53 protein-coding genes (1 of these 53 running past the window's edge) are annotated in these 57,671 nt (G+C 28.8%); 35 read left to right on the forward strand and 18 right to left on the reverse strand.

The features are described 5' to 3' along the window. Positions 1–26 precede the first annotated feature (26 nt). From CQA76_RS00005 to CQA76_RS00015, 3 genes are all read left to right on the forward strand, one after another. The gene (locus tag CQA76_RS00005; RefSeq protein WP_137621406.1) at positions 27–830 is read left to right on the forward strand and encodes a glycosyltransferase family 2 protein; all 804 of its coding nucleotides are present in this window, start codon (positions 27–29) and stop codon (positions 828–830) included. 68 nt (positions 831–898) lie between these two features. Then, positions 899–1,864 carry a glycosyltransferase family 2 protein gene (locus CQA76_RS00010; protein WP_137621407.1) on the forward strand — a complete coding sequence of 322 codons (966 nt, stop codon included), beginning with the start codon at positions 899–901 and terminating at the stop codon, positions 1,862–1,864. Beyond that, positions 1,845–3,074, forward strand: coding sequence for a glycosyltransferase family 8 protein (locus CQA76_RS00015; protein WP_137621408.1), 1,230 nt, complete (start codon positions 1,845–1,847; stop codon positions 3,072–3,074). The genes CQA76_RS00010 and CQA76_RS00015 overlap by 20 nt, the downstream gene beginning before the upstream one ends. Here CQA76_RS00015 and CQA76_RS00020 read toward each other — a convergent pair. From CQA76_RS00020 to waaC, 4 genes are read right to left on the reverse strand one after another with little or no spacing between them, the layout of a single operon-like run. Next, the gene (locus CQA76_RS00020; protein WP_137621409.1) at positions 3,063–4,115 is read right to left on the reverse strand and encodes a glycosyltransferase family 4 protein; all 1,053 of its coding nucleotides are present in this window, start codon (positions 4,113–4,115) and stop codon (positions 3,063–3,065) included. The two genes, CQA76_RS00015 and CQA76_RS00020, sit on opposite strands and share 12 nt — an antisense overlap. Continuing rightward, positions 4,116–5,666 (reverse strand): glycosyltransferase family 2 protein, encoded by a 1,551-nt coding sequence (locus CQA76_RS00025; protein ID WP_137621410.1) that lies wholly within the window; start codon positions 5,664–5,666, stop codon positions 4,116–4,118. Continuing rightward, a complete protein-coding gene (locus tag CQA76_RS00030) occupies positions 5,666–6,553 on the reverse strand; it encodes a lipid A biosynthesis lauroyl acyltransferase (protein ID WP_137621411.1) in 888 nt (295 codons plus the stop codon). Before CQA76_RS00030 ends, CQA76_RS00025 begins: the two co-directional genes overlap by 1 nt. Continuing rightward, positions 6,543–7,571 (reverse strand): lipopolysaccharide heptosyltransferase I, encoded by a 1,029-nt coding sequence (waaC, locus tag CQA76_RS00035; RefSeq protein WP_137621412.1) that lies wholly within the window; start codon positions 7,569–7,571, stop codon positions 6,543–6,545. The genes CQA76_RS00030 and waaC overlap by 11 nt, the downstream gene beginning before the upstream one ends. A gap of 66 nt (positions 7,572–7,637) precedes the next feature. Between waaC and CQA76_RS00040 the strand changes: the two genes are divergently transcribed. The 17 genes from CQA76_RS00040 to pssA all read left to right on the forward strand — a co-directional run bounded on the left by CQA76_RS00040 (position 7,638) and on the right by pssA (position 27,180). Then, entirely contained in the window at positions 7,638–8,429 is a 792-nt protein-coding gene (locus tag CQA76_RS00040; protein ID WP_137621413.1) for a 3'-5' exonuclease, read from the forward strand. A gap of 59 nt (positions 8,430–8,488) precedes the next feature. Beyond that, entirely contained in the window at positions 8,489–9,475 is a 987-nt protein-coding gene (gene galE, locus CQA76_RS00045; RefSeq protein ID WP_137621414.1) for a UDP-glucose 4-epimerase GalE, read from the forward strand. Further along, a complete protein-coding gene (pglK, locus tag CQA76_RS00050) occupies positions 9,469–11,163 on the forward strand; it encodes a BC-type lipopolysaccharide transporter PglK (protein WP_137621415.1) in 1,695 nt (564 codons plus the stop codon). Before galE ends, pglK begins: the two co-directional genes overlap by 7 nt. After that, positions 11,164–12,240 carry a GalNAc-alpha-(1->4)-GalNAc-alpha-(1->3)-diNAcBac-PP-undecaprenol alpha-1,4-N-acetyl-D-galactosaminyltransferase gene (gene pglH / locus CQA76_RS00055; protein ID WP_137621416.1) on the forward strand — a complete coding sequence of 359 codons (1,077 nt, stop codon included), beginning with the start codon at positions 11,164–11,166 and terminating at the stop codon, positions 12,238–12,240. It abuts the gene before it with no gap. Continuing rightward, positions 12,233–13,162, forward strand: coding sequence for a GalNAc(5)-diNAcBac-PP-undecaprenol beta-1,3-glucosyltransferase (gene pglI, locus CQA76_RS00060; protein WP_137621417.1), 930 nt, complete (start codon positions 12,233–12,235; stop codon positions 13,160–13,162). Before pglH ends, pglI begins: the two co-directional genes overlap by 8 nt. Continuing rightward, on the forward strand, positions 13,150–14,247 hold the full coding sequence (gene pglJ, locus CQA76_RS00065; RefSeq protein WP_137621418.1) for an N-acetylgalactosamine-N,N'-diacetylbacillosaminyl-diphospho-undecaprenol 4-alpha-N-acetylgalactosaminyltransferase: 1,098 nt from the start codon (positions 13,150–13,152) through the stop codon (positions 14,245–14,247). Before pglI ends, pglJ begins: the two co-directional genes overlap by 13 nt. A 3-nt stretch (positions 14,248–14,250) precedes the next feature. Continuing rightward, positions 14,251–16,395 carry an undecaprenyl-diphosphooligosaccharide--protein glycotransferase gene (gene pglB / locus CQA76_RS00070; RefSeq protein WP_137621419.1) on the forward strand — a complete coding sequence of 715 codons (2,145 nt, stop codon included), beginning with the start codon at positions 14,251–14,253 and terminating at the stop codon, positions 16,393–16,395. Between the two features lie 14 nt (positions 16,396–16,409). Then, the gene (locus CQA76_RS00075) at positions 16,410–17,540 is read left to right on the forward strand and encodes a glycosyltransferase family 4 protein (RefSeq protein ID WP_137621420.1); all 1,131 of its coding nucleotides are present in this window, start codon (positions 16,410–16,412) and stop codon (positions 17,538–17,540) included. Continuing rightward, positions 17,533–18,135 carry an undecaprenyl phosphate N,N'-diacetylbacillosamine 1-phosphate transferase gene (gene pglC / locus CQA76_RS00080; RefSeq protein ID WP_137621421.1) on the forward strand — a complete coding sequence of 201 codons (603 nt, stop codon included), beginning with the start codon at positions 17,533–17,535 and terminating at the stop codon, positions 18,133–18,135. The genes CQA76_RS00075 and pglC overlap by 8 nt, the downstream gene beginning before the upstream one ends. Continuing rightward, entirely contained in the window at positions 18,122–18,709 is a 588-nt protein-coding gene (locus tag CQA76_RS00085) for an acetyltransferase (RefSeq protein ID WP_137621422.1), read from the forward strand. The genes pglC and CQA76_RS00085 overlap by 14 nt, the downstream gene beginning before the upstream one ends. A gap of 654 nt (positions 18,710–19,363) precedes the next feature. After that, on the forward strand, positions 19,364–20,524 hold the full coding sequence (gene pglE, locus CQA76_RS00090) for a UDP-N-acetylbacillosamine transaminase (protein WP_137621423.1): 1,161 nt from the start codon (positions 19,364–19,366) through the stop codon (positions 20,522–20,524). 1 nt (position 20,525) lies between these two features. After that, entirely contained in the window at positions 20,526–22,295 is a 1,770-nt protein-coding gene (gene pglF / locus CQA76_RS00095; RefSeq protein ID WP_137621424.1) for a UDP-N-acetylglucosamine 4,6-dehydratase (configuration-retaining), read from the forward strand. 346 nt (positions 22,296–22,641) lie between these two features. Beyond that, positions 22,642–23,040 carry a chemotaxis response regulator CheY gene (locus tag CQA76_RS00100; protein ID WP_137621425.1) on the forward strand — a complete coding sequence of 133 codons (399 nt, stop codon included), beginning with the start codon at positions 22,642–22,644 and terminating at the stop codon, positions 23,038–23,040. Between the two features lie 24 nt (positions 23,041–23,064). Continuing rightward, the gene (locus CQA76_RS00105) at positions 23,065–23,919 is read left to right on the forward strand and encodes a 50S ribosomal protein L11 methyltransferase (RefSeq protein WP_137621426.1); all 855 of its coding nucleotides are present in this window, start codon (positions 23,065–23,067) and stop codon (positions 23,917–23,919) included. Next, complete coding sequence (gene ftsH / locus CQA76_RS00110; RefSeq protein WP_137621567.1) at positions 23,909–25,840, forward strand: ATP-dependent zinc metalloprotease FtsH; 1,932 nt, start codon at positions 23,909–23,911, stop codon at positions 25,838–25,840. The genes CQA76_RS00105 and ftsH overlap by 11 nt, the downstream gene beginning before the upstream one ends. Continuing rightward, positions 25,837–26,448 carry a phosphatidylserine decarboxylase gene (locus CQA76_RS00115; protein WP_137621427.1) on the forward strand — a complete coding sequence of 204 codons (612 nt, stop codon included), beginning with the start codon at positions 25,837–25,839 and terminating at the stop codon, positions 26,446–26,448. Before ftsH ends, CQA76_RS00115 begins: the two co-directional genes overlap by 4 nt. 9 nt (positions 26,449–26,457) lie before the next feature. Then, positions 26,458–27,180, forward strand: coding sequence for a CDP-diacylglycerol--serine O-phosphatidyltransferase (pssA, locus tag CQA76_RS00120; RefSeq protein WP_137621428.1), 723 nt, complete (start codon positions 26,458–26,460; stop codon positions 27,178–27,180). Here pssA and CQA76_RS00125 read toward each other — a convergent pair. Then, positions 27,177–27,974, reverse strand: a complete 798-nt coding sequence (locus CQA76_RS00125) for a ferritin-like domain-containing protein (RefSeq protein ID WP_137621429.1) — start codon at positions 27,972–27,974, stop codon at positions 27,177–27,179. The two genes, pssA and CQA76_RS00125, sit on opposite strands and share 4 nt — an antisense overlap. An 84-nt stretch (positions 27,975–28,058) precedes the next feature. On the opposite strand from CQA76_RS00125, the gene CQA76_RS00130 reads away from it, so the two are divergent. The 3 genes from CQA76_RS00130 (at position 28,059) to cetZ (ending at position 30,409) form a co-directional block, all read left to right on the forward strand. After that, positions 28,059–28,412, forward strand: coding sequence for a methionine-R-sulfoxide reductase (locus CQA76_RS00130; RefSeq protein ID WP_137621430.1), 354 nt, complete (start codon positions 28,059–28,061; stop codon positions 28,410–28,412). A 1-nt stretch (position 28,413) separates the two neighbouring features. Then, positions 28,414–29,049, forward strand: a complete 636-nt coding sequence (locus CQA76_RS00135; RefSeq protein WP_137621431.1) for a MarC family protein — start codon at positions 28,414–28,416, stop codon at positions 29,047–29,049. A gap of 73 nt (positions 29,050–29,122) precedes the next feature. Continuing rightward, positions 29,123–30,409 (forward strand): energy taxis response protein CetZ, encoded by a 1,287-nt coding sequence (gene cetZ, locus CQA76_RS00140; protein WP_137621432.1) that lies wholly within the window; start codon positions 29,123–29,125, stop codon positions 30,407–30,409. Between the two features lie 14 nt (positions 30,410–30,423). Here cetZ and aat read toward each other — a convergent pair whose 3' ends face one another. The 12 genes from aat to CQA76_RS00200 are packed head-to-tail and all read right to left on the reverse strand — an operon-like array spanning position 30,424 to position 41,400. Further along, on the reverse strand, positions 30,424–31,077 hold the full coding sequence (gene aat / locus CQA76_RS00145; protein WP_137621433.1) for a leucyl/phenylalanyl-tRNA--protein transferase: 654 nt from the start codon (positions 31,075–31,077) through the stop codon (positions 30,424–30,426). Further along, positions 31,052–33,175 carry an AAA family ATPase gene (locus CQA76_RS00150; protein ID WP_137621434.1) on the reverse strand — a complete coding sequence of 708 codons (2,124 nt, stop codon included), beginning with the start codon at positions 33,173–33,175 and terminating at the stop codon, positions 31,052–31,054. The genes aat and CQA76_RS00150 overlap by 26 nt, the downstream gene beginning before the upstream one ends. Beyond that, the gene (locus CQA76_RS00155; RefSeq protein WP_137621435.1) at positions 33,172–33,462 is read right to left on the reverse strand and encodes an ATP-dependent Clp protease adaptor ClpS; all 291 of its coding nucleotides are present in this window, start codon (positions 33,460–33,462) and stop codon (positions 33,172–33,174) included. The genes CQA76_RS00150 and CQA76_RS00155 overlap by 4 nt, the downstream gene beginning before the upstream one ends. Next, positions 33,462–34,064: a TlpA disulfide reductase family protein gene (locus tag CQA76_RS00160; protein WP_137621436.1), complete on the reverse strand. Its 603-nt coding sequence runs from the start codon at positions 34,062–34,064 to the stop codon at positions 33,462–33,464. The genes CQA76_RS00155 and CQA76_RS00160 overlap by 1 nt, the downstream gene beginning before the upstream one ends. Continuing rightward, the gene (smpB, locus tag CQA76_RS00165) at positions 34,064–34,525 is read right to left on the reverse strand and encodes an SsrA-binding protein SmpB (RefSeq protein WP_137621437.1); all 462 of its coding nucleotides are present in this window, start codon (positions 34,523–34,525) and stop codon (positions 34,064–34,066) included. The genes CQA76_RS00160 and smpB overlap by 1 nt, the downstream gene beginning before the upstream one ends. Then, positions 34,522–35,286 carry a 4-(cytidine 5'-diphospho)-2-C-methyl-D-erythritol kinase gene (locus tag CQA76_RS00170; RefSeq protein WP_137621438.1) on the reverse strand — a complete coding sequence of 255 codons (765 nt, stop codon included), beginning with the start codon at positions 35,284–35,286 and terminating at the stop codon, positions 34,522–34,524. Before CQA76_RS00170 ends, smpB begins: the two co-directional genes overlap by 4 nt. Beyond that, positions 35,283–35,510: a carbon storage regulator CsrA gene (csrA, locus tag CQA76_RS00175; protein ID WP_137621439.1), complete on the reverse strand. Its 228-nt coding sequence runs from the start codon at positions 35,508–35,510 to the stop codon at positions 35,283–35,285. The genes CQA76_RS00170 and csrA overlap by 4 nt, the downstream gene beginning before the upstream one ends. Continuing rightward, a complete protein-coding gene (truB, locus tag CQA76_RS00180; RefSeq protein ID WP_137621440.1) occupies positions 35,504–36,322 on the reverse strand; it encodes a tRNA pseudouridine(55) synthase TruB in 819 nt (272 codons plus the stop codon). Before truB ends, csrA begins: the two co-directional genes overlap by 7 nt. Further along, positions 36,319–38,358, reverse strand: coding sequence for an ATP-dependent helicase (locus tag CQA76_RS00185; RefSeq protein ID WP_137621441.1), 2,040 nt, complete (start codon positions 38,356–38,358; stop codon positions 36,319–36,321). Before CQA76_RS00185 ends, truB begins: the two co-directional genes overlap by 4 nt. After that, a complete protein-coding gene (locus CQA76_RS00190) occupies positions 38,355–38,792 on the reverse strand; it encodes a hypothetical protein (protein WP_137621442.1) in 438 nt (145 codons plus the stop codon). The genes CQA76_RS00185 and CQA76_RS00190 overlap by 4 nt, the downstream gene beginning before the upstream one ends. 4 nt (positions 38,793–38,796) lie before the next feature. After that, a complete protein-coding gene (locus CQA76_RS00195; protein WP_137621443.1) occupies positions 38,797–40,509 on the reverse strand; it encodes a M3 family oligoendopeptidase in 1,713 nt (570 codons plus the stop codon). Between the two features lie 9 nt (positions 40,510–40,518). Further along, positions 40,519–41,400: an aspartate carbamoyltransferase catalytic subunit gene (locus CQA76_RS00200; RefSeq protein ID WP_137621444.1), complete on the reverse strand. Its 882-nt coding sequence runs from the start codon at positions 41,398–41,400 to the stop codon at positions 40,519–40,521. Between the two features lie 185 nt (positions 41,401–41,585). Between CQA76_RS00200 and metK the strand changes: the two genes are divergently transcribed. Then, on the forward strand, positions 41,586–42,785 hold the full coding sequence (gene metK / locus CQA76_RS00205; protein WP_137621445.1) for a methionine adenosyltransferase: 1,200 nt from the start codon (positions 41,586–41,588) through the stop codon (positions 42,783–42,785). Between the two features lie 780 nt (positions 42,786–43,565). Here the strand turns inward: metK and CQA76_RS00210 are convergent. Continuing rightward, complete coding sequence (locus tag CQA76_RS00210; protein WP_137621446.1) at positions 43,566–44,885, reverse strand: apolipoprotein N-acyltransferase; 1,320 nt, start codon at positions 44,883–44,885, stop codon at positions 43,566–43,568. On the opposite strand from CQA76_RS00210, the gene yajC reads away from it, so the two are divergent. The 11 genes in view from yajC to CQA76_RS00265 are tightly spaced (at most 11 nt apart) and all read left to right on the forward strand, a layout consistent with a single transcriptional unit that may run on beyond the window. Next, entirely contained in the window at positions 44,858–45,130 is a 273-nt protein-coding gene (yajC, locus tag CQA76_RS00215) for a preprotein translocase subunit YajC (RefSeq protein WP_137621447.1), read from the forward strand. The genes CQA76_RS00210 and yajC overlap by 28 nt on opposite strands. Next, positions 45,123–46,703 carry a protein translocase subunit SecD gene (gene secD / locus CQA76_RS00220; protein ID WP_137621448.1) on the forward strand — a complete coding sequence of 527 codons (1,581 nt, stop codon included), beginning with the start codon at positions 45,123–45,125 and terminating at the stop codon, positions 46,701–46,703. Before yajC ends, secD begins: the two co-directional genes overlap by 8 nt. Continuing rightward, positions 46,703–47,674, forward strand: coding sequence for a protein translocase subunit SecF (gene secF, locus CQA76_RS00225; RefSeq protein WP_137621449.1), 972 nt, complete (start codon positions 46,703–46,705; stop codon positions 47,672–47,674). Before secD ends, secF begins: the two co-directional genes overlap by 1 nt. An 11-nt stretch (positions 47,675–47,685) precedes the next feature. Next, positions 47,686–50,115 (forward strand): leucine--tRNA ligase, encoded by a 2,430-nt coding sequence (gene leuS, locus CQA76_RS00230; protein WP_137621450.1) that lies wholly within the window; start codon positions 47,686–47,688, stop codon positions 50,113–50,115. Further along, positions 50,112–50,624, forward strand: a complete 513-nt coding sequence (gene lptE / locus CQA76_RS00235) for an LPS assembly lipoprotein LptE (protein WP_137621451.1) — start codon at positions 50,112–50,114, stop codon at positions 50,622–50,624. The genes leuS and lptE overlap by 4 nt, the downstream gene beginning before the upstream one ends. Beyond that, positions 50,608–52,026 carry a hypothetical protein gene (locus CQA76_RS00240; RefSeq protein WP_137621452.1) on the forward strand — a complete coding sequence of 473 codons (1,419 nt, stop codon included), beginning with the start codon at positions 50,608–50,610 and terminating at the stop codon, positions 52,024–52,026. Before lptE ends, CQA76_RS00240 begins: the two co-directional genes overlap by 17 nt. Then, positions 52,007–53,176, forward strand: a complete 1,170-nt coding sequence (locus tag CQA76_RS00245; protein ID WP_137621453.1) for a Mur ligase family protein — start codon at positions 52,007–52,009, stop codon at positions 53,174–53,176. The genes CQA76_RS00240 and CQA76_RS00245 overlap by 20 nt, the downstream gene beginning before the upstream one ends. After that, the gene (gene pgp4 / locus CQA76_RS00250; protein ID WP_137621454.1) at positions 53,163–54,065 is read left to right on the forward strand and encodes a peptidoglycan metallopeptidase Pgp4; all 903 of its coding nucleotides are present in this window, start codon (positions 53,163–53,165) and stop codon (positions 54,063–54,065) included. The genes CQA76_RS00245 and pgp4 overlap by 14 nt, the downstream gene beginning before the upstream one ends. Beyond that, positions 54,002–54,400 carry a bactofilin family protein gene (locus CQA76_RS00255; protein WP_137621455.1) on the forward strand — a complete coding sequence of 133 codons (399 nt, stop codon included), beginning with the start codon at positions 54,002–54,004 and terminating at the stop codon, positions 54,398–54,400. Before pgp4 ends, CQA76_RS00255 begins: the two co-directional genes overlap by 64 nt. Further along, positions 54,400–57,366 carry a DEAD/DEAH box helicase gene (locus CQA76_RS00260; RefSeq protein ID WP_137621456.1) on the forward strand — a complete coding sequence of 989 codons (2,967 nt, stop codon included), beginning with the start codon at positions 54,400–54,402 and terminating at the stop codon, positions 57,364–57,366. Before CQA76_RS00255 ends, CQA76_RS00260 begins: the two co-directional genes overlap by 1 nt. Continuing rightward, a protein-coding gene (locus CQA76_RS00265; protein WP_137621457.1) for a 3-methyladenine DNA glycosylase crosses the window boundary here: on the forward strand, positions 57,363–57,671 show its 5' end (the start). Its footprint extends 375 nt past the window's final position; 309 of the gene's 684 nt are visible here — the first part of the coding sequence; its start codon is at positions 57,363–57,365; its stop codon lies beyond the right edge, outside the window. The genes CQA76_RS00260 and CQA76_RS00265 overlap by 4 nt, the downstream gene beginning before the upstream one ends.

A 57,671-nucleotide genomic window follows, 5' to 3' on the forward strand; every position in this document is an offset into this window, starting at 1 on the left:
TCCAAAAAACCTCTTAAAGGATTTTAATGCCTCAAATCTCAATTATCCTACCAACTTATAATGTAGAATTATACATAGCAAGAGCTTTGCAAAGTTGTATCAATCAAACGTTTAAAGATATAGAAATCATAGTAGTGGATGATTGTGGCAATGATAAAAGCATAGAAATCGCTAAAGAATATGCTAAAAAAGATGAGAGAATAAAAATAATCCACAATGAAAAAAATCTAGGCACTTTTGCAAGCAGAAATCAAGGAGTTTTAAATTCAAACTCTCCCTATATCATGTTTTTAGATCCGGATGATTATTTGGAATTAAATGCTTGTGAAATAGTCGTTAAAAATATAAAATCTGAATTCGATTTGCTTTGTTTTGATGCCTTTGTTCATAGAGTAAAAACTAAGCAATTTTATCGTTTTAAAAAAGATGAAATTTTTACTCAAGAACAATTTCTAGAGTTTTTAACCAATCAAAAGCATTATTGTTGGTCGGTTTGGGCGAAAGTTTTTAAAAAAGATCTGATCCTTAAAAGTTTTGAAAAAATTGATATTTTTGAAAGAATTTGTTATGGAGAGGATGTACTTTTTTGCTATTTTTATTTTATGTTGTGTGAAAAAATAGCTGTTTTTAAAGAATGTCTTTATCATTATGAATTTAATGAAAAAGGTAGGTATGAAAATAAAAATAAAGAAATTTTATGGCAAAATTGTCAAGATAAAAAAAGAAGCTTAGAGATCTTAAAAACAATCAAAAATGATTTTTGGGAATTTAATGAAAAGTTTTTTTTAAATTTGGAAAAAGAAATTGAAGGTTTAAAAGGAAGATTGTAGATGAATCAAAAAATGGGCAGTTTGGAGGATTTTAATATAATTTCCAAAAAACCTCTTAAAGGATTTTAATGCCTCAAATCTCAATTATCCTACCAACTTATAATGTAGAATTATACATAGCAAGAGCTTTGCAAAGTTGTATCAATCAAACGTTTAAAGATATAGAAATCATTATAGTGGATGATTGTGGCAATGATAAAAGCATAGAAATCGCTAAAGAATATGCTAAAAAAGATGAGAGAATAAAAATAATCCACAATGAAAAAAATCTAGGCACTTTTGCAAGCAGAAATCAAGGAGTTTTAAATTCAAACTCTCCCTATATCATGTTTTTAGATCCGGATGATTATTTGGAATTAAATGCTTGTGAAGTTGGTATTTTTTCTTTCAATCAACAAATGAGTGATTTGGTAATTTTTAATTTTAAAATGGAGCAAGAAGATAAAAGCACTACTAACACTTGTTTTAGTATGCAAAATATTAATTTAAATATAAATCAATTTTTATTTTTATGTATTTCTGAACATTTAAGTTCTGGATTTTTTAATTCTATGGTCAATAAAATTTACAAAAAAAAACTTTATATTGATTCATTGGAGTCATTTTTTAAACATCATAAAAAAATCTCCATAGCAGAAGATGTACTAACTAATTTTTTATATTTTAAAAATTCAAAAAGTATTTATTTAATCAATCAGGCTTTATATTGTTATTGTTTTAATCCTTATTCTATCACAAGAGAAAAAAGAAATATAGAAAGGATACAAAATAGCGTAAAAGATCTGATATATGTAGCCAATGAGATTAATTTAGCTTCTAAGCAAGTTCTTAAAGAATACTTTTTGTTTTCTCAAATTATTATTTGTAATTTAAATATCCATAAATTAGATTTAACCTATAAGTACTTGACAAAGAATTTCTTAAAAAAGCTTGCGTTAAAACTCAAAAGAAAAGTAGTTAAAATAAAAAGAAAAAAATATATTAAATTAGCCAAAGATATTTTAAAGGAAGCAAATGTATCATCTAGTTTTTAGTGCAGATGAAAATTATATAAAATATACATCAGTTTTGATAACAAGCATTATTTCAAATACAGACAAAAGTAAAAAATTTAAAGGTTTTGATGAAAATTCAAATATAAAAGATGAAAAGTATTTTTTTCATATATTGAGTAATTTTGTAAGCGATAAGACTAGAGAAAAACTTTTAAATTTGCAAAATACCTTAAATGAAATTTTTCCATGTGAAATTATCATACATATAAAAAATGATGAAGATTTTGAAAATTTTCCTACAAGTGGTGCAGCACATAGTTTAAAATTGCCTTATTATCGCTTAAGATTGAGTTCTATTTTTGATGAAAGTATAAAAAAATGCCTTTATCTAGATTCCGACATGCTTTGCATGTGCGACATAAGGGAGCTTTTTTCTATAAATTTAAAAGATAAAATAGTAGGGGTTGTGGGGGACCCTGGCTCTAAAAAATCAAAAATAAAATTTAAAGAAAACGATAAAAAGAAAATTTTTTATTTTGATGAAAATTATTTTAATTCAGGATTATTGTTGATCAATTTAGAAGAATACAAAAAGCATAGTATCGAGCAAAAATGTGAAGAGCTGGCAAGCAAGTGCTATTATATAAAAGCGGCAGATCAAGACTTATTAAACGCTACAATAGAAACAAGATTAAGGCATAAACTTGATTTTGCTTATAATTTTAATATTATCACTCTTTTTTATACCATTTGCAAAGATGAGAAAAAAAATCGTCTCAACTATACAAGGACAGAATTCAACGAGGCGCTTAAAAATCCAAAAATTCTTCATTATGGCGAAAAGCCTTGGAAATTCTTAAAATCTTATTTTGATTATAAGGGTAAAAATATCAATGATTATTGGTGGGATATGGCAAATAAAACACCTATTTTTAATGAAGAATTGCTTAAAGAAAAGCAAGATATTAAGGCTTATTTATTATATGCTAGCTTAGGATATGAGCTTTTAAAGAGTGTAAAAAGGGCTAATTTTTTTAAAATTCATCAACTTATAAAAAGCACAGAAAGAGATCAATTTTATATCGAGCAAACATCTAAGATAAATGACGATATTTTTGGGCTTTGTTGTATGCTTGGTGAAAGTATTTTACACGCTAGAAAACATAAGAAAGATTTTTTTGGGGTCTATTTAAAAGCCTTAAAGATGATTTATAATTTTAAAAAATATCATTTTAGATCAAGAATTTAAAATTTCATTCCATTGTTCTATTACTTTTTCTTTGCTGAAATTTTCTTCAACTTTAGCTTTGGCATTTTCCCCCAATTCTTTTCTTAAATTTTCATCATCCATTAAAAGACAAAGTTTGTTAGCAAATTCATCTAAATTTCCATCTTTAATCAAAAATCCACTTTTTTCATTATCTATGATATAGCTTGGACCTGCATTGACATCAAAAGCTATGCTGGGAATTTGATAACTTGCACTTTCTATTAAAACCATACCAAAACTTTCCCAATGACTCGCCATCACATAAATACTTGCTTTTAGATATTCTTTTTCAATTTCTTTAGTAAAAGGTTTTAAGATAATAGAATTTTCAAGATTTTTTTCTTTGATTAAAGTTTTAATGTTTTCTTTTAACTCTCCATCGCCCACTAGAGTTAAAGTCCAATCTTTATAAGTGTCATTTTTTTGAACAATCTCCCAAATTTCTACAAGCCTTAAAAATCCTTTTTCATCGTTTGAAGTAAATCTTCCAACGCTAAGAACATTTTTTTGAGAGAGATCACTTATTTTTTGCGGGATAAATGGTAAGAAGTTAGGAATGATATAAACATTTTTATGGTGTTGTTTCCAAAGATGGATTTGTTTATTTGAAAGCACAATTAAGGTATCAAAATAGTTATTTTTATTTTTGTATTTTTTAAAATGCGAATGTATAAAATGAATATATTTTGTGTTTTTATTTTTAAAAAGAGGAAATTGCGGACAATTATTGTAAATCATAATATCAATATCTTTATACTTTCTCTTTAAAAGATAGCTTTCATAATATTTATAAAATGCTTTATAAAAAAAGATTTTTTTCATTTGTTTTTGTGATTTTAAATTCAAAAAATCAACTTTTATATTTTTGTCTATTTCATAAGCTATATTTTCATTTCCTTTGTAGAAACTAAGTATTTTTACTTTGTGATCATATTTTAAAAAAGCATTAGCAAGATTAACCACAACGCGTTCAGCACCTCCACCTATGGTGATATCTCCAATGAGTAATAAAATATTCATTTAGTTTCTCCAAGTGGTTTTTTGATTTTTTATAGTATCAAGATAAATTTCATGATTGCTTTGGAGCATATTTTTATCATTTTCTTGATGATAGATATGATAGGCTAGGGCGCTAAATTTGATTCTTCTAAAAATTCCATTATTAAATAAAAATCTCGCAACAAATTCACTATCTTCTCTACCCCATCCAATAAAATTTTCATTAAAGCCTTCTATAACTTCAAAATCTTGTTTATAAAAACTCATATTGCATGTTTTACTACCCTTAACTAGCGTTGTTTTTTTAAAGATTTTTTTATCAATTTTTGAAAATTTATAAATTACTTTAGCTAAGAAATTATTTTTTTGATTTTTAAATCCTTTTTTATTAAAAGCTAGTTTAAAATTTTGATTTTCTAAAATTTTACCGCTTTCATTTTCATTTAAAATGGTTCTAGAACCTTGTAAAATCAAACCTTTTTGAGAAAATTTGAAATGATCCTTTATGAAATCTTTTTCTAAGATCATATCCCCATCAATTAAAATGATATATTCACAATGAGACGCTTTTACGGCATTGTTGCGACTTTTTGCCACGCGAAATCCCAAATCTTCTTGCCAAACATGTTTTAATTCACAAGGAAAGTTTTCTTGATATTTTTTGATTAAATCTGCTGTATCATTTTTGCTCCCATCATCAGCTATAATAACTTCATCAGGCATTAAGCTAAGGTGTTTGATGCTATCTAAAACTAGAGCTAGTCTTTCTTTTTGATTGTAAGTGGTGATGATTAGTGCACAATTTTTTGGTTTTTTATTTTGTAGTTCATATAGCTTCATATATTTAAAAAAAGCTCCTAAGGCATTGCAAATGCTAATTATAAAGCCTTTATAACCATAAACAAAGCCTTTTTTGAAAAAATAATTTCTTATAAAAGTCCAAATCGCCCTTAGATTGGCTTTGCAAATACTACTTTTTTTGTGTAAGTTTTGTTTAGCCCATAAGGTGGAGTAATATTGCATTTTTTCAATTAAATGAGCTATATTGTTAAAAGCATAATGTTTAAGTCCATGCTTGAGATAAATTTTTTCTGTATTTTCAAAGATTTCTAGACTTTCATGGACTAAATTTTTATTAAAATGAGTATGCGTTTTGTTAAAAACTCTCCAAACAAAGTCAGGCCACCACCCACAAGCTTTAACCCACTCTCCTTGATAAAGGTTTTTTCTTGGTAATGCAAGGATATTATTTGGTTTTAAATCAAGCTTTTTTAATTCTTCTATACATTCTTTTTCTAAAATTTCATCTGCATCTATACTTAAAACCCAATCATTTTTAGTATAACTTAAGGCAAGATTTTTTAAAGGCCCAAAACCTATAAATTCGCTTTTGTAAATTTTTAAATTATTGTATTTTAGCTGAAAATCTTGGGCTATTTTTATAGTATCATCAGTACTTTCATTGTCAAGTAAGATAATTTCATCAAATTCTTTTAAGGAGTTAAGGCATTTAAGTAGTGTATTTTGTGCGTTTTTAACGATGATAAAAACACTGATTTGTTTTAAATTCATTAAATATCCTTATAAATTGTTTCATCATAGCTTGAAAAACGACGATGAAAGAAAAAGTACTCATCAGGCTTAAATCTAATCATTTCTTCACAACAATTTGCTTGATAAAGCGTGAGTTCTTCGATGCTTTTTTCTAAAGGATCTATAGTTTTAAAAAGTCGGATATGAAATTTTTTATCCTCGCCTTGATACACAAAAGCGGGTAAAATTAAAGCCTTTGTTCTTTGGGCTAAAACACTAGCTCCCATTTGATAATTGACTTTTTTACCAAAAAAATCAAGCCCAATGCTTTCATTATCGGTGCAGTCTTGATCAGTGAGTATGCCTAATACTCGTTTATTTTTAATTGCATTTAGCATTTTTCTTAAACCGCCTTGTTTATCGATAAGGTCTATATCAAATTGAGTCCGATTTTTGGCCAAAATAGAATCCATTTTTTGACTTTCTAGCTTTCTTCCTACTATGGAAATAGCTCCAAACTTAGCAGCATAAGCAAGGCTTAAAAGTTCCCAATTTCCATAATGTGCAGTTGTAAATATAATACCTCTTTGGCTTTTTAAGGCTTCATTTATGATTTCTTCATTGTCGATCACAACTTTATTTAAAATTTTTTCTTTGCTTGTGTTTTGATTTTTAATACAATCTAATCCAAAATTAGCAAAATTGCGATAAATTTGAAAAGAGAGCTCATCTCTTTGGAGTTGATTTTTTTCAGGAAAGCAAATTTGAAGATTGATATCTATAATTTTTCGATGTTTATGATTGATCTTAAAAACGATTTTTGCAACGATAAAAGCTAAAAAATCAAGAATAAAATCAGGCATAATCATCACTAAAAATTTAAGCGTATAATAAGCAAAAAGATAAAGCCAATCTTTACTTTTCATCAAAAATTTCCTTGATCAGTTTTAAAATATCCTCTTCTTCTATACGCATAATGCAAAAATCACTTTTATCGATATGTTTAGAATTTGTAATTTTTTTGCCTGCGTCTATGATTTTATTGATGTTTGTTTTATAGGCATTTCTATAACTTGGAGTGGCTCCAAATATGGTAATAGAAGGCCTATTTAAAGCAAAAGCAAGATGAGTAGGACCGCTGTCATTACCAATAACTAAATCCATCATTTTTGTAAATGCCATAAGTTCTTCTAGGTTGAATTTTGGGGCAAGTTCTATATTTTTTTCATCAATGGCACTTAAATTGATCACATCCTTAGCAAATTCAAATTCTTTAACATTTCCCCAAGATAAGAAAATTTTGGCTTCAGGGAATTCTTGAATGATGAGTTTGCAAAGAAGGGTAACTTTTGTTTTAGGATAAATTTTATTTTCCACACTTGATCCAACATGTATGAGTATATTTTTTGTATTTTGATCAAGTTTTAATTTTTTATGCAAAAGCTGTTTTAAATTTTCATCTACACAAAAAACATCTTTTTTAAAGGCTAAATCTTTTGGATTAAAATCTTCATTAAGAGTAAAAGAACTAAGGCTTAGATACCGAACAAAAACATTTTCATTATAATCTATATTTAATTTTTGATTATAAAAATTGTGTGCAAAACTTTCTTTTAAGCTGTTTTGATCAAAGCCAAAATTATTGCGACTCAAAATTCGACTCACTAGGGCTGATTTTATAAGTCCTTGTAGATCAATAACCGCATTATAATTGTTTTTTCTAGCCTTAAGCAAAATTTTCAAGCTTTTAAAAAAATGCTTATCTTTTAAGGGTAGGGCATAGAGTTTGTCAATGAGTGGATGATTTTTGAGTATGCCTTTAAATTTTTCATCTACAAACCAATGAATTTCTATATCTTTTTTGAAATTTTTTATAAATTGCAGCACTACAGCACTTTGTATAATATCGCCTAAAGCGGATAAACGAACGATTGCTATTTTCATTCAAACCTATATTGTAATTTTTTTGCTATGATTTTAACAAATAATTTTACAAAAGAAGGTTAAACTATGATTAAAAATGAGGGCTATATTTGTATTTTTGATTGTGAAAGCATACCTGATGTCGATTTGATCCGCAAAACTTTAGCTTTTAAGGGAAATGATTTGGAGGTGAGCTTAAAAGCCTTAGAATGGCAAAAAGAGCAAAGTGGAAATGAGTTTTTGCCTTTACCTTATCATAAGATTGTGAGTATTTGTGCAGTGATTGCTGATAGTTTTGGTAAATTTATTAAAGTGAATAAAATAGATGGTGATAATGAAAAAGAAATGATCCATAATTTTTTTTCTTTTATTGAAAAATATGAACCAAAATTAGTCAGCTATAATGGAAAAAATTTTGATATGCCTTTGTTGGTTTTAAGGGCTTTAAAATACAATATTAAAGCGGCAAATTATCTTGATACGCAAAGTGATAAATGGAATAATTATAAAACGCGTTTTTCAGAGCTTAAGCATTGTGATTTGTTCGAAAGCTTTGGAGGATTTAGGGGGATGAAGCTTGATGTGCTTTGTGCCATGGCTGATTTGCCAGGAAAATATGATGTGCATGGTGATGAGGTGATGAGTTTATACTATGAAGATAAACTTGAAAAAATTCATGAGTATTGCGAAAGCGATGTTTTAAACACCTATATGCTTTTTTTAAAATATGAGCTAATCAAAGCAAATATTAACGATGAGGATTATGTTGGCTTTTTAGATACCATGAGTGAATTTTTAAAAACAAAAAAGGCTAATCGTTCTTATATTGAAGTCTTTTGCAAAGCGTGTGAAAATGAAATTTCTAAAATACAAATTTAATCGTTAAAATAAATATATTAAAATTTAAAAAGTTATTAGTAATCAAGAAAGGAAAAATGATGAAAATTCTTATCAGCGGCGGTGCAGGATATATCGGTTCTCATACCTTAAGGCAGTTTTTAAAAACAGATCATGAACTTTGTGTTTTAGATAATCTTTCTAAGGGATCAAAAATCGCAATCAACGATTTGCAAAGCATAAGAGATTTTAAATTTTTTGAATTAGATTTGAGTGATTTTAAAGAGGTCAAATCTTTATTTGAAAGGGAAAAATTTGATGCCATTGTTCATTTTGCGGCAAGTATAGAGGTTTTTGAGAGCACTCAAAATCCTTTAAAATATTATATGAACAATACCATAAACACTACTAATTTGATTAAAACTTGTATAGAAACGGGTGTAAATAAATTTATCTTTTCTTCTACGGCTGCAACTTATGGAGAACCTCAAACTCCGGTTGTGAGTGAAAATAGTCCATTAGCGCCTATTAATCCTTATGGTAGAAGTAAATTAATGAGTGAAGAGGTTTTAAAAGATGCCAATAAAGCCCATCCTGAATTTAAGTATTGTATCTTAAGATATTTTAACGTTGCGGGTGCTTGTATGGATTTTCATATAGGCCAACGTTATCCAAAGGCAACTTTACTTATAAAAGTAGCGGCAGAATGTGCGGCAAAAAAACGCGAAAAAATGTTTATTTTTGGTGATGATTATGATACAAAAGATGGAACTTGTATAAGAGATTATATCCATGTTGATGATATTTCAAGTGCGCATTTGGCTGCTTTAGAGTATTTGCAAAATCATGAAAGCGATATTTTTAATGTGGGTTATGGACATGGTTTTAGTGTAAAAGAAGTGATTGAGTCTATGAAAAGAGTGACTGGGGTTGATTTTAAGGTAGAACTTGCTTCTCGTAGAGAAGGGGATCCAAGTGTTTTGATCTCTGATGCACAAAAAATAAGAACTTTAACTTCTTGGCAGCCAAAATTTGATGATTTGGATTTAATCTGCAAATCAGCTTATGATTGGGAAAAACAGTGCTAAAAAGACTATTTTTCATTTTAAGCAAAGAGGATAAAAAATTTTTATTTTCTTTGCTTTTTTTTTCTGTTTTAATTTCTTTTATAGAAAGTTTTGCAATCTCTTTAGTGATGCCTTTTATCACTTTAGCGAGTGATTTTTCTTATTTTGATCGTAATCATTATTTGATAGAAATTAAAAATTATTTAGCTTTGCCAACATTTAAAATCATTGTTTATTTTGGTTTTGTTTTGATTATTTTTTATGTTTTAAGAGCTCTTTTAAATAGTTATTATTTTCACTTATTGGCTAAATTTTCCAAAGGAAGATATCATAATATTGCCTATAAAGTTTTTGCAAAATTTTTAAATATTAATTATGAAAATTTTACTCAAAAAAATCAATCTGAAATTTTAAAATCCATCACAGGAGAAGTTTATAATCTAAGCACGATGATTTCTTCATTTTTATTGATGATGAGTGAGATTTTTGTTGTGATATTGCTTTATGTTTTAATGCTTTTAATTAATTATAAAATCACTTTATTTTTAAGTATTTTTATGGTTTTTAATGCATTGATTTTAATTAAAATTTTAAGCCCTATTATCAAAAAAGCAGGGCTTAGACGCGAAGAAGCAATGAAAAATTTTTTTGAAATTTTAAACACTAATCTAAATAATTTTAAACTCATTAAACTCAAAACCAAGGAAGATGGAATTTTAAATCTTTTTAAAGCTCAAAGCGAAGCTTTTGCTAAAGCAAATATTACTAATGAAAGCATGAGTGCCATTCCTAGAATTTATTTAGAGGGTGTGGGTTTTTGCATCCTTGTTTTTATCGTGATTTTTTTGGTTTTAAAAAATGAAAGTGATATTTCTAGCATTTTAGCTACAATTTCCATTTTTGTCTTAGCGCTTTATCGTTTGATGCCAAGTGGAAATCGTATCATTACAAGTTATCATGATTTGATTTATTATCGTTCTTCTTTGGATATTATTTATCAAATTTTTAAACAAGAAGAAGAAAATTTAGGCGATGAAGAAATTTCTTTTAAAAAAGAACTCAGGCTTGAAAATTTAAGTTTTGGTTATAAGGGTAAAAAAAATCTTTTTAATGGTTTAAATTTAGAGATAAAAAAAGGTGAAAAAATCGCTTTTATAGGGGAGAGCGGTTGTGGTAAAAGTACTTTAGTGGATATTATTTTAGGGCTTTTAAGTCCAAAAGAAGGAAAGGTTTTGGTTGATGGGGTGGAATTAAATTCTAAAAACGCTAAAAAATATCGCCAAAAAATAGGTTATATCCCTCAAAATATCTATCTTTTTAATGACAGCATTGCTAAAAATATTAGCTTTGGAGATGAGATTGATGAAGAAAGACTTTTTAGAGTGATCAAGCAAGCAAATTTGGAACATTTTATCAAGCATCTTCCTGATGGAATTTGGACAAAAGTTGGAGATGGTGGAAGTAATTTAAGCGGAGGGCAAAAACAACGCATAGCTATTGCTAGAGCTTTGTATTTAGAACCTGAAATTTTAGTTCTTGATGAAGCAACATCAGCGCTTGATACTAAAAGTGAAGCTAAGATCATGGATGAAATTTATAAAATTTCAAAAGATAAAACAATGATTATCATTGCACATCGTCTTTCTACTATAACAAATTGTGATAGTATTTATCGTTTAGAGCATGGTGAGTTGATTAAGGAAGATTAAGTGAGAATTACTTTTATTATAGCGACTTTAAACTCAGGTGGTGCAGAGCGTGTTTTGGTAACCTTAACAAATGCACTTTGTAAGGAACATGAGGTGAGTATCATAAAATTTCACCAAGGAAATTCTTTTTATCCATTGGAAAATAATATCAATCTTAAAACCTTGCCAGAGTTTAGATTTGATACGATTTATCATAAAATTGCAAGTCGTTTTAAGAAATTTTTTACATTGAGAAAATTTTTAAAACAAACTCCAAGCGATGTATTTATTTCTTTTTTAGATACTACAAATATCGCTTGTATTATCGCTAAAATAGGGCTTAATACCCCACTTATTATTAGTGAGCATAGCAATCAAGCTTATTTAAAATCTAAAATTTGGAGATTTTTAAGGCGTTTGACTTATCCTTATTGTGATGCTTTAAGTGTTTTAGGTAGTAGTGATAAAATTTATTATCAAAAATTTGTCAAAAGGGTTGAACTTTTATTAAACCCTTGTCATTTTAGCAGTGAAATTCCACTTGATTCTTCTTTTGAAAAAGAAAATTTAGTCCTTTTTGTGGGTCGCTTGGATGCAAATAAAAACCCTATGATGTTTTTAAAAGCAATCGCTAAATTAGATCAAAATATACGAAAAAATTATCGTTTTGTAGTAGCGGGTGATGGGGAATTAAGATCTGTGCTTGAAAAAAAAGCCAAAGAAATGCATATCGGGGTGGAATTTTTAGGCAGAGTGGAAAATGTTAAAGAGCTTTATAAAAAGGCTAAAATACTTTGTCTTTGCTCTTTTGTTGAGGGTTTGCCAACTGTGCTTGTAGAAAGTTTGTATTTTAATGTGTGCCGAATTTCAACTTTGTATCATGATGGCTCTAAAGATTTGATCGAAGATAATAAAGATGGTATTTTGGTAGAATGTGACAATGAAGAAATGTTGGCAAAAAAAATTGAATGGGTTTTGCAAAATGAAGATTTTAGATTAAATTTAATACAAAATGCCAAAAAAAGATGTATTAATTTTGATATTAATGAGATAAAAAAACAATGGCTAAAATTGATTAAAGAAGTTTCTCATGGCTAAAATTTCAATCATCGTTCCTACTTTTAAGCGTCCAAATTTACTCAAAAAAGCCATTAAAAGCATACAGATGCAAAATTATAAAGATTTAGAAATTATCATTAGCGATGATCATTCAGATGATGAAACAAAAGATATAGTGCAAGAAATGCAAAAGCAAGATAATCGTATAAAATATGTTTTAAACGATAAATACAAAGCAGGACCTAATGGAAACAAAAATAATGGCTTAGATCATGCTAATGGGGAATTTATAAGCTTTTTGGATGATGATGACGAGCTTTTGCCTCATGCTTTAGAAATTTTAATGCAAAAAATTGATGAGGGTTATTCTCATGTTATTGGAAATTGTTTTATAGAAAAAGAAGGAAAACTCACTCAAGAATTTAGCGGAAGAGGCTTAAACAAAGATCAAGAACTTTGTAAGAAAGATTTTTTGATGGGAAAATTTCACGGAGAGTTTTTTTCTATTTTTAAAAAATCTTTATTAAACAATCAGCGTTTTAATGAAGAATTTTATGGAAATGAAGCAACACTTTGGATACACCTATACAAGGAAAAAACTTTTTATATTCATCAAGCCTTTCGAATTTATCGTTTAAATAGAAGCGATAGTGTAACTTTAGCGGCAAGTAAAAATGCTATTAGAGTTTATCTTGGTTATTTAGAACTTGCTAGAATTTTAGAAAATGAGTTAGAACAAACTGGCGATGAAGATTATAAAAATATGTGTGCAAGTTATTATAAGATGGCGGCATATTATGCAAAACTTGGAGGAAAATTTAAAGAGCTTTATCGTTGTTTATTTAAAAGTTTGAGTATCAAGATAAATACACCTGCTTTAATATTACTCATTTTAAGTATAATTCCAAGTAGTATGATTAAAAAATTATCTAAAATACGGACGAGTTTATGCAAAAATTAGCAATTTTTATTTATTCTTTAGGAAGTGGTGGCGCTGAAAGAGTTGTGGCAACTTTACTTCCCATGTTAAATCTTAAATTTGAAGTGCATTTGATTTTAATGAATGAGAAAATTTCTTATGAGATACCAAAATGCAATATCCATTTTTTAGAACATTCTAAGCCTAGTGAAAATGCGATTTTAAAATTTATTAAACTTCCATTTTTGGCTTTAAAATATAAAAAAATGTGTAAAAAACTAAATATAAACACCGAATTTGTATTCTTAAATCGTCCAAATTATATAGCTTTAATGGCAAGAATTTTTGGCAATAAAACCCGCCTCGTTATTAATGAATGCACCACTCCAAGCGTAATGTATAAAAAAAAGAATTTTAATTCTTGGGCGAATAAATTTTTGATTTCTTGTTTGTATCCTAAGGCGGATTTGATTTTACCAAATTCTAAAGGAAATTTAGAAGATCTAGTTCAAAATTTTAAAATCCAAAAAGAACAATGTAAAATTTTATATAACGCTATAGATTTAGAAAATATAGAAAAAAAATCTCAAGAGGAAATTGCTTTAAAAGATAAATTTATTTTAAGCGTTGGGAGATTGGATGCAGGGAAAAATCACGCTTTGCTTATCCGTGCTTATGCAAGACTTAAAACAAATTTAAAGCTTGTTATTTTAGGCGAGGGAATTTTAAAAAATGAATTAGAAAATTTGATACAAGGACTTGACTTGGAAAATCAAGTCTTACTTTTAGGTTTTGATAATAATCCTTATAAATATATGAGCAAATGCGAATTTTTTGCGTTTGCTTCGGTATTTGAAGGCTTTTCTAATGTTTTAATCGAAAGTTTAGCTTGTGGGTGTGCTGTGGTATGTACCGATCATAAAAGTGGAGCTAAAGAGCTTTTTGGGAATGATGAGTTTGGTTTGTTGGTAGAAGTAAATAATGAAAATTCTATGTTTAATGGTTTAAAAACAATGCTTGAAGATAAAAATTTAAGACAAGCTTATAAAAATAAGGCCAAAAATAGAGCACTTGATTTTGATAAAGTTAAGATTGCACGTAATGCTTTAGAATATTTAATAGGATAGTGTATGTTTAAAAAAGAATATTTTAAAAACCCTTATACAATTTTATTTTTAATGATTTTAACTGCTTATATTTTTAGTGTTGTATGTAGATTTTATTGGATTTTTTGGGCGAGTCAATTTAACGAGTATTTTTTTAACGATCAGCTTATGATCACTTCAAACGACGGCTATGCTTTTGCTGAGGGTGCAAGAGATATGATAGCAGGTTTTCATCAACCTAATGATTTATCATATTATGATGCTCCTTTATCTACGCTTACTTATTGGATTTATAAATTTAGCCCTTTTAGTTTTGAAAGCGTTATTTTATATATGAGCGTTTTTTTATCTTCCTTGATCACTATACCACTTGTTTTAATTGCCAATGAATATAAAAGTCCTTTGGCTGGTTTTATAGCAGCATTATTAGCAAGTATAGCTAATAGTTATTATAATAGAACTATGGCGGGATATTATGATACAGATATGCTCGTTATTGTTTTACCGCTTTTTATTTTGTTTTTTATGATACGACTTAATTTAAGAAAAGATTTATTATCGTTAATTCTTTTACCTTTTTTTGTGATGGTTTATCTTTGGTGGTATCCTTCAAGCTATACCTTAAATGTTGCTTTGATAGGATTTTTTCTGCTTTATACTTTAGTTTTTCATAAAAAAGAAACTATTTTTTATATAGGTGTTATTTTAATGCTTATAACTCTTTCTAATATTGCATGGTTTTATCAAAGTGCCATTGTAGTTTTATTATTTTGTTTTTATGTGTTTAAAAATGAGTATTTCAAGTTGAAATTTTTAATTGTTTTGGGAATGATAACTTTGATTTTTTTGATTTTAAGCGGTGGAATTGATCCTATACTTTATCAGCTTAAATTTTATATTTTTAGAACAGATGAGAGTTCAAGTTTGACGCAAGGTTTTGTTTATTTTAATGTTAATCAAACCATACAAGAAGTCGAAAGCATTGATTTAAGTGTTTTTATGAAAAGAATCAGTTCTAGCGAGATTGTATTTTTTGTTTCTATTATAGGTTTTATTTGGCTTATAATGAAACATAAAAGCATAATTTTAACTTTACCAATGCTTTTTCTAGGTTTTTTGGCCTTAAAAGGGGGGCTTCGTTTTACTATTTATGCTGTACCTATTTTGGCTCTTGGATTTGGTTTTTTGATTTATTTTCTAAGAGAGATTAATTTAAAAAAATATAATTTAAAAGCAGTGAATATTATTGTTATTTTGTTTGTTTTCTTGTCTTTAATTCCAGCTTTTTTTCATATTTATATCTATAGAGCACCAACGGTTTTTTCTCAAAATGAAGCTTCGCTATTGAACAAATTAAAATCAATTGCTGGTAGAGAAGACTATGTTGTAACTTGGTGGGATTATGGTTATCCTATTCGTTATTATAGCGATGTTAAAACCTTAGTAGATGGTGGAAAACATTTAGGAAAAGATAACTTCTTCCCTTCTTTTGTTTTAAGTAAAGATCAAAGATCAGCTGCAAATATGGCAAGATTAAGTGTGGAATATACGGAAAAAAGTTTTTATGCTCCTAGCAATAGTCTGTTAAGAAAAGATATTTTACAGGCGATGATGAGAGATTATAATGAAAGCAATGTCGATTTATTCTTAGATTCTTTATCTAGATCTGATTTTAAAATAGATACACCTAAAACCCGAGATATCTATATTTATATGCCTGCTAGAATGTCTTTTATTTTTTCAACGATCGCTAGTTTTTCTTTAATCAATCTCGATACTGGAAAATTTAATCAACCTTTTGTTTTTAGTGCAGCTTATCCTTTAAGCAATGATAATGGAGAAATTATATTAAGCAATGGAGTTTCTTTAAGTGATGATTTTAGAAGTTTGAAATTTGATAATGATGTTTCAGCAGATATTCATACTTTTATTGAGTTAAATTCAATACAACAAGATGATTATAAAATGATCCCAATTAACGAAAATGGACAATATTATCTTTTTTATATCAAAAATAGTTCTATTCCATACATACAATTTATATTGATGGATAAGACTATGTTTAACAGTGCTTTTGTGCAAATGTTCTTTTTGGGAAATTATGATAAGAATTTATTTGATTTGGTGATTAACACTCAAGACGCTAAAGTTTTCAAACTAAAAATTTAAAAGGTTCCATATAGATGAAAATCGGTTTCTTATCTCACGCAGGAGCAAGTATATATCATTTTAGAATGCCAATTATTAAAGCTTTAAAAAAACAAGGCCATGAGATTTTTATCATAGTTCCAAAAGATGAATACGCGCAAAAACTTCAAGAGTTGGATTTAAATCTTGTTGTTTATGATTTTTCAAGATCTAGTTTAAATCCTTTCGTGGTTTTTAAAAATTTCTTTCATTTGAAAAAGGTATTAAAAAATTTAAATTTAGATCTTATTCAATGTGCTGCGCACAAAAGCAATACTTTTGGAATTATAGCTGCTAAATTAGCCAAAATTAAATATATTTTTGGCTTAGTGGAAGGCCTTGGTTCTTTTTATATTGATGATAATTTTAAAAGTAAGATGATAAGATGGAATATTAATTTATTGTATAAAATTTCTTTTAAGCTTGCTAATGGCTTTATCTTTGTAAATGAGAGTAACGCTTTATTTATGAGAAATTTAGGACTTAAGAAAGAAAAAATTTTTATCATTAAATCAGTTGGCATTAATCTTAAAAAATTTTTCCCTATAAAAATCAATCACGAGTCAAAAAGAATTTTTTGGAAGAATTTTGATATTGATGAAAAACCCGTCGTTTTAATGATAGCAAGGGCTTTATGGCATAAAGGAATTAAAGAATTTTATGAGAGTGCAAGATTGTTAAAAGAACAAGCCAATTTTATTTTAGTAGGTGGAAGAGATGATAATCCTTCTTGTGCGAGTTTGGATTTTTTAAATTCGGGTTGTGTGCATTATTTGGGTTCTAGAAATGATATAGTGGAATTATTGCAAAATTGTGATATTTTTGTGTTACCAAGCTATAAGGAAGGGTTTCCTGTGAGTGTTTTAGAGGCTAAAGCTTGTGGAAAAGCTATTGTAGTGAGTGATTGTGAAGGATGTGTGGAGGCAATTTCAAATGCTTATGATGGACTTTGGTTTCAAACAGGAGATGCTAAAGATTTAAGTGATAAAATCGAACTTTTATTGAGCGATGAAAAATTAAGGGATAATTTAGGCGCAAATGCAGCCAAGGATGCTTTAAAATATGATGAAAATATCATAGCACAGCATTATTTGGAAATTTATAAAAGGGTAATTAGTAATGTATAATCATTTTTTTAAGAGAATTTTTGATTTTTGCTTAGCTTTATTTTTGCTTGTATTATTTTCTCCAATTATTCTTATAACAGCTTTGCTTTTAAAACTAACTCAAGGAAGTGTTATTTTTACTCAAGATAGACCAGGTTTAAATGAAAAAATTTTTAAAATTTATAAATTTAAAACAATGAGCGATGAAAGAGATGAAAATGGAGAACTTTTGCCAGATGAAAAGCGTTTAAAGGCTTTTGGAAAACTTGTAAGATCTTTAAGTTTGGATGAGCTTTTACAGCTTTTTAATGTTTTAAAAGGTGATATGAGTTTTGTTGGGCCTCGTCCTTTATTAGTGGAGTATTTGCCTCTTTATAATGAAAAACAAAAATTGCGTCACAGTGTGCGTCCCGGTATTACAGGATGGGCACAAGTAAATGGTAGAAACGCTATTTCTTGGGAAAAGAAATTCGAGCTTGATGTTTATTATGTAGAGAATCTTTGTTTTTTATTTGATTTAAAGATTATGTTTTTAACCGCTTTAAAAGTTTTAAAAAGAAGCGGAGTGAGCAAAGAAGGACACGTTACTACAGAGAAATTCAATGGCAAAAACTGAAAAAATTTACATTTATGGCACGGGTGGGCATGGATTAGTTTGTGAAGATGTCGCTTTGAGTTTAGGTTATAAAGAATGCATTTTTTTAGATGATTTCAAAGCAAAGCCTTTTGATCCAAATTTAGAAAAATATGATTTTTTTATCGCCATAGGGAATAATCAATTAAGAAAAGATTTTTTTGAAAAAGTTTCTCAAAGTGGTTTTAAAATAGTCAATCTCATTCATCCAAGTGCGATCATTAGCCCTAGTGCTTCTATAAAAGAAGATGCTGGAATTTTAATCATGCCTTATGTTGTAGTAAATGCAAGGGTAAAAATTTCAAAAGGGGTTATTTTAAATACCTCAAGTGTAATCGAACATGAGTGCGAAATTGGAGAATTTTCACATATTAGCGTTGGAGCTAAGTGTGCGGGCAATGTAAAAATAGGAAAAAATTGTCTTTTGGGAATTAATTCTTGTATTTTGCCAAATTTAAGCTTAGCTGATGATAGTATTTTAGGTGGAGGATCAACTTTGATTAAAAGTCAAAATGAAAAAGGTGTTTTTGTAGGAGTGCCTGCAAGAAGGATATAGGCGATTTGGAATACACTTTTTTGATTAATTTGTCAAATATCCTTCACCTTTGGGATGGGTGTTTAGCGGTGTTGGCTATTTGATATTTTTAGTCAGTATGTTTTTCTATTATAAATAATGAAATTAAACATAAAATTCTTTTTAAAATTAGAATAAAATGCAATTTTAAAGTGCTAATTATATTTGCAACTTGTTTATATTTTTGGAATTTTTTAATATTTGGCATTATTTTGATACTTTCTTATTCTTTCAGATTAGAAAATAAAATTTTACAAGATCTTTGGAAGTTAAATTGTGGATTTATTGCTTTTGATTTGATATTTTGTATTAATGTGGTGATGGTTTGAGAAGATGGAATTTGTGTTTTAATTAATATAATTTTTTTATAAAAATTTATAAGACGTGAAAATTTAGAAATTTTTAAAGTAGAAAAAATGAAATTGCTAAATAAGAACAAACTTATTTTATCATTAAAAATAAAATACTCCTTAAGTTTTTAAAGATATGTGTAAAAAAGAAGATTTGAAAAAAACTTCAAATGTGGTATAAAAATAAATTTTAGTTGCAAAAAGAATTTTTAATGTTTGATTTTTAGTAAATTATTTTAGATACAATGTATAACAAATACAAAGCTCTTTATAAAAAGGATAAAAAATGAGATTTTTTCTTTCTCCTCCTCATATGAGTGGCAATGAATTAAAATATATTGAAGAAGTTTTTAAAAGTAATTATATAGCACCCTTAGGTGAATTTGTAAATCGTTTTGAAAAGAGTGTTAAAGAGTACAGCAAAAGTGAAAATGCCTTAGCTTTAAATTCAGCTACCGCGGCTTTACATTTGGCTTTAAGGGTTGCGGGAGTGGAACAAAATGATATAGTTTTAGCCTCATCTTTCACTTTCATAGCTTCAGTAGCACCAATTTGCTATCTTAAAGCAAAACCTGTTTTTATAGATTGTGATGAAACTTATAATATTGATATTAATTTATTAAAACTTGCTATTAAGGAATGCGAAAAAAAGCCAAAAGCTTTAATCTTGACTTATCTTTATGGAAATTCTGCAAAGATGGATGAGATTGTGCAAATTTGTAACGAAAATAATATTATTTTAATTGAAGATGCCGCTGAAGCTTTGGGAAGTTTTTATAAAGAAAAAGCTTTAGGAACATTTGGAGAATTTGGGGCTTATTCTTATAATGGCAATAAAATTATCACAACTTCAGGTGGCGGTATGCTTGTTGGTAAAGATAAAGAAAAAATCGAAAAAGCGAGATTTTATAGCACTCAAGCAAGGGAAAATTGTTTGCATTATGAACATTTAGATTATGGATATAATTATAGATTGAGTAATGTTTTAGGTGCTATTGGTCTAGCACAGATGGAAGTTTTAGAACAAAGAGTGCTTAAAAAAAGAGAAATTTATAATTGGTATAAAGAATTTTTAGGAGATAAATTAACTTTTTTAGACGAATTAAAAGATTCAAGAAGTAATCGTTGGCTAAGTACCGCTTTGATTGATTTTGATATGAAAGAGCTTAATTCTTGCGAAAAAAATATCAACATTTCTCAAAAAAATATACCCTTGCATCCAAAAATTTCTAAATTAATAGATGATTTAAAAAAAGAGCAGATTGAAACACGCCCACTTTGGAAGGCTATGCATACTCAAGCAGTTTTTAAAGATTGTAAAGCTTATATCAATGGAAATAGTGAGCTATTTTTTCAAAAAGGAATTTGTTTGCCAAGCGGAACAGCTATGCAAAAAAATGATGTAAAAGAAATTTCAGAATTAATTCTTAAAAGCATAAAGGAATGATATGGATTTTTATAAAAGTAGAAGATTAATCTTTTTTTTATGTTTTGATATTGTTTTATTTTCTCTTTCTATATTTTTAGCTTTTTCTTTGCGTTTTAGTGGAGATATTGCAAATATTTTCTATCAAGGTATGTTTAAAGCAGGCATTATTTTAATTTTTTTAAAAATAGCTTTTTTATTTATTTTTAGAATTTATAAGGTTGCTTGGAGATTTTTTTCTTTAAACGAAGCTAGAAAAATTTTCTTTGCTTTAGTTTTGGCTGAATTTTGTTTTTTGATTATTTTTTATTTTTTTAGTGATTTTTTCAATCCTTTTCCAAGAAGTGCAATAGGGATTGATTTTGTTATATCTTATATGTTTATAGGAACTTTAAGAATCAGTAAAAGAATGCTTGTAGATTTTAAATCTTCTAAAGCCCAGCAGGAAAATCCTTGTATTGTCATAGGAGCAACTTCTAAGGCTTTACACTTATTAAAGGGTGCAAGAGAAGGAAGTTTAGGATTTTATCCTGTTGGGGTGATCGATGAGAGAAAAGAGCTTATAGGGACTTATTGTGACAAATTTATCGTTCAAGATAAAAGCAAAATTAAAGAATATGTTCAAGATGGTATTAAAACAGCTATTATTGCATTGAAACTAGAGCAAGAATCCTTAAAAAAGCTTTTTGAAGAATTAATAGACTATGGCATTATAGATGTTAAAATATTTTCTTTTACCCAAAATAAAACTAGAGATATCAGCATAGAAGATCTTTTAGCTAGAAAGCCAAAAGATTTAGATGATGGAGCTGTAGCGGCATTTTTAAAAGATAAGGTTGTTTTGGTAAGTGGAGCAGGTGGCACTATAGGAAGTGAGCTTTGCAAACAATGCATTAAATTTGGTGCAAAACATCTTATAATGCTTGATCATAGCGAATTTAATCTTTATAAAATCAATGAGGAATTGCAAAATTTCAAAGAAAAAATCACTCCTTTGATGATGAGTATTTTAGATCAAGATTCTCTTGATAAAGCATTAAAAACATATCAACCTGAATTGATTTTACACGCTGCTGCTTATAAACATGTCCCACTTTGCGAGCAAAATCCTTATGCTGCTGTGATTAATAATATAGTAGGGACAAAAATTTTAACCGATTGTGCTAAAGCCAATGGTGTTAAGAAATTTGTAATGATTAGCACGGATAAAGCTGTGCGTCCAACAAGTGTCATGGGATGCACTAAAAGAGTTTGTGAGCTTTATACACTAAGTTCTTCGAGTTCTGATTTTGAAGTTGCTTGTGTGCGCTTTGGTAATGTATTAGGATCAAGTGGAAGTGTGATTCCTAAATTTAAAGCTCAAATTGAAAATGGAGAAGCGCTAACCTTAACACATCCTGATATCGTGCGTTATTTTATGCTTGTAAATGAAGCTGTGCAACTTGTTTTGCAGGCTGGGGCTATTGCAAAAGGTGGAGAACTTTTTGTGCTTGATATGGGAAAACCTGTTAAGATTATGGATTTAGCTAAAAAAATGCTTTTGCTTTCAAATCGTCCTGACTTGGAAATTAAAATCGTAGGACTTAGAAAAGGAGAAAAGCTTTTTGAAGAACTTTTAATCGATGAAAATGACGCTAAAACAAAGTATGAAAGTATTTTTGTAGTAAAGAATGAAAAAGTTGATTTAAATGTTTTAAATTCTCAAATTGAGAAACTTAAGCAGAATAAAGATGTAATTAGCCTTTTAAAAGAGATAGTGCCTGAATTTAAACATAATGCCGGAGGTAATTAATACAATTTTATTGAAAATTATTTTAATATAAAATTATAGTTTTTAATGATTGGATCGTAAAACGAATAAAATTAAATTTGAGTTTAGTGGGTTTATTCTAAATGAAATTAAGATTTAGAATTTTAGATAGAAAATTTAAAGTAAAAATCGAATTATGAGATTTTTTACTTTAAATGGTTATAATTATATTATATTTTGTTTTGTGGTATAATTTTAATCGATATATTTTTATTTATTTAGTAGCAAAATATAAGAATAATTAAGGAAAAAATGTTATAATTACTTTTTACAATTTAAACAAATTAAAAAATTGATAGCAAAATAAAAAATTTTGAAAGGACAAATTGTGAAATTGTTGGTTGTTGATGACAGTTCTACTATGAGAAGGATTATTAAGAATACTCTAACAAGACTTGGGCATGATGATGTTCTTGAAGCTGAGCATGGGGTAGAAGCTTGGGATTTGCTTGTTAAAAACGATGATATTCAAGTTTTAATTACTGACTGGAACATGCCTGAAATGAATGGTTTAGAGCTCGTAAAAAAAGTTCGTGCTGAAAAAAAATATGAAGATATGCCTATTATTATGGTTACAACAGAGGGTGGAAAAGCAGAAGTAATTACCGCTTTAAAAGCAGGTGTTAATAATTATATTGTAAAGCCATTTACTCCTCAAGTTCTAAAAGAAAAACTTGAAGATGTTTTAGGTACTGGTACTGGAAGTGGGGAAGTTGCAGCAGAGTAGTTGTGTTATTTTAGAAAATATTAAATGCAAAAAAATTATTATGAATTGTTTTTTAAAGTAAATAAACAATATAAGAATTTATTTCTTGATTTTATTTTTGATTTAGGCATCGAGGCAATAGAAGAGAAAAATGAGGGTATTTATATACGTTCAAATGAGAGTTTAGAGGAACTCTCATGGGCTCTTGAGGTTTTTGCTCAAAAACTGAAAGAAAAATTCGATACAAAAGAAGACATTCTCTATAGTAAAACCATCAAAGAAAAAGAAAATAAAGATTGGATAGAAGAATATAAAAAAAATATCAAACCTATCTTAATAGATAATGTTTATATTCATACCACTTGGCAAGAAGAAAAACCAAATTACATAAATATCAAAATAAACCCAGCTTTAGCTTTTGGTTCAGGTCATCATGAAAGTACGTATGCTTGTGTAAAATTTTTACAAAAATTTGCAAAAAAAGATGATTTGGTTTTAGATTTGGGTTGTGGTAGTGGGATTTTGGGTATTACAATGTCAAAATTAGGATGCAGGGTGGAAATTTGTGATACTGATGAGTTAGCTATCTTAAGTTCTTTGGAAAACGCAAGATTAAATAATGTTTGTTTTGAAAATTCTTGGCAAGGTTCCATTGATAAAGCAAAATTTAAATATGATTTAATTGTAGCAAATATTATCGCAGATGTTATTTTGATTTTAGAGAAAGATATTAAAAAGCATTTAAAAGAGAATGCTATACTTATATTGTCTGGAATTTTAGATAAATATCAGACAAGAATTAAAGAAAAATTTCAAGATTTAGAACTTATTGATGAATTAAAAATCAATGAATGGTGCTCTTTTGCATATAAAAAAAATAAAGGAAAAAATAATGAGTAATTCTTCAAATAATAAAGGTAATTCGCAGGGTAATAATTTTTTTAACAAAAACCCGATTTTTATCTTTGCAATTTTTGCTATTGTGATGATAGTTATTTTTAAAGGTTTATTTGATGGAAATACTTCTTTTAATGGAGTTTTAAACGGAGGAGAAACCTATAAAAATATCCCTTATTCTGAACTTAAAAAGTTAATAGAAAATGGTCAAATTAATCAAGTAAGTATAGGACAAACTACTATAAAAGCAGTATCAAGCATACATAATACAGTTTATACTGCAAAAAAAGTTATTGATCCTGAGCTTGTAAGTTTACTCGATAGTAAAAATATTGCTTATGGAGCATATTCTGAAACAAATTGGTTTACTGATATACTTTTTTCATGGGTTTTGCCAGTATTTATTTTCTTTGGAATTTGGATGTTCTTAGCTAGTCGTATGCAAAAAAATATGGGTGGTTCTATTTTAGGAATAGGAAGTTCTAAAAAATTGGTTAATTCTGAAAAGCCAAAAGTGAAATTTAACGATGTTGCAGGTGTTGAAGAAGCTAAAGAAGAAGTTAAAGAAATAGTTGATTTTTTAAAATATCCAGAAAGGTATATTAAACTTGGAGCTAAAATTCCAAAAGGACTTTTGCTTGTTGGACCTCCAGGAACCGGAAAAACTTTACTTGCAAAAGCGGTTGCTGGAGAGGCAGATGTTCCGTTTTTCAGTGTTTCTGGATCTTCTTTTATAGAAATGTTTGTAGGAGTGGGTGCATCTAGGGTAAGAGATTTATTTGAAAATGCTAAAAAAGAAGCTCCTGCAATTGTGTTTATTGATGAAATTGATGCTATAGGCAAAAGTCGTGCTGCAAGCGGTATGATGGGTGGGAACGATGAGAGAGAACAGACTTTAAATCAACTTTTAGCAGAGATGGATGGATTTGGAACTGAAAGTTCTCCTGTAATTGTTTTAGCAGCTACAAATCGTCCTGAAGTTTTAGATGCTGCTCTTTTAAGACCAGGTAGGTTTGACAGACAAGTTTTAGTAGATAAGCCAGATTTCAAAGGCAGGTGTGATATTTTAAAAGTACATATGAAAGATGTTAAAATTTCTCCTGAAGTGAAAGTTGAAGATATTGCAAGACTTACCGCAGGACTTGCTGGAGCTGATTTAGCAAATATTATTAATGAAGCTGCGTTGTTAGCGGGTAGGGATTCTAAAAAACATGTAGAACAAAATGATCTTGTAGAAGCAGTAGAAAGAGCTATAGCGGGACTTGAAAAGAAATCGCGTCGTATTAATGATAAAGAGAAAAAAATTGTAACTTATCATGAGTGCGGTCATGCTTTGATTGCTGAAACAACTAAAGGAGCGAAAAAAGTTAGCAAAGTATCTGTTATTCCTAGAGGTCTTGCTGCTCTTGGTTATACGCTTAATACTCCTGAAGAGAATAAATTTTTAATGCAAAAGCATGAATTAATTGCAGAAGTTGATGTGCTTTTAGGCGGTAGAGCAGCTGAAGAGGTATTTATTGGAGAAATTTCAACAGGAGCAAGCAATGATTTAGAAAGAGCTACAGACATTATAAAAGCAATGATTTCTATGTATGGTATGAGTGAAATTGCTGGTTTGATGGTTCTTGAAAAGCAAAGGAATACTTTTTTAAGTGGAGGACAAACTGTTAAAGATTATTCTGAAAAAATGGCAGAATCTTTAGATGATTATGTGAAAAAAACTTTAGATGATCGCTATAAAGATGTAAAAAATACTCTTAATATCTATAAAGGTGCTATTGAGACTATGGTTGCAGCACTTTATGAAGAGGAAACTATAGAAGGTGCAAAAGTGCGTGAAATTATCGAAAATTTTGAAAATGAAAACAATCTTCCAAGTCGTTTGCAAAAAAGCGATGAAGATAATAAAGAAGAAGTCAAATGAAATATATTGCCAAAGAAGGCTATTTAAGTATAGGTACAATTATTGTTTTTATTATATTTTTTTGGATATTAAATAGCTTTTCTTTTATTCTTTTTTGTTTATTGGTGATATTTTTGTTTATTTTTAGAAATCCAAGTCGTATTTTAGATTGTAGTGATAATAAAGCCATTCTCTCTCCTATAGATGGTAAAATTACTAAAATAGATAATATTTTTCATAAAGAATTAGGGGAAAGTATAGAAATAAGTATTACTAATTCTTTTTGTAATGTAGGATCTTTTTATACTCCTTTTGAAATGAATATTGATGAAATTAAATGCAAACACGGACTTTTTTTAGATGATAAATCTGGGAATTTAAATTTTTTAAAAGAGAAAATTTGTATAAATGCTACAACAAATTCATCTAAAATATTTTTAGAAATATATGCCGGAAGCTTGGGAAGAAAATTAAAACTCGATTGTATTTCTTACGATTTAAAAGTAGGAGACAGGTTAGGTTTTTTGATTAATGGAAAAATTAAGCTTATACTTCCAAAAAATATACGTATCCGAGCAGGGATTGGAGATGAAGTAAGATCAGGAACTTTACTGGGTTATTTGAACTAAGGAGTGTGTGTGAATACTAATAAACCTCAATTTGTCTATATTCTACCAAACCTTTTTACAGCTGCTTCTGTTTTTTTAGGTGTGATTTCAATTATAAGTTCCATACAGGGTAATTATGATAAAGCTTTAATTTATATTATATTTTCTTTAATTTGCGATGGGCTTGATGGACGTGTGGCTAGGCTTACGAAAACCACTTCTAAATTCGGAATAGAATTTGATTCTTTGGCTGATTTGGTAGCTTTTGGTGTTGCTCCAGCTATGTTTTTTTATATGGCAATAGGATCTGAATACGGAAGATATGGTTCTTTAGTGGCAGCTTTTTTTGTAGTGTTTGGAGCAATACGTTTGGCAAGATTTAATGTTACAACGGGTACATACGAGCCATCGGTTTTTATAGGACTTCCTATACCTACAGCAGCCGTTGTAAGCGCTATTTGGACTTATAGCTATTATCATTATGATTTTCTAAAGGCATACGGTATTGCTTTTTTGGTTTTACAAGCTGTTTTAGGCTTGTTAATGGTAAGCAATATACGCTATCCAAGTTTTAAAAAATTAGATTTTAATCGATCTAGCGTTTTAAAAGTACTGATTATATTAATAATTATATTTTCATTTTTATATCTTTACCCTCTTAGAAGCTTAACTATTTTAGCAAGTCTATATGTTCTTTATGGAATAATAAGGGCTTGCTATACAATTGTTTTTTCTAAATTTAAAAAAAGTTAGATGTAAAAATTGGCAATATCTTCACATTCTTTGATACTAAATCCAGCTTTTAGTCTTGCATTTATATTAAGTTTTTTTCCTGCGAGGGAAAATTGATTGAATAATTTGCAAATATCTATAAAGTTATATTGATTTTGATTGGAAAATTTCCACCAATAATCTCCTTTTTTAACATGTTTAATTTCATCATTTAAAATAATCATTAAAATTTCTTTTAATAAAGGCTTTATGGGATGATTTGAACTTTCTAATTTTGCAACCACAAAAGGGTTAGCATCAAGTCCTTTCGCTTCTAAACCACGATGAACTACTCCCATTCTAAAATTTAAAGAATTTTGAGTTACTTTTAGTGCAGCTTCTAAATTATCATGTACGCTAAAATCTCCATACTGAAAACCAAGTTCTTTTAAAGCAGAATTTAAAAAATTAAAATGTTTTATTTCTTCTTCGGCAACTTCTAACCAGTCTATATAAAATTGTTCGGGCAAGTTTTTAAAACGATAACTAGCATCTAAAGCTAAATTGATAGCACTGAATTCAATGTGTGCTATAGAGTGGATTATTTTAGCCAAAGAATGAGTGGAGTTTACAAATTTAGGACGTCTAATACGTGTTGGGTGTAATAATTTTAAATTCGAATTTATATTTTCCTTAAAAATACTTATTTGTTCATGATTGAAAGATATTTTGCCGCTTTTGAAATTATCATAAAAATGAGAAAATTGGCTAAATTTTTTTTCAATATCTTGTTCATATAAAATTTTTTCCAAGTTAGAAAAGAATTCTTGATCCATTTTTGTTCCGATTTTTCTTTGAATTATATTTAAAAAAAATAAATTTTGTTATAATTTTCTTTATTTTAAAATTGGAAAATCACAATGAAAAAATTAAATGAGGAAGAAAGAAGGGTTATTTTATTAAAAGCTACTGAAGCACCTTTTAGTGGGAAATACAATGATTTTTATGAAAAAGGAAGTTACCATTGTAAGCAATGCGGTTTCAAGCTTTACAGATCGGAAGATAAATTTAAGTCAGGATGCGGTTGGCCAAGTTTTGATGATGAAATTCAAGGAGCCATAAAAAGAGTTCCAGATAAAGATGGAATACGCACTGAAATTGTATGTGCAAATTGTAATGGACATCTTGGGCATATTTTTTTAGGAGAAGGATTTACAAAGAAAAATGTTAGACATTGTGTGAATTCGATTTCATTAGAATTCGTGAAAGGTTGAAATGTTATCAGGTTTAAGTTCTGATCTTTGTTTGATGTTTTTTTCAAGCATAACTCTGCTTGCTATTTTAAATCCATTTGGTAATTTAACACAGTTTTTATCTATGAGTGATGGTTTGCCTTTAAATCTTAGAAAAAAACTATTTAGATATATACTCTATACAGCACTTGTTATTGTTCTTGTATTTTTATTTTCAGGTCCTTTATTAATGAACTATGTTTTTCGTATTTCTTTAGATGAGTTAAGAGTATCTGGAGGATTAGTATTAGTTATTATGGCGATTAAAAATTTACTTTTTTCTACAAAAATGATTATGAAAGATTTTAGTTTTTATCAAGAAATGGACGATAAGGAGATTTTACGTCAAAGTTTAATCCCTATGGCTTTTCCTATGCTTGTAGGCCCTGGAACTTTAGCTAGTGTCATTGTTATTTCTGAAGATGGCGGTCTTGATATCGCACTTGGAGGAGTGATTATAGCTTTTATTTTTATGTTTGTACTTTTTCACTTCGCAGCAACAATTGAAAGGATTGTAGGTAAGCTTATTTTGCACATTTTTTCTCGTATCGCTCAAGTATTCATTGCTGCTATGGGAATTAAAATGATAATAGTCGGACTTAATAATTTTTTTAATTAATATTTTTATTTTAATTTTTTTTTTTTTTGATATAATTGCGATTTTAATTTTTTATCGAAGGACGGAAATATTAATGTTTAAGCAAAAAAACGACACAAAGTTAATTGCAGAACTCGAAAAAAAATGTGACGGTTTCGAGGATATTTTAAAATCTATTAGTAATACTATGGCAGTTATTGAATTTAATGAAGAGGGTACCATTTTAGATGCTAATAAAAATTTTTTAGATACCATGAAATATTCTCTTGACGAGATTAAAGGTAAGCACCATAGTATGTTTTGCTTACCTGAAGTTGTGAATTCTTCTTCATATAGTGAATTTTGGAGAGATTTAAGAAGTGGAAAAGCTAGAAGTGGTCTTTTTAGACGTATAGCTAAGGGTGGAGATGATATTTACTTAGAGGCTAATTATTTGCCAATCAGTAATAAGAATGGACAAGTTTATAAGATTATTAAATTTGCTAACAATATTACCCAAAGACATTATGAAATGCTTGATCTTAAAAATACAATTGCAGCAGCAGAACGTTCGATGGCTATTATTGAATTTAAGCCAGATGGAACCATCATCACCGCTAACGAGAATTTTTTGAAAACCATGGATTATACTCTTGATGAGATTAAAGGTAAGCACCATAGTATGTTTTGTGATTCAAAGTATAGTAATTCCAAAGATTATCTTCAATTTTGGGAAGACTTAAGAAATGGTAAATTTCAGTCAAGTAAATATGTAAGATACGGAAAAAATAATAAAAAAGTGTATTTAGAAGCGAGTTATAATCCAGTTAAAAATGATGATGGAAAAATTTATAAAGTGATTAAATTTGCTACAGATATTAGTGAACAAGTTAAAAGAGATCAAGAAAAACTACATCTTATTAGCGAACTTGCAGAAAAGAATGACAATCTCACACAAGAGGGCGATCGTGTAATAGAAAATACTGTATTAAATGTACAAAATATTGCTGATATGATGTCGCAAAGTTCAAATTTAGTTTCATCTTTAAATCAGCAATCAGATGAAATCAAATCAATCATTCAAACAATTAGCGATATAGCAGATCAAACCAATTTACTTGCTTTAAATGCTGCTATAGAAGCTGCACGTGCAGGGGAGCATGGTAGAGGTTTTGCTGTTGTGGCAGATGAAGTTAGAAATTTGGCTGAAAGAACAGGACATTCTGTAGATGAAATTACTTCAACTATTAATTCTATTCGCAATGTAACCTCTCAAGTTGTTGAAAGTATTAAAAATGGTCTACAGGACGTAAGTCAAAGTGTCGAGCTTGCAAAAGAGGCAAGAGATTGTATGGAAAAAATTCGCGAAAGCTCTGCTGAAGTTGCCAGAGCGATGTCATAAGTGCAAATTTGCACTTATGATTGAATTGTAAGCTTCTTAAAATTTTCAAATCCACTTTTTTGTTCACACTTTTCTTTCACTATATCCAAAAATTGCTTTCTAGGAATGTTTTTTGCACCCATAAAGTCCAAATGTTTATTGTAAATTTGACAATCTATAATAAAATCATAGGGCATTAATAATTTGCAAAGTTTTATCATGGCAATTTTGGAAACATTTTTTTTAAGACTAACCATACTTTCTCCAAAAAAAACCTTTCCTATAATTAGCCCATAAATTCCACCAACAAACTCATTTTGATCGTAAAGTTCTAAAGTATGCACATGACCTTGCTGAAAAAGTTCGTTATAAGTTTGTATAAAATCATTATCAATCCAACTTTGCTGACGTGTATCACGACAAAATGTAATGAGCTTTAAAAAATCATAATCAAGTCGTACTTCATAAAGATTAATAAATTTTTTCATATTTTTTTGTATGTGAATTTCATCGGGATATAGTACGCATCTAGGATCTGGACACCACCAAGTAACCGGATTGCTCGTCCATGGAAAAAGTCCAAAACGATAAGCTTTTAAAATAAAATCCGCTTCCAGTTTCGGACTTAAAAAAACAGGTGCATCCTTAGGAGCTTCAAGAAGTTTAGAATATAAATTCGAGTTGTCCATTTTTATTAAGTTTAATTTTAACTACTCCACCTTTTTTAAGTTTTCCAAAAAGAATTTCTTCGCTAATTTTTTCTCCAATTTCTTCGCAAATGATACGTTTGAGTAGTCTTACACCAAATTCTTTATTGTAAGCTTTTTTAGCTAAATAAATTTTAGTTTTTTCATCGGCAACAATTTTGGTATTTTTTAAATTTAAAGAAATTTCATCTAGTTCTTTTTGTACAATTTTTGATAATATTTCATTATTTAGATCGTTAAAATGTAATATTTTATCTATTCTATTGATAAACTCAGGAGCAAAAAAATCTTTTATAGCACGATCACTTTTTGATTCATTTTTACTTAAAAATCCTAATTCATTGGTTTCTTTTAAGCCTAGATTTGAAGTCATGATGATGATAGTGTTTTTAAAATCTATTTTAAGCCCACTATTATCTGTAAGTTCAGCATTGTCAAATATTTGTAAAAATGTATTACTTAGATCAGGATGAGCTTTTTCTATTTCATCAAAGAGCACCAAACTAAAAGGATTTTTTCTTACAGCATTACTTAAAAGTCCCCCATCTTCATAACCAACATAACCAGCAGGAGATCCTATTAATTTACTAAGTGCGTGTTTTTCGGCATATTCACTCATATCAAAACGTTCTAAATTGAGTCCTAAAAATTCTGCTAAAGCTTTACAAAGTTCTGTTTTACCAACTCCACTAGATCCTGTAAATAAGAATACTCCTCTTGGGGTATTAGAATTTTTAAATCCTGCAAAGCTTTGTTTTAGAGTAGATACTAATTTATCAATAATTTCATCTTGGCCAAAAATTTTCGTTTTTAGATTTTTATTTAGATTAATCAAGGCTTTATTTTGATCGAATTCAAACATTTTATGATGGTGAGTCATTTTAGCTAAAACTTGTTCTAAATCTTTAATGCTTACATTTTGTTTATTTTTTGGATTAAGTGCAAAAGAAGCCCCAACTTCATCAATAAGATCTATAGCACTATCTGGTAAATATTTATCATTAAAAAATTTTTTACCCCAAGCAACGGCTTGTCTAAGAATTTCATCATTTAATTTAATTTTATGGAAAGTTTCATATTTGGTTTTGAGTCCTTGTAAAATTTGAAAAGCTTCTTCTTGGTTTGGCTCATCTACATTGATTTTAGCAAAGCGACGACTTAGAGGTTTATTTTTGTCAAAAGTATTTTTGTATTCCATATAAGTGGTAGCACCTATACATTTTAAAGTACCGTTACTAAGTGCAGGTTTTAAGAGGTTTGAAAAATCTGTATGTGATTCTCCTGTTGCTCCTGCTCCAACGATAGTATGAATTTCATCAATAAATAAAATTGCATTAGGGATTTTATTGAGTTCGTCTAAAATTTCTTTGATGCGTTTTTCAAAATCCCCGCGATATTTGGTTCCAGATAATATTCCAGCCATATCTAAGCTGAAAATTTTGGCATTTTGCAAATTTTTAGGAACTTTTTTTTCTATAATAGCAAGTGCAAGCCCTTCGATAATAGCTGTTTTGCCTACTCCCGCTTCGCCAACTAAAATAGGATTATTTTTTTTACGACGCGATAAAATTTGCAATATTCTTTCGAGTTCAAATTTGCGACCAATTAAAGGATCTATTTTTCCTTGTTCTGCTAAAAGTGTTAAATTACTTGTATAAGATGTTAAAATTTCTATTTGAGCATTTTGTTTAAGATATTCTAATTTTTCTAAATTGATATCATATTTTTTTAACAAATAACTTGATATTGTTCTTTCATCTTGTAAAAGTTTTTCTAAAAAGTCAATAATTTTCATTTCATTATAGTCATTTGAAGCTAAAATTTCGTCTAAAACAATAGAATTTACAGGAGTAACTTCTTGATTAATAACTTCATTATTCTTTGCTATATAATTTTTAAGTTCATTTTCCAAAAGTTCTAAATCTTTTTCAGATAATTCTTTAAAAATTTCTTGAAAATCAGGACTAAGCTTGAGTATAGCAAAAAGTAAATGTTCGCAGGTTATAAATTCGTGCTTATTTATTAAACTTAAATGTTTAGCATTATCTAGATATTTTTGTAAATTTTCTTGATATTTCATTCTTCTTCTACTTTAACTCTTAATGGAAAATTTGCTATTTTTGCCGCGTTAAAAACTTTTTTTTGTTTTGAGAGCGCGATTTCTTGAGTATAAATTCCACATACCCCACTTCCGTTTAAATGAACTTCTAGCATTATTTTACTTGCGGTTTCAAAATCATGATAAAAAATATTCATTAAAATTTCTATAACAAAATCCATAGTTGTTACATCGTCATTTAGAAGTATAACTTTAAACATTTTAGGTTCTTGAAGTTTATTTTTTTCTAAAGTTTTAGTTTTTGGCATTATTTTTCTCTATAAATTCGATTTAAATCTTGTTGCATTAATTCAGTTGGAATTTTTCCAAGATAAAAATTTGTAGGAGCGTTATTATTCCAATAATCACTGAGACTTTGATAAATTCCATTTTTCATAACAACTTTAAAAGGTAATTGTTCCATACTTTGATAGTTAATATCTTTTAAAATTTGAGCAATGATGCGATCATTTTTTGAATTATTACTCAAGAAATAATAAGCTCCATAATCATTAGCAAATTTTTTTACAGCCTCATCGCTAACATCTTCAAAATGTGTTAAGCCTATAATAATAAATTTATCCGCGTTATTTTTCCAAAGTTTGCTAAGACTTAAGGCTTCCTCCTTGCAAGGCGCACAAAAAGTCCCAAAAAAATCAATCATTAAAACTTTATCTTCTTCACCTTGGACAACAAATCCTTTTTCTGTGCGTATAAGAGTTTTAGATCCTCCATTGATATTATTTAAGACAATTTTATCTCCTCGGTGATAGTCTTCAAACATATAATCATTTTGCATTTCTTTTTCATGTGAGCAGGCACTTATGAAAAAAATCAAACTTGTAAAAAAGAAAATTAAAATTTTTCTCATTAAAATCCTTTGTTTAAATTTTTTATAGCAGCCTTTGCCTCTAAATCCGCTTGCTTTTTCTTTAGGGTTTCGCGTTTATCATGCAAATTTTTACCCTTGGCTAAAGCTAAGGTTGCTTTAACTTTGTTTTTATCATTAAAATAAAGATCTAATACAACAAGTGTATATCCTTCAATACCAACTTTTCCAAAGAGTTTGTCAATTTGCTTTCTATGCATTAATAACTTTCTAGCACCTCTTTCTTCATGTCTATAGAAAGTATGAGTTGTATTTAATAAAGCAATATGGGCATTTAAAAGAAAAAGTTCTCCTTTGATAATACGAACAAAAGAGTCTTTTAGATTAACCCTTCCTGCACGTAAAGCAACGACTTCACTTCCTTTTAAAACAATTCCTGTTTCAAAACGTTCTATAATACTATAATTAAACAAAGCTTTTTTATTTCTTGCAATAGTTTTCATAAATCAACCTTAAAAATACTACTGCCACTTCCACTTAAAAAATAATCTTCATTTAAATAAACTGACATTTTAGGATATAAAGATACACAAGGGGTAAATAAATCATTAAGTTCTACATTTTTATATCGTTCAAGCAATTCTTTGGTGGTTAAATTCTGGTAAATTTCAGCTTGTTTAAAGTTGGTGTTAAAATCTAAAGGCTTTTTATCGAATTCTTTATAAACTTTAGCTGTATCACAAAAGATTTGTGGAAAAGTCCAATGGATATTTGGAATTTCATCTTCAAAGGGTTTTATAATTTCTCCACACCCACTTACATTAGCAGACTCAAATCCGCTCAAAAAGAAAGCAATATCACTCCCTAATTTAGTGCTTAAGTTGATAAGTTTTTGTGTAGATAATTGTAGATTTAAAATTTCATTTATCATGATTAAAAAAGTAGCACAATCACTACTTCCACCGCCTAAACCTGCCCCTATTGGAATGTTTTTAATGAGTTTTAAGCTTTTGTTTTTAAATAATTCCTCAAGTTCATTTTTGTAGCCAAACTCACACAATAAAAAGTAAGCTTTTTTTATAATATTGTGCTCACAATTAAATTCGCTGATTATCTCAAAACCTTCTTTAGTTTTTTCATCACTTAAATAAAGTTCATCATAAAATTGCTCAAGTAGTATGAAGCGAGAATTTAAAAGATGGTATTTTCGATTATCTAAGCCTATAAGTTTTAAGAAGATATTTGCTTTAGCGTATGCTTTCATTGGATTAGTTTTTTACTTAAGTCATCCAGTTTTATGTCATTTTCTACTACAGAATGTAAATTTTCATCTTTAATCTGAGTCATTAATTCTTTTCTTAAAATCATGAGTGATTTAGGAGCATCAATGCCTATTTTAGCATAGCCTTTTCCAGTTTGGACCACTTTAATTTCAATACCTTCACCGATAATAATACTTTCGTTTTCTTTTCTTGATAATATTAACATTTTTCAACCTTATTTAAAAGATATTTTACCTTATTTTCCTTAATATTAATAATGCTAAAATATTTTTTGTCTTCTATATAATAATTTCCATCATTTTGATATTTAAGATCTTCTAAATTTAATTTAGTGCCATTTTCAAGTTTATTCATATTCTCAATAAAATTAGGTTTTAAATCAAGATATTCTAAAATATTCAATTTTTTTTCATCATCATAAACAAATTCCCCCTCTTTTATACGTTCTAAAGCACTTAAGGTGGCATTAATACCTAGTTTTTCAGCAAAAAGCTCACAATAAGATCTAATATAAGCACCCTCGCTAACGCTTATTTCAATACTTAAAAAAGGGTGGTTATAATGTAAAATTTTACAAGAAAATATTTCCATAACGCAAGGTTTTAATTTTATATTTTCTCCTTTTTTTGCAAATGTATAAGCTCTTTGACCATCAATTCTTTTAGCACTGAATTGAGGCGGAATATAAGTAATAGAACCTAAAAGCTTGTTTTTGATTTGTTCTAAGAATTCAAGACTATAGGAGTTGGGAATTTTTATTTCTTGTATATTTTTATTATCAAGACTTAAGGACTTAACTCCAAGCCATAGGGTTGCTCGATAAATTTTTGGAGTTTTTTTTAAAAATTGAAAAAGTTTAGTATATTTTCCAAATGCGACTATTAAAACTCCTTTTGCGAAAGGATCAAGAGTTCCTGAATATCCAGCTTTCTTATGATTATATTTTTTTTTCAATTGATTTAAAAAAGCATTAGAACTGATTTCTGCAGGTTTAAAAGCGACAAAAATTTTATTCATACAGCTCTTTCTACGAAACTCGATAAAATAGTGCGTTCTATGCCGCCAAAATTGATTTTTAGTCTTTCTTCTTTCCCATTTTTATTTACATCAACAACCCTTCCAATGCCGAAAATTTTATGTTTTATCAAATCTCCTTTTTTATAATTTGACACATTTTTTTGAGAAATAAAATAAGAAGAGTCTTGACTAAGCTTACTTTCTTCTAAAAATCTACTAGGAAAAAGTTTAGTTCTTGATCCGCGATAAAATCTAGAGTTAGAAACACTTAAATGGAGTTGTTTTTTTGCTCTTGTTATAGCAACATAAGCAAGACGTCTTTCTTCTTCTATATCTGAATTATCCACAGGAAAAAAGCCTTCTTCAAGTCCTATGATGAACACATGATCAAATTCCAATCCCTTGCTCGCATGAATACTCATAATATAAACACAATCTCCATCTAAATTATCCTGATCGCTCAGCAATGAAATTTCGCTTAAAAAATCATTGAGTTTAAGATCTGGATTTTGTTTGATTTTATCATTGAGATTGGCATAAAATTCGCAAATATTAGCAACTCTATCTTCTCCATCAATTTGTTCTTTGTAAAAATCTTTCAATTTGATTTTTTCTTCAAATTGATCAATGAGTTGTTTTAAATTTTGACATTCTAATAACTCATAAATAGAATGGATAAATTTTTGTATTTCATGATTTGTTTTTTTCGAACTGATAATATTGGGATTGCATAATGCTTCAAAAAGAGAAATTTTTTCTTTTTTGGCATACTCTTCAAATTTTTTGATACTACTTTCTCCTATACCTCTTTTTGGACGATTAATAATGCGTTTTAATGAAAAATCATCATCAGTATTGGCAAGAAAACGCAAATAAGCAATCAAATCTTTAATTTCCAATCGCTCATAAAAACGCATTCCGCTAAGTAGTTTATAAGCGATTTTTTCACGCATAAAAGCTTCTTCAATAGATCTAGAGAGCGCATTGACACGAAACAATACAGCAATTTCATTTGCAGGAGTTTTATTTTGGATAAGCTCTTTTATTTTTTTACAAATCGTAGCACTTTCTAACTTTTCATCATCGCTATAAATAAGCTTGATTTCTTCTCCATGATCTTTAGTGCAAACTAAGGTTTTACCTAATCTTTTTTTATTGTGTTCTATTAAAATATTAGCGGCATTTAAAATCGATCCCACAGAGCGATAGTTTTGCTCTAATTTTACAAGTTTAACATTGTTAAATTGGCTTTGAAAATTTAAGATATTTTCTATTTTTGCTCCACGCCAACCATAAATACTTTGATCATCATCGCCTACAACACAAATATTTTCATGAGAAGTGCAAAGTTTTTTTAAAATTTTATATTGTAAAGTATTGGTATCTTGATATTCATCTACGGTGATGTATTGGTAAAAATTACTTTGAGTTTTAGCAAATTCTAAATCATTTTCTAAGATTTGATAGGGCAAAAGTAGCAAATCATCAAAATCTACAAAATTATATTTTAAAAGATAATCTTGATATTTTTGATAGTATTTAGCATAGGTTTTATCTGAATCTTGGATTATTTTTAAATCTTTTAAGATTTCATCTGGACTTTTGGGAATGTTCTTACAAGTTGAAATAAAATACGAAATTGTGGAAATATTTTCTTTAGAACTATCAACCACTTCTTTTAAAATTTTTTTTATATCATCACTATCTATAACGATGAAATCATTTTTGCGACCAAGTTTTTCAATATGCATTCTTAAAAACATCAGTCCAAATTTGTGAAAAGTGCACAATAACGGATTTGCATTGCTATTGATTAAAGATAAAGCTCGCGTTCGCATCACACTTGCTGCTTTGTTGGTAAAGGTTAAAGTTAGTGTACTTGAAGCAGGAATTCCTACTTCTTTTATGAGATAGGCTAGACGAGTTGTGATAGTTTTTGTTTTACCGCTACCCGCACCTGCTAAAATCAGCATAGCTCCGTCGATATGAGAGGCTGCTTCTTTTTGACTAGAATTTAAATCTTTAAATAAATTCATTTTTTCAAAAGGTCTAGGTTTTTTGGATTTTTTAAAAAAACATTTTTAGATTTTTGTAGTTTTTCTTCATTTTTGCGTTGATATAAACTAAAATTAACAAAGATGGCACTATTTTCTACTTGGATTTGTGTTATGGCTCCAAGATCTACTTTAACATAGCTATCAAAATCATCAGGACCAAATCCAGCATGAAATTGTATATAATCTTTTTCTAATTCTATGGAACTAAAAGTATATCCGCCTAAGGCAAAAAGAACATAGGGATTTTTTTTGACATCCAATTCAGGAGGTAAAATAGGATTAAAATCTATAAATTGTGTATTGGCTACTATAGAAAATTCTATATTATTTTGAATCAAGTTTTGAAGCACTTCATAGCAGTTTTTTTGCATTAAATTTATAAAATCTTGATTTTTTAAAATTATTTCTAGCATAATCTTACAACCTCATGAATTCATCGATAATTTTTTCAATTTCAATCATACCAATTTTCCAAAAATTTTCACTTTCTATATCAAAACCAAACATGGATACGAGTTCTTTCGGGCTTACACTTCCTCCCAGTGAAAGCATTTTTATATAAAGTTCTTTAAAATTTTGTTTTTCTTTTCTCTTATAAAGCCCATAAAGAGTAAGCACTAAAAGTTGTGCATAAGCATAAGCATAGCAGTAAAATGGACTATGGATAAAATGCGGAATATAACTCCACCAAAGGGCATAATTTTTAGTTAAATCCACACTTTCTTTAAACATTTTTTGAGATTCTTCCATCCAAATTTTAGAAATTTCTTCGCTATCAAGTTCGTGTTTATAGCTATGGATACGCCTTTCAAAGCAGGTGAAATTAATTTGTCTGTAAAGAGTGGCAAAAATATCTTCAATTTTTGCAGCATAAAGGGCAGTGAGTTCCTCTTTTTTTAGTTTATTTTTAACATAATCAAATACTAACATTTCCGCAAAAACTGAAGCTGTTTCAGCAGTTGTAAGTGGTGTGTCTTGATTTAAAAAAGATACATTATAGGATAATTTTTGATGTATAGTATGTCCTAATTCGTGCGCAAGAGTGAAAAGATCTCTTCTTTTGTTGGTGTAATTTAATAAGATAAAAGGATGAGTATCTGGAGTTGCCGAATGCGAAAAGGCTCCTCCTTGTTTTTTATCTTGAGGATATACATCGATCCATCCTTTTTCAAAGGCTTCTTTTGCAATATCTCCAAAAATAGGTGAGAAATCATAAAAAGCTTCTAAAATAATTTTTTTACTCTCTTCAAAGCTAAAATTTACTTCTTTTCCGATCGGAGCATAACGATCATAATCTTTTAAAGTATCATACCCTAAGATTTGTTTTTTCTTTTTATAAAAACGCTCTACAAGTGAAAAATTTTGTTGAGTTGTTTTTATAAGTGCATCAACGCTTTGTTTAGAAATTTGATTTCTCAAATGTCTTGGTGTTTCTGCATCTTCATAACCACGCAAAGTGCAAATATTTTTGAGTTCAGTTTTTATCATATTGAGTATGAAGGTAAGTAAATTTATATTTTTATTTAAAGCCTTTGTAAATTTTTTAGCTGCTTTTTTTCTAATTTTCCTATCATGATCGTAGAGTTTGCTTAAAATTTCTTCTTCGCTTAATTCTTGATCCTCAAAGGAAATTTTTAAAGAACTCATACTCTCATCAAAAAGCCGGCCAAAAGCACTTGCACCTGTATTAGACATATAAAGCATAATGCGTTCTTCTTTTTGACTTAAATTATAAGCTTTGTTTTTGAGTAAATTGGAAAGATAAAAACTATAATCTTGACAAAATGTTATCAATTCTTTTGCTTTTTCTTCATCCATCATGCAAAATTCGAGTTCAAAAAATAATAAATTTTCTTCCGCCTTTTTGCATTCTTGCTCATATTTAGCATAAAAAGAACCCTTAGAAGTATCCTTGGCAAAACATAAATAAACATAAGTCATTATTTTAGAAAGACTTAAATTTAAATTTTCATATTCTTTAAGAGTGTTTAAAAAATCATTTGCACTTAATGTTTCTAGTTTGTTTTCAAAAGTTTTTTTAAAAAATTCTGATTTTTCGATACATTCAGACATTTTGTTTTCTAGTTCATTTTCGTTTTTAAACAATACACTTAAGTCCCATTGTGTCATAAATCTTCCTTAATTTTCTAAGATCAATTTTTTTAAAACAGCCATTCTAATTGCAACACCATTTTTAACTTGTTTTAAAATTAAAGCTCTTTGATCTTTCATAAGTTCATCGCTGATATCGATATTTCTATTAACTGGACCTGGATGAAGTAAAATGAGTTTTTTATCTTTTATAAGTTTAGGATTAATGCAAAAATCATTGGCATAGTCTTTTAAAGATGCATAAACAATTTTTTCATGTCTTTCAACCTGAGTTCTTAAGCTCATAATAATATCTGTACTTTCAATCAATTCTTCATTCAGATGATAAGATTTAGGTAAGGATGAATTTGGCATGAAATGAGGCGGCGCAACTAGGGTAATTTTAATACCAAATCGACTAAGAAGTTCGATATTAGAAGAAGCTACACGAGAATTTTTTATATCTCCAACAATTAAAACTCTTTTATTTTCAATATTTCCTTGAAAATGCTCATAAATTGTAAAAAGATCGAGTAAGGCTTGTGTAGGATGAGCATGTTTGCCATCTCCACCATTAATAACTGGACAATGCATATGTGAAGCTAAGATTTGAGGGACTCCAGAATTGGCATGTCTTACAATAATAGCATTTGGATTCATAGCATCTAAATTGGCAGCGGTATCATAAAGTGTTTCGCCCTTGCTTGAGCTTGATCTTGAAACATCTAAGCGTAAAACTCTTGCTCCAAGTCTTCTTGCAGCACTTTCAAAAGATGAAAGTGTTCGAGTTGAATTTTCAAAAAAAATAGTCGTAATGCTTTTTTCTTTAAGAAAATCTTTTGGTTTTTCATCTAAAAATTCTTTAGCTTCTTTAAAAAGTTCTATAATTTCATCGTTGTTAAAATCTTTTGTTGTGATAAGGTGTCTCATATTTTATCCTAAGTTTCTATAAATAATTTGATTAAAGATAAAATCAAAATAAAGTCGCTAAATTATTGAATGTGATTTTATCGAAAAGTTTCTTAATTTTTATAAATTTTGATTGATATATTAATTTGAGATAAAATTATTTTTAGCTATAATACCAATTTTCATTTTAAAATAAAGGACTTTTTATGTATCTATTCACTTCAGAAGTCGTAAGCGCAGGTCATCCTGACAAATGTGCTGATATAATCGCTGATACAATAGTGGATATACTCTTGAAAAATGACAAAAATTCAAGAGTGGCGAGTGAGGTTTTTGTCGCAGGAAATAAAGTTGTGATTGGAGGAGAAGTAAAATCAAATCACAAGCTTAGTAAGACTGATTACGATAATTTAGTTAAAGATGTTTTGAAAAATATTGGTTATGATGGAGCGGGGCATTTTAGTAAAGATCAATGTTTGCATCCTGATGAAATTGATGTAATGGTTTTTTTAAATGAGCAAAGCCCAGATATCAATCAGGGAGTTGATCAAGAAGATGGAGAAACTGGAGCTGGGGATCAAGGTATTATGTTTGGTTTTGCCAGTTGTGAAGCGGATGAGTATATGCCAGCAGCCATTTCTTATGCAAGAATGCTTTGTGATAAGGTTTATGCTTATGCAAAAGCTCATCCACACGAGCTTGGAGTGGATATTAAAACCCAAGTAACTATTGATTATGATACAAAAGAAAATTTTGAAAACTGCAAACCACAGAGTATTCATACTATAGTAGTTTCTGCTCCTTGTATAGAAAGTATGAAGATTGAAGATTTAAGATCTTTGATTATGAAGCTTATTTTGGACACAAATTTGCCAAAAGAACTTTTTCATCCTGAAAAAACAAGAATTTTAATCAATCCTACTGGAAAATACGTAAATCATTCTTCATTGCACGATAGTGGTTTAACTGGAAGAAAACTTATTGTGGATAGTTTTGGTGGATATTCTCCAATCGGTGGAGGTGCACAATCGAGTAAAGATTATACTAAGGTTGATCGTAGCGGACTTTATGCAGGTAGATGGCTTGCTAAAAATATTGTAGCAGCTGGACTTGCAAAAAAATGCATTGTTCAATTGAGTTACGCTATAGGTGTTGCAAGACCAACTTCTGTAAGCGTGGATTGTATGGGGACTAATACAAGTGTGAGTGATGAAGTTTTGAGTGATTTTGTAATGCAAAATTTCTCTCTAACGCCTAATTGGATACGCGATAAATTTGGACTCGATAAACCAAGTAAAGAAACTTTTTTATATGCTGATGTCGCAGCTAGAGGGCAAGTGGGTCAAAAAGATTATCCTTGGGAAAAATTGGATGCATTGGAGCAATTTAAAAAATTAAAAAAATAAAAGTCCTTTTTTTAGGACTTTTATATTCATATACTTTATTTTAAAGTTATAATTTATGCAAAATCTAATAATTTAACTTCAGAAAGAATCAAAAATTGTTCATATAAATTTGGCTTAAAAATTGGAGGATATTTAGCTTTAGTTAAAAAGCTTTATAAAATTAAAATAATAAGATAAAAATAAAAAATTAATTTATCAAAAACAATTAAAGTTTTTTTAATCTTAATTAAAAAACTATCCCGATTATCAAGAAGCTTGAAGATAGTAGCTTTTTAAAATATTAAATAAAGCTTTGGAAAAATTAAAGGGTTTGTAGGCTTTATTTATCATCTTAAAAACAATCATGCGAAGATAAAAACTATTTTTGTAGATTATCTACTATTTTTAACTTATTAAAAGTCAAATTAGTAACGAAAGAATTCTATAAGTATAAATTCTTATAGTAACTAATAAAATTAATTTGCGTAATTTGAAATTTAGAAAAAGATTAAATTGTAATAATTAACAAATGGATCGTGAAGAGATTGATTGTATAAAATTTGGATAATTTTTATCCAGCTAAAAAGATGATCAAGATATGTTTTTGCACATATTGCTTATATTTTTTAATATTTTATTCTTTAGAGTTAAAAAATATTAAAAAAAATATAAACAATATAATAATTCAGACAATACTAATAAAAACCATTTATCTTAGTTAATAAAAAATTATTATCCAAATATAATTACTTCTTGGAGATATTGCCAAGAATTTAAAAAGACGCTCAAGGATTTGGATAGTTAAGTTTTGCTTATTTTTTTAAATAAATCTATCCATTCTTTGCTTAACATTTTTTTAGGTTTTATAACAGCATTTTCTTTTCCATTGACGGCGTGATAAACACTTACTCCATACTTATTTGCATAAAATTTCATTAAAAGTTGCTGGAGTTTATATTCGCTAGAATAATTAAACCAAGCATTGTTGCTTATAGCTATAATTATATGGGAATTTTGGTAATTTTGTTCTTTAGTTGCTTCATAACAAATGGCATTGGTAATAATTTGATTATTGAGTTTATATTTGCTTTGCAAAGGACCCTTAGAAAACTCTTGAGTATTGGGTAAAAAATATTTTTGAACTAAGTTTTTAAAAATCGGAATTTCTTCTCCAAATGGAACCAAATAATGTTTATTTAAGGTATAGACATTTCCTTCTTTAAAAATATAAGTGCTATTATAAACAAGGTTTTGATCTGTATTAAAAGCTCCTGTAATGATTGTGATTTTATAAGATAATTCTTTAAGTAAATTTTCATAAAGAGTATTTTTTAAATTAAAAGCAAAAGCCGTTTCCGGTAAAACAACAAGCTCTTTTTTTTCTTCAATAGCTTTGAGAATTTCTCGAATAAGATTATCCGAGTTTGTTTTTAAATTTTTTTGAAGAAATTTTTGTTCTTGTGAAATATCGGTATTTATAAGTTTATAAGTAAGGTTAAGGGTTTGTGCTTTTTTTTCTTCATATTGGCAACCTATGAAAAATAAAATTAAAACTATAGCAATTTTATAATATCTTGAAATATAACCTTCATAGATAAAATAAGCCATTAAAAATAAGCATATAATACCACGATAACTCGAATCAAAGAATCCATAAACAGTAAATATTCCCCAATTAAACCAGTCAAATCCAAATGGATGAATAAAACTTAAACAAAAAATTCCGCAAAGTCTTAAAAAATCAAATTTAAACAAATAACATAAACTAAATAATATTCCGTAGAATATACCTACCATAAGAACTATTATGGGTACTAAATAATTTAGGTTAAAATAAATTGAAGAAAGTCCTATCCACCAAAACCAAAGTATTCCTGTAAAAAATCCTACCAAAAAATATTCTTTTGCTTTTTTGCGTTTTAAAAGTAAAATTAAGCCCAAAATTGCCAAAAAAGGGCTAAGAGTTTGAGTAAAAATATTCTCAAAAAAAGATAAGTAGATACAATTTGAGAGTAAAATTGCAATACAAAAGACTTTTATTATTTTAAAAATGGTAGAATTAGTATTTAATTTTTTTGGAATAAAGGAAAAATATGGCAGAAAATTCAATTTTAACTTCATTGTTACCTCTTGTTGTTTTATTTGCAATTTTTTATTTTTTGGTAATAAGACCACAGCAAAAACAAGCAAAAGCACATAAAGAAATGCTTGATTCTTTACAAAAAGGTGATAAAATTATTACCAGTGGCGGACTCATTTGTGAAGTCATAAAACCAGAGGAAGATTTTATCAAAGTTAAGCTTAATGAAGACAATGTTAGTGCGAAAATTTCAAGAGAATTTGTAGCAAAGAAAATTGATGCATAGTTTTAAGATTACTTATCGATTGGTTGTTTTTATAGTAGTATTTGTTTTTGGAGTGATTTTTTCACTCCCATCTTTTTTACAGTCTGAATATGGTGCTAAAATCAATTTAGGTCTCGATTTACAGGGCGGGCTTTATATGCTTTTAGGTGTTGATAATGAAGAGGCTGTAAAATCAAAAATTAAGTCTGTTGCTTCGTCTTTAAATTATTCTTTTGAAAAGGAAAACATCTTAAATGATGGTTTGAGTACTTATGGTGATAAATTAGAATTTACTTTATTAGATAATGCAGATATACCTAAAGTCGAAAAATTACTTAAAGAAATTAATGGGCTTAAAATACAAAATGAAAATATGCACTATCAAATCTCTTTTACCGATCAAGAAGTAAAAAATATAGAAAATTTTGCACTTTTGCAAGCTGTTGAAACCATAAGGAATCGTTTAGATCAATTCGGACTTGCTGAACCAACTGTGGCAAAACAGGGTGAGGATAAAATTTTAGTTGAACTTGCAGGAATTAAAACAAAAGCAGATGAGTTAAGAGCTAAAGAGCGAATTACAAAAGCTGCACATTTGCAGCTTATGGAAGTAGATGATTCTAAAATGGGAAAGGCTTCCACTATGAGTGATGCTGAAGCAGCAAGCTATGGTCTTATTTTGGTACCTGATTCTAGAAATCCTAATTTAAAATATACACTCAAAAGTATTCCTATATTAGATGGTTCCATGCTAACAGATGCTAGAGTAGGGTTAAGTGATAAAAGTAATTATCCAGTGATTAATTTTACTTTAAATTCTGAAGGATCTAAAAAATTTGCAGACTATACAGGATCAAACGTTGGAAAACGTTTAGCTATCGTGCTTGATAATAAAGTTTATTCTGCTCCATCTATTAATGAGAGAATAGGTGGAGGAAGTGGTCAAATCAGTGGTGCATTCACTCAAGAAGAAGCACGAGATGTGGCTGTAGCTTTAAGAAGCGGTGCTTTGTTGGCACCCGTTAAGCTTTTAGAGCAAAGAAGTATTGGACCATCTTTAGGAGCTGATAGTATTAGAATGAGCATGATCGCACTTACAGGAGCTTCAATATTTATTATTGTATTTATGATATTTTATTACGGTATGGCTGGAATTTTTGCTAATATTGCTATGATTGTTAATATTTTAGTTGTTGTTGCCATAATGGCAATGTTTGGAGCAACTTTAACCTTGCCGGGTATGGCAGGACTTGTTTTAACTGTAGGTATGGCTGTGGATGCTAATGTTATTATTAATGAACGTATTCGAGAGCTTTTAAGAGATGGAGTTAAAATAAAAACAAGCATAGAGCAAGGCTATAAAAATGCTATGAGCGCCATTGTAGATTCTAATATTACTTCTTTGGTTACTTCAGTGGTTCTTTATGTTTATGGAACAGGATCGGTTAAAGGCTTTGCCGTAACTTTAGGTATAGGTATAGTTGTTTCTATGATTACTGCTATTTTAGGAACTCATGGGATGTTTGATTGTTTTATGCATCGAATTGAAAAAAGCAATAATACTAGATTTTGGTTTGGATATAGGAGAAAATAATGCAGTTTTTTAGCGAGAAAAAAATTTATGATTTTATGAGAATGCGTTTTGCTGCAATTTCGCTTTCTTTTTTTCTATTTTTCGGATCTATTTATTTGCTTTGGGATAGAGGTTTGCAATATGGTATTGATTTTAGTGGAGGAACTTTAATTCAGCTTAAATATGAACAAGTTGCACCTATACCTAAGATCCGAGAAATTTTGGAGCAAAAAGGTAAATTTCAAAATTTATCTGTAACTGAATTTGGAAGCAAAAATGAGGTAACCATACGTTTTTTAGGAAGTAGCGATAATTTAGGTAATGATATCGGTGCTTACATCAGTATGCTTTTAAAAGATACGGGAAAATTCGAAGTACGTAGAGCTGATGTGGTGGGTCCAAAAGTAGGAGATGAACTTAGAAGTAAGGGGATTACAGCCGTTGTTATATCTTTAATTGCTATATTAATCTATATAGCTGTGCGTTTTGAATGGCGTTTTGCTATGGCGGCAATCATCAGCGAAATTCATGATGTGGTTATTACTTTGGGAGCGATTTCTCTTTTTAAAATTGATGTTAATTTGGATACTTTAGCTGCAGTTTTAACTGTGCTAGGATATTCTCTTAATGATACCATTATCATTTTTGACAGAATTAGAGAAGGTATTAAAACTAGCAAAAAGACAGAACTTGCGCCTATTATCAATGAAAGTGTTTCAGCAACCCTTTCAAGAACAATTTTAACCTCAGGGCTTACTTTGGCTACTGTAGTCATACTTTATTTTTTTGGCGGAGAAATGATACAAGGATTTTCTTTGGCACTTATAGTAGGTATTGTGGCAGGAACCTTAAGTTCTATTTTTGTAGCAAGTCCAACTTTGCTTTGGTTTAAATTCAGTGTTCTTGATTTTAGAAATAAAGAGCTTGAAAAACTCAAAAGAAAACAAGACAAAGAAAAAAATCGTGCCATGTATGAAAAAGGAATAGTTTAAGGAGAATATTGATGGCTTATGAAGCAAAGAATATAGAAAAAAAATGGCAAGAAATTTGGGATAAAAACGATTATTTTGAGCCAAAAAATGATTTTTCTTTACCTAAAAAATATATTTTATCAATGTTTCCTTATCCAAGTGGGCGTATCCATATGGGACATGTTAGAAATTATAGCATAGGGGATGCTATATCAAGATATTACCGAAAGATAGGTTATAATGTTTTGCATCCCATAGGTTTTGATAGTTTTGGTATGCCTGCTGAAAATGCTGCGATTAAGCACAAGGTGCATCCAAAATCTTGGACTTATGAAAATATAGCTTATATGAAAAATGAACTTTTTTCTTTAGGTTTTTCTTTTTCAAAAAAAAGAATTTTAGCTACTTCTGATCCGCTTTATACAAAATTTGAACAAGAATTTTTTATTAAAATGTATGAAAAAGGCTTGATTTACACCAAAGAGGCTAATGTTAATTGGTGCGAGCAAGATCAAACGGTCTTGGCAAATGAGCAAGTAGAAGATGGAAAGTGTTGGCGCTGTGGGCATGAAGTTGTCCAAAAAAAGATGCCAGGATATTATGTAAAAATCACAGCTTATGCGGATGAGCTTTTAAAAGAACTTGAGAATTTAAAAGGTAAGTGGCCAAATCAAGTATTAACCATGCAAGAAAACTGGATAGGAAAAAGCGAGGGTCTTGAATTTAAGCTTATATTAGATGAAAAAAGCCAAGAAAAAAGCCAAGAAAATCATATAAGTGTTTTTACCACGCGCGCTGATACGATATATGGGGTAAGTTATATTGCTTTATCAGTTGATCATAAAATTGTCCAGAATCTTATCAATCATTCTTATTTAGAATCTAAGGTAATTGAAAAAATCAAACAAATTCAAAACCAAACTCCAAGAGAAAGGCAAAGTGCTGATAAAGAGGGCTATTTTTTAGATATCTATGTTTTACATCCTTTAACAAAGGAAAAAATTCCTGTATGGGTGGCTAATTTTGTTTTGTCTGATTATGGAAGTGGTGCGGTTATGGCTGTTCCTGCGCACGATGAAAGAGATTTTGAATTTGCAAATAAATACAATCTCGTGATTAAAAAAGTAATTGAATGCGAATCTAAACTTCCATATACACAAAAATCAGGAAAACTCATAGAGAGTAGTGAATTTAGTGGAATTGAGTGTGATATCGCAAGAGATAAAATTATCACTTATTTTGAAAATAAAAAAATAGGAAAAAGAACCATTAATTTTAAAATTCGAGATTGGGGAGTTTCGCGTCAAAGGTATTGGGGTGCTCCTATTCCTATGATCAAATGTGAAAAATGTGGCATAGTTCCACAAAAAATAGAAAACCTTCCTATTATCTTACCTGAAGATATAGAGATCACTGGAGAAGGAAATCCTTTAGAAAAGCACCCAACTTGGAAAGAATGCACTTGTCCAAAATGTGGTCTTAAAGCCTGCAAAGAAACAGATACTTTGGATACTTTTTTTGAAAGTTCTTGGTATTTTGCACGTTTTGCAAGTGATGAAAAAACTTGGCAAGAAAAAGCATTAGATGATCCAAGCATGAAATATTGGATGAATGTTGATCAATATATTGGTGGCATTGAGCATGCGATTTTACATTTACTTTATGCAAGATTTTTTCAAAAAGCTTTAAGAGATTTAGGATATTTAACTGATAATGAGCCTTTTGATAGACTTTTAACTCAAGGTATGGTTTTAAAGGATGGGGCTAAGATGTCAAAATCTAAAGGCAATGTTGTAGATCCTGATGATATTATTAAAAAATATGGAGCCGATACAGCAAGATTGTTTATTTTATTTGCTGCACCACCTGCGAAAGAGTTAGAATGGAACGATGATGCACTTGAGGGTGCTTATAGATTTATTTGCAGACTTTATGATAGGGCACAAAATGTTAAAAAAGGAAAGCCTTTAGAGCTTAAGCAAGAAAATTTAAATAAAGAAGAAAAATATGCGAGATTAAAAGTATATGAAGCTTTGAAAAAATCCGAAGAAGTATATATTCAAACCTTTGCATTTAACACTTTGATTGCATCTTGTATGGAAGCTTTAAACGCGCTTTCAATCTGCAAGAATGAAGCCTTAGAGCAAGAAGCTTTTTACATTATCTTAAACATTTTAGAGCCTATTATTCCTCATGTATGTTTTGAATTGAGCGAACAACTTTTTGGATGTGAAAATTTTAAAATTTTAAAACTTAAAGAAGAAGTCTTTGTAAAAGATACGCTAAATTTAGCCGTAAGTATCAATGGAAAAAAACGTGCAGAAATAGAAATTTCAAGTTCTGCCAATAAGGACGAAATTTTAAAAATGGCTAAAGAAAGTGTTTTTAAATGGATTCAAGATAAAAATATAGTTAAAGAAATTTATATCGAAGGAAAATTGGTTAATTTGGTGATCAAATGAAGAAAGTTTTTATTAGTTTTATAGTGCTGTTTTTTTCGGCTTGTGGTTATGTTCCAACTTCAAAAATAGCTGATAATATCTTTGATGAGAAGGTTTATGTTAACGTGGAACTAAATCTTCAAGATCCTAGAAATAGTATTTTTGTGGCAGATACTCTTAAAGAAATAATTATTTCAAAACTTGGACGCAAACTTGCTTTAAAACATGAAGCAGATGATACAATTAATGTCAGAATGAGTAGCCTCGATTTTATTCCCTTAGTTTATGATAAAAATGGTTATGTTGTAAGCTATAAGGCTAAATTAAATTTAGAATTTTATGTAGTGTTTAAAGATGGCTCTAGCGAGCGTTTTAATACAAGTGGTAGTTATAATTTTGATATTTCACCCAATAGTATTATAAGTGATTCTGCGCGTTATGATGCTATTCGTGCAGCTTCAAATGAGGCTTTTGATGAATTTATTTCAGTAATAGCTATTAAAGGGCATAAGCGTGTTACCCAATATTAATGAGATAGCAAAAAAAACTTTGATTGCTCTTCAGGAGAGAAAGCTTCGTCCCACTCCTGAAAACTATACTGAAGTATTTGAAGAATTTGCCCAAAAATACAAACTTACAACTTCCAATAAAGCAAAATTAGATAAATATAAAGCATTGCTTTTGCTAAACTATCAGCAAGAGCTTAATTCAAAATCTGTCCGTACTATTGAAGAATTAGTAAGTTTTTTAATTTCTATACTCAATAGGCAAAGCGGAAAGCAATTTAGCGAATTTTTTGATTTTCTATCCACTCTGTGTAAAGCTTTACAGGTAAGTAAAGATAAAAAAATCAGGGATTTGGCTAAAATTACTTCTATACGAATTTCTAAAACTATGGATAGTGAAAGTATTTATTTGCTTGCCAAAAAATGGAAAGAATTTGAAAAAAAATATGAAGAAAATGATTTAGATAGCGAAATTAGAAAATATGGTGTTGGAAGATATGATGATTTTGATATAATTATTAAAAAACTCTTAAATAAACTTAATGAAAGAAGTTTGGAATATTTTTGCGAGCTTCTATCTTCTTGTTTAAACCCTTCTTTAGTTGAGGATTTAAAAATTCAAAGTTTTTCACAAAATTTAATTCAGCAGCCTTTTATGATAACTGAAGATATATTTAAAGAAGAACTTTTAAATATTGTCAGTCGTAGAATTATGGTTGATAATATGTATATTCAAAAAAATCTAAATTTTTTTAACGAGAATTTAAAAAAAATCTATGAACTTTTCGCATTGCTTGGTAAAACCAATCAAAAAAATATGGATTTTTTCAATACTTTAGTTCCAGACGAGAAAGGTGAAGTTAAAATTAGTTTTGAATTTTTAAAGAAAAGGCTTGAGCAGCTTAATGAAAAAATTAATTCTTTAAATACTCAGATCGAATTCACTCAGAATTTAGAAGAAAGAGAAGCTTGGACAGTTGTTAAAGAGCTCGATAAATTGGATGAAAATTTCAATAAATATAAAGTTAATTATTCATTGGCATTATTTTCTATTCAAAATTATCGTTTTATTATGGAAAAATATGGATTGGGTAGTCTAAATGAAATTTTTGTTCGTTTTAAAAAAATTTTAAAAGATAGTTGTGCTGAACTTGACGAACTTTGGATGATTGATGAAAAAAGCTATTTGATAATTTCTCCTGGTAAAAGTAAAGAAGAAGTTGCACAGCTTGTAAAAGAAAATTTAAATACTATTGAAAACTTTCGTTTTATCTATAAACAAGACGTGATAACTCCAAAGATCAATACAGCTTATTTGGACAAACAAAGCGATCCGGACGCAAATATTTTAGAAAAACTGATTGGTCAAATTGAAGATTTAAATAAGGCAAATAATATAAACGAAGATGAGCAACAAGATCAGTGATTTTCTCTCAAAAAAAAGTGTTTGCTATGATAAAATAGATCGCTTTTTAATGTTTAGGATGTATGAAAAGTACAAAGATAGACTTTTAGCTAAACCTGTAATCCAAATCATTGGAACTAATGGTAAAGGAAGTACAGGACGTTTTTTAGTTCAGCTTTTAGAAAGTATAGGTTATAGTGTTGGACATTACACCAGTCCTCATATATTTGAATTTAAAGAGCGTTTTTATAAGAACAAAGATATTCTTAGCGATAAGGAACTAGAGTTAGGGCATGAAGAATTGGAAAAAATTTTTCAAAAAGATTTAAATAAATTAAGTTATTTTGAATATGCCACTTTTCTTGCAATAATACTTTTTAGAGAATGTGATTATGTGATTTTTGAAGCAGGATTGGGCGGAGAATATGATGCTACTTCTGTTTTTGAAAAAAAAATGAGTATTTTTACAAAAATAGGATTTGACCATATGCAAATTTTAGGGAATTCTTTAGAGCAAATTGCAAGAACAAAACTTAAAGCTATGTCTAAAAAGGCTTTAATTTCATCTGATCAAGATAAAGTAGTACTAGATCTAGCAAAAAAAATTGCATTTTTAAAGAAAACTGATTTAAAAATTTCTTGGAAATTAGAAAGTGAAGAATTAAAATATGCTGAAAATTATGTTCAAAAATATCAATTGTCTAATTATTTAAAACATAATTTTTATCTTGCTTTAAATGCATTTGAATTGTTGATTTCTAAAGAAAAATTAAAGTCAGCTTTATTAAAATTAGAAAGATTAAACTTAAAAGGACGTTGTGAGCAATTGACACCTAATTTGTATATTGATGTAGGGCATAATACAATGGCGGCAGTTGCTTTACGTGATCAATTTATAGGCGAAAAATTGATTTTAGTGTATAATTCTTATCAAGATAAAGATATTTTTGAAATTTTAAAAACATTAAAGCCTATTATTGATACAATTAAAATATATAAATATGTTAGCATGGAAAGAAAATTGGCTGATGATGAAATTTACAAAATAGCAAATATTTTGGGGATTAGGTGCGAAGAATTTATTTCTTTGGAAAAGCAAAAGAAAACTTTAGTTTTTGGATCTTTTGCGTTGGTAGAAAATTTTTTAAAGGAATGGAGTGATAAAAAATAAATTTACAATCACCATTACAGATATTAATGGTTCTAAACATTTTTATTTAAATCAAATTATTAAAAAAATTTTTATTTATATTATTAGTTTTGTACTTTTATTTTTAATTTTTAGTGGTTTTTATATCCAATATCTTGATTCTAAAATTACCGATGTAAGCAAAAAGAGAGAAGAGCTTTTGAAAAAGAGTAAAGAATTGGAATTGTCTAATATCCAAATGCAAAAAAAAGTTGAAGAAAAAGCAAAAGAATATGCAGCAATTGAAGATAAAATAGCTTCCTTTGAAGAAGCATTAGGTTTAGAAGCTGAAAATAATCTTACGATCACGGATAGGCTTGAAAATCTTAAACTCACCAATGAGCAACAAGTTGAAATTTTAAAACAAATTCCAAATGGATGGCCTATAGAAAATAAAGGTATTACGGGAAATTTTGGTTGGAGAGAACATCCTCTTTTAAAAAGAAAGGAATTTCATCCAGGTATTGACTTAAGGGCTGAAATGGGTACACCTGTTCGTGCTTCAGCTAGTGGAGTTGTAGAATTTGCAGGTTATAGTGATAACGGATATGGTTATAATGTCATTTTACTTCATAATTTTGGTTTTAAAACCGTGTTTGCTCATATGATGCGAAAAGATGTGGTTAAGGCAGGACAATTTGTAACCAAGGGACAATTGATAGGATATAGTGGAAATACAGGTCTTTCGACAGGGCCGCATTTACATTATGAGGTGAGATTTATTAATAAAACTCTAGAGCCATTGTATTTTTTAAATTTACAAAGAAAAAATATGAATCATTTTTTTAATCAAGAAAGGAGAGTTCCATGGCAATCTTTAGTAAAGGCAGTAACAGCACAGCACCTAGCTCAAACTCAGAAACAACAGTAATTTCTTCGGGTGCTAGAATAGAAGGTAAATTTTATTTCGCATCTATGCTTCATGTAGATGGGGAGCTTAATGGAGTTATACATTCTGAAAGTATAGTTGTGATTGGAAAAAATGGAAATTTAAAAGGAGAGCTTAAAGCTGATAAAATAGTTGTAAATGGCTATTTTGAAGGTGAATTAGAAGCTAATAGTTTAGAAATTTTAACCGGCGGTATGGTTAATGGGGATATTAATATCAAAGAACTAGCCATAGAAAATGGTGGTCGTTTTAATGGGGTAAGTAAAATCAGACAGGATGATCCTGTAAGATTGATAGAGAATGCACCAGAAGAATAATGCAAGCAAGTTTTTTTGAATACTTGCAAGGTTCTAATGTAGCACAATTAATACTTTGCGAAGATGATAAAGAGGCTTTTTTATTATCCCAAGTTTCTATTTTTAAAGGCTTAAAAACCTTTGTTTTACCTGATTTTAGAGCCGAATTTGGAGATGATTTAAGAGCATTTTCCAAAGAGCTTTTTGAGCTTTGTAAGGTTTTAAATGCCTATCATAAAGAAAATAATGGTAAAATTTTAATCTCTCCATTATCCACTATTTTAAAGAAACTTCCTTCTAAAAACCATCTAAAAAATTACGTTATATCTAAAAAAGATACATTTAATATCGGTGGATTTTGCGATGAGCTTGTAAAGTTGGGCTATGAATTTGTTGATATGGTGCAAGATAAAGGAGAAGTAAGCATTAGAGGAGAAATAATTGATATATTTTGTATCAACGAAGAGCTTCCAACTAGAATTTTGCTTTTTAATGAAGAAATAGAAAGTATTAGAAAATTTGATCTTATAACACAAAAATCTATACCGATTGAATACGAGAATTTAGAAATTTGCCCTTTTTTAACTCATTTTTCTAATCAAAATTATGAAAATTTTAAAAATACCTTAGAAAATTTTAAAAGCAATGCTTTAATTAATGATATTAATTCTTTGGGCTTTTGGTGTATAGATGATTTTTGTGATTACTTGGAGCTTGATTTTGTTAGCATTAAAAAATTTGATGAAAAAGAATGGCAAAAAGATTTGTCTAAAATTAACACTAAAATTATTCCTGAGGCAAATCAATATAGGGATTTAAGAAGTTTTTATAATAAAGATTTTTTTGATTTTCACCAAGATAAAAAAATCACAATACTAGCCAAAAATGAAGGTCTTTTTAAGGCTTTAGAACTTGATGAATCTAAAAATATATATTTTAAAAAAAGTGAGCTTGTTTTAAATCTAATTAGTAATAAAGAGCTTATTATTTCGCTCAATAAAAAAGAAAAGCAAAAACAAAAACGTAAAACAAATTTAATTATAGATGAATTAAAGCAGGGTGATTTTATCGTCCATGAAGATTACGGTGTGGGTAAATTTTTAGGTCTTGAGATGATTAGTGTGGCAGGTTCTAAAAAAGAATTTGTATCTATTGAATATCAAAATAGTGATAAACTTCTTTTACCTGTTGAAAATTTATATCTTATTGATAAATATTTAGGTGCAGGTGGTTCCATACCTCTTTTAGATCGTTTAGGCAAAACGACTTTTATTAAATTAAAAGAGAAATTAAAAATTAAGCTTTTAGCCATTGCCTCACAGATTGTTGCTATGGCAGCAAAAAGAGCTTTGATTCAACCAAAGACAATTAAAGTTGATTACGCAGATCAAGCATATTTCGTTTCAAAAGCAGGATTTTCTTATACAGAAGATCAGGTTAAAGTGTGTGAAGAAATATTGCAAGATTTTCAAAGCGGTAAAGTCATGGATAGGCTTTTAAGTGGAGATGTAGGCTTTGGAAAAACCGAAGTCGCTATGAATGCCATTTACCCTGTGGTTAAAAGTGGTTTTTGTGTTTTTTTCTTTGCACCTACAACACTTTTATCCCATCAGCATTTTAAAACTTTAAAAAAACGTTTTGAAAATTTTGAAATTCCTGTTTTTAAACTCGATCGTTTTACAAATTCTAAAGAGAAAAAAGTGCTTTTAGAATATTTACAACGAGAAAAACCTTGTGTGGTTGTCGGCACTCACGCACTTTTAAATTTAGAATGTAAAAATTTAGCCCTTGTGGTTATAGATGAGGAGCACAAATTTGGAGTGAAACAAAAAGAAAAATTAAAAGAATTAACCCAAAATTCACACCTTTTATCTATGTCAGCCACTCCTATTCCAAGAAGTTTAAACCAAGCATTAAGCTCTATAAAATCTTATAGTGTTTTACAAACTCCGCCAGAAGATAGAATGGATGTTAGAACTTTTGTTAAAGAGAGTGATGACGCTCTTTTAAAAGAAGCTATAGCTAGAGAATTAAGACGAGCGGGTCAAATTTTTTATATCCATAATCACATAGCAAGTATCGAGCAGTGTAAAAAACATTTGCTTGAGCTTTTTAAGGATTTGAAAATTTTGATTTTACATTCTAAGATTGATGCAAAAGTACAAGAAGAAGAAATGCTTAAATTTGAAAATAAAGAATATGATTTGCTTTTAAGCACTTCTATAATTGAAAGTGGAATTGATCTAGCTAATGTAAATACTATTATTGTAGAAAAAAGTGATCGTTTTGGAATGGCTGATTTACATCAACTGCGTGGAAGGGTTGGGAGAAGCGACAAGCAAGGATATTGTTATTTTTTGGTTGAAAATAAAGATGAAATTACGCAAGATGCCTTAAAGCGTTTGGTTTCTTTAGAGAGCAATTCTTTTTTGGGAGCAGGATCCATTTTGGCTTATCATGATCTTGAAATCAGAGGCGGTGGAAATTTATTAGGAATCGACCAAAGTGGACATATAGAGCAAATAGGACTTAGTTTGTATTTGAAAATGCTAGAAGATGAGCTTCATTCTTTAACCAAAAAAGAAAGTTTTGAAGAGAAAAAGATCGATTTAAAATTAAATATCAATGCTTTTTTAAATTCGGAATTGATTTCTGAAGATCGCCTAAGGCTTGAACTTTATCGTCGTTTAAGCAAGTGTCAAAAAGTCAATGAAATTTATGAAATCGAGGGTGAAATCGAGGATCGTTTTGGAAAACTTGATGTTTATACGAAGCAATTTTTATCTTTAATGATGATCAAAATTTTAGCTTTAGGTAAATTTAAAATAATCAGCAATTTTGAACAAAATATCCAATTTGTAAATTTTAATGACGAGAAAGAATTGATCAAAGCAAGAAGTAAAGATGATGATGATATTATTGAGACTATTTTAACATATTTAAGAAAAATGGATGAAAAACAAAATATCTCAAAGGATATTAGATGAATGGAGCAGAAATTTTTAAAAGATTATTGAGTTTAAATTTGAATTTTAAAGAATTTGATTGGCTTGAGAATCAAGGATTGAGTGATGTTGAGTTGTTGGTTTCAGTTATTTTAACACAAAATACAAATTGGAATAATGTCTTAAAAGCTTTAAATAATCTTAGAAATTCTCAAATCACTTCTTTAGATCAAATCAGTCAAATTGAAAATAATGAACTTGCATTGCTTATAAAGCCAAGTGGATTTTACAATACCAAAGCAAAGCGTTTAAAAGATTTAATTGAAGCGATTTTGAAAAAATACAAT

Source organism: Campylobacter aviculae, assembly GCF_005406215.1.
In the GTDB taxonomy this organism is placed as follows: domain Bacteria; phylum Campylobacterota; class Campylobacteria; order Campylobacterales; family Campylobacteraceae; genus Campylobacter_D; species Campylobacter_D aviculae.

Excerpts from the sequence above, each read along its gene's own strand:
- secD (WP_137621448.1), top strand. The coding sequence starts at position 45,123 with ATGCATAGTTTTAAGATTACTTATCGATTGGTTGTTTTTATAGTAGTA.
- pglI (WP_137621417.1), top strand. The coding sequence starts at position 12,233 with ATGGCTAAAATTTCAATCATCGTTCCTACTTTTAAGCGTCCAAATTTA.
- cetZ (WP_137621432.1), top strand. The coding sequence starts at position 29,123 with ATGTTTAAGCAAAAAAACGACACAAAGTTAATTGCAGAACTCGAAAAA.
- CQA76_RS00260 (WP_137621456.1), top strand. The coding sequence starts at position 54,400 with ATGCAAGCAAGTTTTTTTGAATACTTGCAAGGTTCTAATGTAGCACAA.
- pglC (WP_137621421.1), top strand. The coding sequence starts at position 17,533 with ATGTATAATCATTTTTTTAAGAGAATTTTTGATTTTTGCTTAGCTTTA.
- galE (WP_137621414.1), top strand. The coding sequence starts at position 8,489 with ATGAAAATTCTTATCAGCGGCGGTGCAGGATATATCGGTTCTCATACC.
- csrA (WP_137621439.1), bottom strand. The coding sequence starts at position 35,510 with ATGTTAATATTATCAAGAAAAGAAAACGAAAGTATTATTATCGGTGAA.
- secF (WP_137621449.1), top strand. The coding sequence starts at position 46,703 with ATGCAGTTTTTTAGCGAGAAAAAAATTTATGATTTTATGAGAATGCGT.
- CQA76_RS00195 (WP_137621443.1), bottom strand. The coding sequence starts at position 40,509 with ATGACACAATGGGACTTAAGTGTATTGTTTAAAAACGAAAATGAACTA.
- pglJ (WP_137621418.1), top strand. The coding sequence starts at position 13,150 with ATGCAAAAATTAGCAATTTTTATTTATTCTTTAGGAAGTGGTGGCGCT.
- waaC (WP_137621412.1), bottom strand. The coding sequence starts at position 7,571 with ATGAAAATAGCAATCGTTCGTTTATCCGCTTTAGGCGATATTATACAA.
- CQA76_RS00115 (WP_137621427.1), top strand. The coding sequence starts at position 25,837 with ATGAAATATATTGCCAAAGAAGGCTATTTAAGTATAGGTACAATTATT.
- CQA76_RS00155 (WP_137621435.1), bottom strand. The coding sequence starts at position 33,462 with ATGCCAAAAACTAAAACTTTAGAAAAAAATAAACTTCAAGAACCTAAA.
- CQA76_RS00130 (WP_137621430.1), top strand. The coding sequence starts at position 28,059 with ATGAAAAAATTAAATGAGGAAGAAAGAAGGGTTATTTTATTAAAAGCT.
- truB (WP_137621440.1), bottom strand. The coding sequence starts at position 36,322 with ATGAATAAAATTTTTGTCGCTTTTAAACCTGCAGAAATCAGTTCTAAT.
- CQA76_RS00040 (WP_137621413.1), top strand. The coding sequence starts at position 7,638 with ATGATTAAAAATGAGGGCTATATTTGTATTTTTGATTGTGAAAGCATA.
- pglB (WP_137621419.1), top strand. The coding sequence starts at position 14,251 with ATGTTTAAAAAAGAATATTTTAAAAACCCTTATACAATTTTATTTTTA.
- pglE (WP_137621423.1), top strand. The coding sequence starts at position 19,364 with ATGAGATTTTTTCTTTCTCCTCCTCATATGAGTGGCAATGAATTAAAA.
- CQA76_RS00210 (WP_137621446.1), bottom strand. The coding sequence starts at position 44,885 with ATGAAGTTAAAATTGAATTTTCTGCCATATTTTTCCTTTATTCCAAAA.
- aat (WP_137621433.1), bottom strand. The coding sequence starts at position 31,077 with ATGGACAACTCGAATTTATATTCTAAACTTCTTGAAGCTCCTAAGGAT.
- CQA76_RS00185 (WP_137621441.1), bottom strand. The coding sequence starts at position 38,358 with ATGAATTTATTTAAAGATTTAAATTCTAGTCAAAAAGAAGCAGCCTCT.
- CQA76_RS00085 (WP_137621422.1), top strand. The coding sequence starts at position 18,122 with ATGGCAAAAACTGAAAAAATTTACATTTATGGCACGGGTGGGCATGGA.
- CQA76_RS00125 (WP_137621429.1), bottom strand. The coding sequence starts at position 27,974 with ATGGATCAAGAATTCTTTTCTAACTTGGAAAAAATTTTATATGAACAA.
- CQA76_RS00160 (WP_137621436.1), bottom strand. The coding sequence starts at position 34,064 with ATGAGAAAAATTTTAATTTTCTTTTTTACAAGTTTGATTTTTTTCATA.
- CQA76_RS00010 (WP_137621407.1), top strand. The coding sequence starts at position 899 with ATGCCTCAAATCTCAATTATCCTACCAACTTATAATGTAGAATTATAC.
- CQA76_RS00015 (WP_137621408.1), top strand. The coding sequence starts at position 1,845 with ATGTATCATCTAGTTTTTAGTGCAGATGAAAATTATATAAAATATACA.
- CQA76_RS00255 (WP_137621455.1), top strand. The coding sequence starts at position 54,002 with ATGGCAATCTTTAGTAAAGGCAGTAACAGCACAGCACCTAGCTCAAAC.
- CQA76_RS00135 (WP_137621431.1), top strand. The coding sequence starts at position 28,414 with ATGTTATCAGGTTTAAGTTCTGATCTTTGTTTGATGTTTTTTTCAAGC.
- CQA76_RS00245 (WP_137621453.1), top strand. The coding sequence starts at position 52,007 with ATGAGCAACAAGATCAGTGATTTTCTCTCAAAAAAAAGTGTTTGCTAT.
- metK (WP_137621445.1), top strand. The coding sequence starts at position 41,586 with ATGTATCTATTCACTTCAGAAGTCGTAAGCGCAGGTCATCCTGACAAA.
- CQA76_RS00190 (WP_137621442.1), bottom strand. The coding sequence starts at position 38,792 with ATGCTAGAAATAATTTTAAAAAATCAAGATTTTATAAATTTAATGCAA.
- CQA76_RS00200 (WP_137621444.1), bottom strand. The coding sequence starts at position 41,400 with ATGAGACACCTTATCACAACAAAAGATTTTAACAACGATGAAATTATA.
- lptE (WP_137621451.1), top strand. The coding sequence starts at position 50,112 with ATGAAGAAAGTTTTTATTAGTTTTATAGTGCTGTTTTTTTCGGCTTGT.
- CQA76_RS00025 (WP_137621410.1), bottom strand. The coding sequence starts at position 5,666 with ATGAATTTAAAACAAATCAGTGTTTTTATCATCGTTAAAAACGCACAA.
- CQA76_RS00170 (WP_137621438.1), bottom strand. The coding sequence starts at position 35,286 with ATGAAAGCATACGCTAAAGCAAATATCTTCTTAAAACTTATAGGCTTA.
- yajC (WP_137621447.1), top strand. The coding sequence starts at position 44,858 with ATGGCAGAAAATTCAATTTTAACTTCATTGTTACCTCTTGTTGTTTTA.
- CQA76_RS00075 (WP_137621420.1), top strand. The coding sequence starts at position 16,410 with ATGAAAATCGGTTTCTTATCTCACGCAGGAGCAAGTATATATCATTTT.
- CQA76_RS00030 (WP_137621411.1), bottom strand. The coding sequence starts at position 6,553 with ATGAAAAGTAAAGATTGGCTTTATCTTTTTGCTTATTATACGCTTAAA.
- CQA76_RS00105 (WP_137621426.1), top strand. The coding sequence starts at position 23,065 with ATGCAAAAAAATTATTATGAATTGTTTTTTAAAGTAAATAAACAATAT.
- pglF (WP_137621424.1), top strand. The coding sequence starts at position 20,526 with ATGGATTTTTATAAAAGTAGAAGATTAATCTTTTTTTTATGTTTTGAT.
- CQA76_RS00150 (WP_137621434.1), bottom strand. The coding sequence starts at position 33,175 with ATGAAATATCAAGAAAATTTACAAAAATATCTAGATAATGCTAAACAT.
- CQA76_RS00020 (WP_137621409.1), bottom strand. The coding sequence starts at position 4,115 with ATGAATATTTTATTACTCATTGGAGATATCACCATAGGTGGAGGTGCT.
- smpB (WP_137621437.1), bottom strand. The coding sequence starts at position 34,525 with ATGAAAACTATTGCAAGAAATAAAAAAGCTTTGTTTAATTATAGTATT.
- CQA76_RS00005 (WP_137621406.1), top strand. The coding sequence starts at position 27 with ATGCCTCAAATCTCAATTATCCTACCAACTTATAATGTAGAATTATAC.
- leuS (WP_137621450.1), top strand. The coding sequence starts at position 47,686 with ATGGCTTATGAAGCAAAGAATATAGAAAAAAAATGGCAAGAAATTTGG.